The sequence below is a fragment of the Dactylosporangium sp. McL0621 genome, from assembly GCF_049995355.1.
Classification (GTDB): Bacteria; Actinomycetota; Actinomycetes; order Mycobacteriales; family Micromonosporaceae; genus Dactylosporangium.
In genome coordinates this window covers 7007905-7063671 of record NZ_CP188259.1, presented here as the reverse complement: position 1 = coordinate 7063671, position 55767 = coordinate 7007905, and the positions used below count along the sequence as shown (strand labels likewise).

The window sequence follows — 55767 nt, the reverse complement described above, 5'->3', positions numbered from 1 at the left end:
CGCCCGCCGCGCCGGCCTGCACCCCGCCACCATGACCGGCATCCTCGACAGACTGGAACGCGGCGGCTGGATCGCCCGCGAGCGTGACGCGGCCGACCGCCGGGCGGTCAATGTCCGGGCCCTGCGCGACCGCAATGCGGAGCTGTTCAGCCTCTACTCGGGAATGAACAAGTCGATGGATCAGGTCTGCGCAGAATACGGGGAGGCCGAGCTTTCGTTGCTCGCCGAGTTCCTGCGCCGCACCATCAACGCCGGACAGAGCGCCGCCGACAAGCTTGCCGGCGGCTGAAGCAGGGCTGCTTTTCGGGATCTTGCCGGTTTCGGCTTGCGCGAGTCCAGCCCAGTGGAACTCCTTGGCCACGTCCACATCCACCGGGGCAGCCATGATTCTGCCTTCCCGCCGTCCACGCCCCCTACACAGCGATCGTTCGCGGAGCCCAATCAGCCATCAGGAAGAGCAGACGAGACAAGCGCGGCGCACCCGAGAGTCGGCCCGGGCCGGTGGCTCGGTGCGGCAGGCGAGGCGTCGACTTCGTGCAGGGCCCGCTCGGAGGTTCACCCCGACGGTTGGTCGGGGCGGGGCACCTGGAGCTCGGCCGATCGGACCCTTCACGAAGGCGGCACGGAGGAGGTCTCTAGAGGGCGAGGGTGTTCAGGTCCACCGCGTTGGCCATGGCCTGGGCGCCTTGTCGTTGAGGTGCGTGCCGTCGCCGCTGTCCAGGGCCGGGTGGATGTAGTCGGGGGCTTCGCGGTTCTCGACAGCTCGGGCCACGTCGAAGGCGGCGTCGAATGTGTCGGTGGTGCGGATCCAGTCGTTTACCTCGCGTCGGACGGCGAGGCCCTCTGGCGTACTAAAGATCTTTCGGTATTTGAGTGATGGTCAGAGACGTAGGCCGGTGTGGTCGAGGAAGTTGAAGCAGAGTTGGTAGCTGCTGCCGATGCGGTGCAGGCCGGTGTGGGCGGCGGTGTCGGCGTCGTTGAGGATGTCGGGGCACAGGTTGGCCAGTTCGGTGGCTTTGAGGTTGCCCCAGACCAGTTCCATGGGGTTGAGGTCGTGGGCGTAGCCGGGCAGTGCTTCGACGGTCAGCCAGTGCTGCTGGGTGGCCAGCCATGCCTTCATGTCCTTGGACCGGTGCGCGGACAGCCCGTCCCAGATCAGCACGATCGGCTTGCCGCGCAGGTGCCGGCGCAGCTGGGTGAGGAACGTGATGAGGCTTTCGGTGTTGTAGCTGCCGGGTTTGGTCTGGAAGATCAGCTTGGCCCGGGAGCGGTCGGGCCGGTAGGCCAGCACACCGGCCATGGACATCCGCGACCAGGAGAACCGGTGCCGCAACACGGGTGTCTGCCCGCGCGGTGCCCAGGTGCCGCGGACTACGGGCAGGAGCGAGAAGCCGCTCTCGTCCTGGAAACAGATCCACGCTCCCCGTCGCCGGGCCCCCTTTTGATCCTGGGCCAGTCCTGCTTGACCCACGCTTCGATCGCTGCGTCGTCCCGTTCGACGGCCCGCCGGGCCGGGCGCTGCCGGGTCCAGCCGAGGCGCTGCCGCAGGATTGTCCAGGTCTGCGTCGGCCCGTACCGCACGCTGGTGACCCGTTCGATCACGTCCGCCACCCGGGCGAGGGTCCACAGGTCGGTGCCGAACCCGCTGGCCTTCGGCCCGGCCAGCAGTGCCGACTCCACTTCGGACAGTTGCTCGTCCGACAGCCGCGGCGTACGCCCCAGTCGCTGCGCGCCGGTCAGGGCCTCCCGGCCGCCGGCCCGCCACGCCCGATGCCACCGCGACGCGGTCTGCGCAGAGACCCCCAGTTGCGTCACCACATCGGCCTGCCGCGCGCCGTCCTCGAACAACTCCGCCGCCCGAATCCGGCGCTGCCGCAACACATCAACATCCAGACGAGCGGCACCACGCCGACCCGCCGGCTGTGCAGAGACCGACATGCCACCGATTCTCGTACCCGGCAACACGATCAGCCCGCAACGACTCACCTCAATACCGAAAGATCTTTAATCACCTCGACCTGCAAGTAGATTGACGATTGTCGGCGTGTCCGGTCCGACTGCGCCGGACCCGCCGGTCCCATCAAACAACAAGCTCAGGGGCGAACGCGGATGATCGTCTTGCCCTTGATCCGCTCGGTCGGGTTGAAGGCGGCGACAGCATCGTCGAGGGTCGCGACTTGGCCGATGTTCGTCCGTACTCGTCCATCCCTGACCCGCCGGGCGATCTCACCCAGTTGCGCGCGATCGGACACCACGACGAAGTCGATCGCGAGACCGTCGGCCGGCCGTGTCTCGGGCGGACCGGCGACTGTCACGAGTGTTCCTCCGGCTCGAACAAGACCTGTGGACCGATTTCCGATGTCGCCGCCGAAGACATCGAACGCCAGGTCGACTCGGCCGACATCTTCCAGCGTGTCGTTGTCGAGGTCGATGAACTCCTGTGCGCCGAAGTCGAGTGCCGTCCGACGGTGGGCACCGCGTCCGGTACCGATGACGTAGGCGCCGGCCTCACGTGCGAGCTGTGTCGCCATCGACCCGACCGCGCCGGCCGCGCCGTGCACGAGGACGCTCTGTCCCGCTTGGAGGCGGCCGTGCTCGAACAGCCCCTGCCACGCGCTCAGGCCCGTCATCGCGACGCTCGCGCCCACCGTGAAGTCGACGTCTGCCGGTAGCGGCGCGACGTTACGCGCCTCGACGACCGTGTACTCCGCCAGGGTGCCGTCGCGAGTCCAGTCCGTAAGGCCGAACACCCGCTGTCCCACCGACAACCCCGTTGCTCCATAGCTGAGAGCGGTGACTACCCCGGCCATCTCGTGGCCGGGGATCGACGGCGTGCGGTCACGGCCGAGGCGATCGATCCAGGTCGAGGGCCACTCCAGCTCATTGCCGGTGAATCCCGACGCATGAACTTCAACGACGACATCGCCGTAGTTCGCGCCCTCAAGACTGGCGAGCCTCGCCGCGTCCGGCTCGGGCCGCTCCACCAGTGTCATTCCCGCCGTTCCCGCGGCCCGGTCCGTCACCACGATCGCTTTCATCTGACTACCTCTCTCAGTAACAGTCCTCGCCCACCCCGTGATGACGTAACGGGGTCTCCATCGCCTCCGCGTAGTTACGGGTGAACGCGGATGATCGTCTTTCCCTTGACCCGCTCCGTCGGATTGAACGCCGCATCGGCATCATCGAGGGTCGCGACGTTGCCGATGACCGTCCGCAGACGTCCGTCCCGCACCCGCTGGACAACCTCACCCAGCTGGGCGCGATCGGACACGACGACGAAGTCGATTGCCAGGCCGTCCGCGGGCCGCGCCGCCGGCGGGCCGGCGATCGTCACCAGTATTCCTCCGGCTCGAACCAGCCTTGCCGACCGCGTCCCGATGTCACCGCCAATCACGTCGAACGCCCATGGCGGCGCCGTGGACGTGGTCAACCTCGGCGACGTCGACCACGTCGGCGCCGCCATTGCCGGCTGCCGATGATCCGTACCTGGTTCCTTCAGCTGAAATCCGATCGATAGCACCACCATGGCGGTACCGCCGTCGTGCGCGAGCTGCCAGCACCGCATGGGATTCCGTCGTCTCCCGGAGAATTCAGGCCACGGGTCCAAAATCTCGACCGCTGAAGCGCAGTGGTATTACCCAACCGACGGCCCGTTCACCTGAGGCTTGAGCGTGAAAACCCAATCTTCCGTGATACGGGAGTTTCACCACCTGGCGGTCACGTTTTCCGGGCGGGGGCGGGCTGTCGCACCGCCGTCCCGAGAGCATTGTCGATCACGTACCGCCAGAATCCATCCGCGCCTCGGCGCACGACATCGCTTGCCGAGCCTTCGAGGTGCACGTGCTCGCCGTCGGGACCTGTGCCATCAATTGACCAGTCCAGCACGATCTGGGCGATATCGCCGGCAACGAACACGTGGCGCGCCTTGGCCTCCAGCGGCAGGCCGTACTTGAGATCGCGCTCGAGTTCGGCAGCGATCTCGGAATGATCAGTGACGGTTCGCCCGTCTTTCGCGATGAACACGGCCTCCGGCTCGTACCCGATCATCATTGCGCTGACCTTGCCGGAGTTGAATCGCTCAAGCAGCGACGCGACGACGCCTTCGGGTTCAGTGGGGAGTGAGTAGGACTGAGGCATTTCGGCTCCCTGTTCGTGTTGGTTGAACGGTCCGGTCTCAACTGGACGGACTCGTCCAGCGTAGCTCGGCTCCTCGTTCATTCGTTTAAAAGGTCCGGCATCAACTGGACGGGTTCGTCCAGTGTAACTCGGGTCGTGCAGGGACCCCTGGCGGTGAGGTCGCAGAGGCCGGTGCGCCTGCGGGCGGTGAATGCGTACGATGGCCGATGGGACGCCTCAAGGGACGTCGACGGCTGACCGAACGGGACGAAATCGTCCAGATGTGGCTATGTGCCTGCACACGTCCACGTTCACCTTCACCGGTGCCCCTGCCGCGGCCGCGCCCGGTGTTGATGCCTTGACCTGGTTCGTGCGGCGGTCCTGTCAGTACCATGGCTGTGTGGAGGAGAGCTCGCAGACGGCCGCAGCCGCGCGGTTGACGGCGCGTGGCGCGAAGACGAGGTCTAAGATCGTCGCCACCGCCGCCGATCTGATGCGCGTGCGAGGAGTCGGTGGAACGACTCTGGACGACGTCGTCTCAGCGAGCAACGTCAGTAAATCGCAGCTGTACGGACACTTTGAGGACAAGTCAGCGCTGGTGCGGGCAGTGATCGAGCTTGTGGGCGAGCGAACGATAGCCGGTGAGCGAGAACGCCTGGAGAAGGTGAGGACCTTCGCGGGCCTGCGACGTTGGCGGGATGCACTTGTCGCGCGCAATGCCCTGCAAGACGGCCGGTACGGGTGCCCTTTGGGCTCCCTGGCGAACGAGGTTTCCGATCAGGACTCGGTCGCACGCAGGAAGCTCCACGACCTGTTCATGGCTTGGCAAGAGCTCTTCGAAGATCTCCTTCGCCGGTTCCAGCAGGAAGGTGTCATTCCGCAGGACGCCGACGTGGCCCAACTTGCGACGGGGTTCGTGGCGGCTGTCCAGGGCGGCTACCTGTTGGCGCAGACCTCCCGCGACGTCACGCCGATGGCTTCCGCGATCAACATGGCCATAACACATCTGCATCTGCTCGCCCGCGAGCGGGAGGAAGCATCCTAGCGGGCACACGCGGGAAGTATGTGTTCGTTCATGCTGTCGTGCCGCCGAGGATCACGTCCGGTGCGCGAGCCCGTGGTCGTTTGATTCTGGTGTGATGCTGACCGAGGGACAGACCGCAGAGTTGCGGGCGGTGATCAACAGCAGTGACGTACCGGCGGTGGTGGGACCCGGGCGCGGATCGTGTTGTGGATGGCGGAAATCCGGCGCCGTAAGGATGCTGCGGTGCTGGCCGGGGTGTCACTGCCCACTGTGGACCGTTGGGTCGACAGGTATCCGGGCAGCGGTGGCGTGTCATCAACGGCTTGCCGGATCGCGGGGATCTCGCCAGGCGTGCAGATACGGGGACGTGACGCGGGCCTTTGCGGGTCAACGCCGGCTGGAGTAGATAGGCGGACTCGCCCAGGCGGTGAGATGTCGGGCGAAGTCGCGGATGGCAGCCATCCGGTTGCGCAACGCGTCGCGCCCCTCAGCGGGCCTCTTGACCGCCGGGGCGATGCCCTGGTGGCTACGGATAGTGCAAGAACCCTCCATGACGCACCGCTGGCCTGGTCGGCTCGGCGGAGGCGCGGGTAGGCTCTAACAGACCCCCGGTAGGCAGAGAATTGCCTGTTCAGGGCCGCGATGGCCGCACAACATGGAGATTCTCACGCGATGACCGTTGCAGACTCTTCCTGGCCCATCTATCAGAGGCGCGTAGTCGATCTCGTGGGGCGCACGGCCGAGCTGGAATTGATCGACTCGCTGCTCGACAGGCACGGCCGGGTCGGCCCCGGCCTACTGCTGCGGGGCGATCCCGGAGTGGGCAGGACCGCACTGCTGAACGCCGCCGCAGCGCGGGCCGCAGCTGTCGGCATTCGGGTGTTACGCGCCTCCGGCGTGGAGTTCGAGGCCGAGATCAGCTTCTCGGCACTGCACCAGCTGCTCTACCCGCTACACGAACGTACCGATCGGCTGGCCGGCCACCATCGCGACGCCCTCAACCAGGTCTTCGACCTCGCACCGGGACCGTCACCGGACCCGCTGGTCGCTTCGACGGCCGTCCTGGCCCTGCTCCGGACGGTCGCCACCGAACGTCCGCTGCTGCTGATCGTCGACGACGTGCCGTGGATCGACTGCGCCAGCGCAACCGTGCTGGCGTTCGCCGCCCGTCGGATCGGCGCTGAGCCGATCGTGTTCCTGGCCGCCGCACGCACCGGTGCCGGCGGCTTCTTCGACCAGGTGCAGTTGCCCGAGCAGGAGATCGGCCCGCTCGGCGAGCAGCCGGCGGCCACCCTGCTGGACACCCGGTACCGAGACCTGGCACCCGCGGTACGACAGCGGCTGCTCGATGAGGCCACCGGCAACCCGCTCGCGCTGCAGGAACTGCCCGCGTCGCTGACCGACCGGCAGCGCTCCGGCCAGGACCCGCTGCCCGAATTCCTGCCCCTGAACCGGCGGCTTGAGACCGCCTTCGCCGCCGGGATGCGCGCCCTGCCCGCGGCCACCCGACAGTTGTTGCTACTGGCCGCGTTGGAGGTCGATGCGAGTCTGGCCACGATCCGAACAGCTACGCAGGGCCGGGCGGACATCGATGACCTTGCCCCCGCGCAACGGGCCAACCTCATTCGCACGGGTGCACACGAGGGCCATCCGGCCTTTCGGCACCCGCTGATCCGCTCGGCGATCGTGCAGACATCGTCGCCGAGTGAACGCCGAGCGGCGCACCGGGCCCTGGCCGCCACCCTGGCCGGAGACCCGGATCGCCGGGCGTGGCATCTGGCCGAAGCCGCGGTCGAGCCAGACGAAACGGTGGCCCGGGCGCTGGAGGAGGCGGCTCTATCCGCCTCGCGGCGCGGCGGCGCGTCCGCCGCGGTGACCGCGCTGGTGCGCGCCGGTGAACTCAGCCCGCAACCGGCCGACCGGTCCCGCCGGCTGGTCGAGGCTGCCTTCATCGCCAGCAGGACCGGTCCAATGGACCGGGCGACCCGGCTGCTGGCCGACGCCCGGCAGGCACAGGTCGCTCCGGCCGGATCGATCATCGACGGCATCACGGCGGTCTACCTCGCGCACGGTGAGGGAGACATCGATGCCGCGCACCATCTCCTGGCCCGGGCGCTTGACGTCAGCGCCGACACCGACCAGACCAACCGCGACTGGGACACCGACGCCCTGTACGCGCTGGTGTTGGTTTGCATCTACGGCGACCGGCCAGAGTCGTGGGAACTGTTCGGGAGCGCGCTGGCTCGGCTCGACCCGGAGGGGGTAACGCCCCTGCGGCTGTGCTACGACACGTTCACCGACCCGGCCCGCGCATCCAGCCCGGTGGGGGAGGGCCTCGCCCGCGCTTTCGACGCCCTGCCCGCCGACGCGGCAGCCTGGCAGCTCGTCCCCCTGGCCTACGCGGCCCTGTGGGTGGACGCCCTGTCCGGCTATCGCCACCTGGTCCGGCGCATGATCGAACGAGAACGCGACGGTGGTGCGATCGCCATGGTCATTTCCGGGTTGCTGCTGCTCAGCGGCGACTCCTATCAACACGGGCAGTGGGACGAGGCCGAGAACCTAGCGCGGGAGGGGCTGGATCTGGCAGCCGCCCATGGCTACCACCTTCTCCAGGGGCAGCTTCGGTGCCTGTTGGCGTTCCTCGCGGCCGGGCGCGGCAAGGTGGACCTCGCCCGGACCCTGACCGACGAGATCACCACCTGGGCGGCGCCACGCGGCATCGGAGTAACGCAAGCGTTCGCCCGGTACGCGCGCACCATCGCGGCCCTGGCCCAGGGAGACTACGAGGACGCCTACGCCCAGGCGTCCCGGATTACCCCGCCCGGCACACCCCCGTCCAGCGCTCCCGGCCGTTGGGTGGTCATGAACCTGGTCGAGGCGGCCATCCGCACCGGGCAGATAGCGGAGGCCCGTGCCCACGTTGCCGCCGCCCAACAGGCCGGCATCGCCCGCATCTCCTCCCGCAGAGCCCTGATCACCGCCGGGGCCGCCGCCCTGGCCGCCGACGACCACGAAGCCGGCCTACTGTTCGAGACCGCCCTGTCCCTGCCCGAGGCCGACCGGTGGCCGTTCGAACACGCCCGCATCCACCTTGCCTACGGACAATGGCTACGCCGCACCCGCGACACCACCCGAGCGCGCCTGCACCTACGCGCCGCCATCGACATCCTCGACCGACTCGGTGCCCGACCCTGGGCAGCGCGGGCCCACAACGAGCTACGCGCCACCGGGATCGCCACCACCGCACGACCCGACACCCGTTCGGCCGCACTCACCGCGCAGGAACGACAGATCGCCACGCTGGCCGCCACCGGCCTGACCAACAAACAGATCGGCCAACAGCTGTTCCTGTCCCACCGCACCGTCGGCGCCCACCTGCACCGGATCTTCCCCAAGCTCGGCATCACCTCACGCGCCGCCCTACGCGACGCATTGGACACGATCACACCGGACGGCGCCGACCGCCCCTACCGGTAACCCAGCGTAAGCAGCGGAACGGAGGTCGCCCGAGCCGGCGGTCGCCGTGGAGCCGGAGCGCGCCAGGCTTCCTGACCGGTGTACGGCTGGCGTGCATGGCTGTGCTCGGAACCCGTACGCCGGCGCCGGCGCGATCGGCACGGGCTCTTCCGCTCACCGGAAGGCGGCACTCGGGTTGGGCGTGGACGCATTCGTGGACCTGTACGCCGACCGGGTGGAGGACGTCGGCGAGGTCGACGTGGTGTTCGACGTGATCGGGGGCAAGATCCTCGTTCGCGAGGCCGCAGTGGGGAAATTCGTGTCCATGTGGCGGTGTGACCGATACCCGATCGTGTCGCCGGTAGCCGTACCAATCCGGTCAAATGACCCATGCCCGGGTACTGCCGGAATCGGCACGCTGGTTGGGTCAGGCCACGAAGCCCGCCGTACAACATCGGCGGCCAGCGTATTTGGAGTTGCAATGACCACCCTGTCGAAGACCGTTGCCGTGCCGGCGCCCAGGCGTGTCCCCGGCGCGTTCGCACCTGCCGCGCATCGTGGTGCCCGGCGGGCCGGCCGGCGAGACCTGGATGCGGCTGTTCCGGCCGGCCGGCGTGAGCGAACCGCTGCCCGTCGTCATCTACGCACATGGCGGCGACGGAACGCAGAGGGCGCGCGACGTGCGTAGCGAGCCTGTGGCGTGGCGTGATCCGGTCTTGCGGATGAGGGTGACGGGGTAACCGTGGCCATCCAACTCGCGGACGGCGGTCCGGCCGTAACTCGAGCTCGGCTGGACGAGAATGTGGAGCGACATGATGGAGAAACCACGACAACGTAGCGCCGACGCGCTCTCCCGCCTCGCCAAGGCGCAACGGCACATTGCCACACTCATCGCGCGTGGCGTCCCCTTGACCGAGGTCTTCGATACGGTCGCCACGGAACTGGGGCAGCTCATCGATACCGATGGTGCGAACATCGTCCGCTTTGAGGACGATGGCACGGCTACCGTCATCGCAGCGTGGGGCTGGGGGGTCGTGATCCCGGCCGGTACGAATCTGTCGCTGGACGGTCGCAGCGTATCGGCGATGGTGCGCGACACCGGCCGTCCCGCTCGGATCGACAACTATGCGGGCGTTCCCGGCCCGCTCGCCGCTCGCCTGCGCGAGCGAGGCATCCGCTGCGCGGTCGGCGCCCCGATCTACATCGAGGGACGCCTCTGGGGAGCCGTTGCCGCCTCCATGGCACGGCCGGAACCATTGGCCCCGGACATCGAAACGCGACTTGCCGACTGCACCGACCTCATCGCCGCGGCCATCGCCAGCGCCCAGGCCCACGCCGAACTCGCGACCTCCCGGACCCGGATCATCGTCACCGCCGACCGGGCCCGACGGCAGATCGAACGCAACCTGCACGACGGCATCCAACAGGACCTCATCGCGCTCGTGCTGCAACTGCGCCAGACCGAGGCTCAAATACCGCCAGAGATGCCCGAACTCCGCGAGCAGCTGTTCGCGGTGACGAGCGAGCTGACGAACGTGCTGGATGACCTGCGGAGGATCTCACGTGGCATCCACCCGGCGAATCTGTCCGAAGGCGGCCTCCGGCCCGCGCTCAAGACGTTGGCACGCCGTTGCCCGGTCCCAGTCGACGTCGACCTCCATGTCGATGGCCGCCTCCCCGAACCCGTCGAGGTAGCGGCGTACTACGTCGCCGCGGAAGCGCTGGCCAACGCCACCAAGCATGCGCACGCCTCGCTCGTACGTATCAGGACGGCGATCCGCGACGGATGGCTCCATCTGTCCGTTCATGACGACGGGGTGGGCGGAGCCGATCCGGCGCGAGGTTCCGGTCTGATCGGGCTCACCGACCGCGTCGAGGCACTGGGCGGAACCATCAGGATCAACAGCCCACCCGGTCTGGGCACTCATCTGCGGGCCGAGCTGCCGATCGATCAGGTCAACCTGCCATAGCGGCTGACCGTTCAGGCGACTGTCCACCGGCCAGTCTCGACACGCATGAGTTCTCCGCATGTCGAGCAGCGCTGACCCGGCGGGCTCACCGCCGAAGGTCGGCCTCATTCCTCACAGTCGATGGCCACTTGGCCGGCCCGTAACCGCGGGAACTACGGCGTGCGCCGCGTCGAAGCCTGTCGGCGGTCAGCGCCGCCGGCTGGTGGGCCAAGACAGACGACGTCGTCGCGTCCATGAGGAATGCGGGCCGGTGGTGCGTGGCGCAACAGGCGTCGATCAGGGCTGCGTCGCCGTCTGGCAGCGCATGCCGTTCAGGACGAAGGCGTCGGGAATCGTCCCGGCGTGCTGGCCGCCGACGTTCGCGCCGACGTCGGTCACCGAAGCGCCGGCTTCGAGATCCGAATGGCCGGCGAGGCCGGTGACGGTCACCTGCGTGCCCTGCTGCTGCCACGCACCGTTCCAGCTGGACCCTGTCTGCACCTGACCCTCGACGTCGAAGCTCAGGGCCCATTCCTTCAGCCCCGTTCGACCTGTGTTGGTGATCGACAGCGACACGGTGGCGCCGTTGTCCCAGGTCTGCTTGACCTGGTACGCCACCGTGCACGACCCGGCGGCCGCCTGGCCTGCGCCGGTGCTCGGCGAACTCGCCCTGCCCGTGGGGGCGCCCGATCCGGGCCGGCTCGACGCGGCCGCACCCGATCCGGGCCCATCGGACCCGGCGGACCAGTGGACCTGGCTGGACCCTCCGGAGCGCATCAGCGCACTGGCAGTGGCGGTCCCGGCAAAGACGACGGCCACGGCCACGGCGCCGCCCACGACCGCCTTCCGCAGCCGACCGGAGCGTGCCAGCGGCGCGGGCTCCGTCGCCGCCGGGAAATCCGTCGCCGTGGGCAACTCTCTCGTGCCGCGCAGGTTGGCCGTCTCGTCGTCCGATGGCTTGACCACGCGGACGTCGACGGCACCCACCCGGACACCTACCAAGGCGGCCAGGCGGTGCGCCAGTGCCGCCGCGGACGGGCGCATCGCCGGTTCGGCGGCCAGGCAGCGCTGGTAGAGCGCCGCGACCTCCAGCGGCATCCCCGGGATCAGCGGAAGCGGCACCGGCTCCGGGTTGTCCCGCCGCAACCCTGCCCGGACCGCCACCGGCGGGTGGCCGGTCAGCGCGGTGAACAGCACGACGCCGATGGCGTACACGTCGGCGGCTTGGTCCCGGGTGTGGTCCGTCGGACCGGCCCGGCGCTCGGGCGCGACGTAGGCTGACCTGCCGTCGCCCGCACGGGCGCGTACGAGCGAGGCGATGCCGAAGTCGACTACCTTGACGCCGTCGCCGGTGAGCATGATCGTTTCGGGCGTTATGCCACCGTGGGCGAGACCGCGGGCGTGGGCCGCAGACAGGGCGGCGGCGACATAGGCGCACACCTCGACGGCACCGCGCCACGGCAGCGGACCGCGGGTGAGCCGGTCGGCGAGCGGGATGCCGTCGACGAGTTCCATCACGATGAAGGCTTCGTTGCCGGCCACGCCGAAGTCGTAGACGCCTCTGACATTCGGATGGCTCAGGGCCGCGGCGGCCTGCGTCGCGGCCTGCAGCCGTCCGTCGTCATGCAGCTTCGCGGCGAGCAGCCTCACGGCGACCCGGCGCCGGAGGATCTCGTCGTGCGCACTCCAGACGAAGGAGGTGCCGCCTTCGCGTACGCGTTCAATCAACCTGTACCGACCGGACACCAGTCTCGGCATCTCAACCACGCAAAAAGTGTGCCACAGACATTCTGGCGCTTATGCCGGTGAATGCGGACAAGATCTACTACGGCTTCATCATGCGGACGGTCACCGGCACTGCGATCAGGTCACCGGGTGACCTCGTCGAAGGGGAGGCGCACCTCCAGGCAGGTGCCGCAGCCCCGCGGGCTGTGCAGCGTCAGCGTGCCCCCCAGGGCCTCCACCCGGTCGGCCAGGCCGATGAGGCCCGTGCCGTGCCCGGGTTCGGCGCCGCCGACGCCGTCGTCCCGGACCGCCAGGTGCAGCTGATGGTCGCCGACGTCCGCTTGCACCGAGACTACGGTCGCCTGGGCGTGCTTCGTGGCGTTCGTGAGCGACTCCGCCACCACGTAGTAGGCGGCCACCTCCACGGGCTCCGGCAGGCGGGCGTCCAGCCGGACGTCCAGCTCCACCGCCACCCCGGAGCGGCGGGCCAGCGCGCGCAGCGCGGGCCTCAGCCCACCATCCGACAAGATCGCCGGGTGTACCCCGCGGGAGATCTCCCGCACGTCGTCGACGGTTCCGGTGAGCCCGGCCACGACCGCCGACAGCTCCTCCCGCAGCGCGGGCAGCTCCGTCGGCACGCCCTCCTGGAGCCGGCGGAGGTCCAGCCCCAGCGAGATGAGCCGCTGCTGGACGCCGTCGTGCAGGTCGTGCTCGATCCGGCGGCGCGCCTGGTCGGTGGCGAGCACGAACCGGGACCGCGACGCGATCAGGTCCGCGCGGGCCTGGGTGTTGGCGATGGCGGTGCCGATCAGGTCGGTGTACTCCGCGAGCCGGGCCTCGGCGTTGGACGGCGGCGGTTCGTCGCGGGCCGTCCCGGAGGCCACGACGCCCCACAGCCGGCCCTCGACGTGGATAGGCGCGCCGACCGCCGCGCGCAGGCCGCGCTCGCGCAGGTGGACGCCGAGGGCTCCGGCGGCGTTGGCGAAGTCGTCAACGCGGGCGGGCCGGCCGGTCCGCAGTACCATCGTCGTGACGTTGTGGCCGTCCAGCGGCATCCGGGTGCCGACCGGCAGGTCCAGTTCGGCCCCGCCCCAGGCCGCAACGATGGTCCCGGTGCCGTCCGGTTCGAAGCGCACGAGCCGCACCGACTCGGTGTCGATCAACTGGCCCAGCTCGGCGGCGACCGCCGCCATGACCTCGGCCGGTGGGACCCCCCGCGCGACGAGCGTGGCGATGCGCCGCAGGGCGGTCTGCGTCTCGACGCGGTCGGTGAGCTCCCGGTAGCCGCGCTCCAGCGAGGCGGCCATGACGTTGAAGAAGCGTTCCAGCCGGCCGATCTCGACGGTGCCGGTCTCGGGTAGCCGGGTGCCGAGGTCGCCGCTTGCGAGCTGGTCGGCCATGGCGGCGACCCGGCGGATCGGCTGGACGATGATCCGTGTCTGGTACCACCCGACGAGGGCGATGACGAGCGCCGACGCCGCCAGGCCGCAGATGACCGCGAGGATCTCCTGTTGGACCAGCCGGTCGGTGCGGGCGTCCCAGGTGTCGACGATCTGCCGCTCGGTCATCCTGAGGGCCTGGGCCTCCGTGTGCAACTCGGCGATCCGCCGATCGCCTTCCCGCATCGTCGCCGCGTCCCGCACGCTCGGATCGCCTCGCCGCGCGGCATCCATGACCGGCACCGAGTAGTCCTCGACGTACGATCGGGCGATCTGGGTGATGCGCTGGGCGTGGCGCCGCTCGTTGCTCGTCGTGGCGACGTGCTCCAAGTGCTCGGTCGCGCGGGGGATGTCCGCCGTTGCGGCCTGCCAGCCGGCGACATAGCCGGCGTCCCCGGTGGCGAAGTACTGCAGCTGCCTCGTCTGCACCTCGTCCGTGCTCCGCTCGGTGGCCTCGACGGCGTCGAAAACCTGCTGGGCGTGGCGCGTCATGCGGTCGGTGCTCCGCTGCTCGTTGATCGAGATGAGCAGGACGCCGAACGCCGCGCCGACGATCAGCAACAGCGCGCCGGTCGCCAGCACCATGCGGCTGATCAGCCCGCCCCTGGTCCGGCTCATGCCCGCCCCTCCGTTTCAGGCTAGCGCGCGGCCAACCCGGGGGTCCCATGGAGCTTGTCAAGCGGTGGCGAGCCTCGTCGGCCGGACGATCCCGACCAGCTTGCCGGCCGCCGCGGCGTCGAGCGCCGGCTCAGGCCCGGCCCGCCCGCTCCACTTCGCCTTGCCGCGTATCGGGTACCCGGCGGTCGGCTGAACGGCGCAATGACTTCAGAACGATAATGCAGACGGCGCTGATCACCGTGCCGACCGCGATGGCCAGCACGTAGAGCACTGGCTTGCCGATGAGGCCGATGACCCAGATTCCGCCGTGCGGTGCCCAGGAGGTCGCGCGGAAGGCCATCGAGAGGGCTCCGGTCACGGCGCTGCCGGCCATGATGGACGGAATCACGCGCAGCGGGTCGGCCGCTGCGAACGGGATGGCACCCTCGGTGATGAACGAGGCGCCGAGCAGCCACGCAGCCTCACCGGCCCTGCGCTCGGCATCGGTGAACAGCTTCGCGCGTACCACCGTGGCCAGCGCGAGCGCGAGCGGCGGGGTCATGCCGGCGGCCATTACGGCGGCCATCACGGTGTGGTTGCCGCTGGCCAGTCCGGCGAGGCCGAAGGTGTACGCCACCTTGTTGACCGGCCCGCCCATGTCGAAGGCCATCATGGCGCCCAGCAGCAGGCCGAGCAGGATCGCATTGGCGCCGCTCAGCGTGGTCAGCCAGGCGGACAGTCCCTTCTGCGCGGCGGAGATCGGCTGTCCGATGGCAATGATCATGATTGCGCCCACGATCGCGCTCGACACGAGCGGAATGAGCACCACCGACATGACGCCCGCGACCGCGCGAGGCACCTTGATCCGGTTGATCGCCATGACCACCGCACCGGCGAGCAGGCCGGCGATGAGGCCGCCGAGGAAGCCGGCGCCGATCGAGGTGGCCAGCAGGCCACCGACAACGCCGGGGACGATCCCGGGCCGATCCACCATGCCGAAGGCGATGAAGCCCGCCAGGATCGGTACCAGCATGGAGAACGCGGCATCGCCGACCTCGAACAGGACGCCCGCGAGCCCGAGCGTCGCCCACAGTTTGGACAGGTCGTGGACGCCCGGGTATGTCACGCCCTCGAACGTGCCGCCGCTGACCTTGGTCGCGATTGACGGGCCGCCGATCAGGAACGACGACGCGATGAGAATGCCGCCGGCGGCGACGAACGGAATCATGTAGCTGACGCCGGTCATCAGCCACTGACGTACGCGCGTTGCCAGGGGGGCGTTGCGGTCCACCTTCGTGGACAAGGCGGCGATCGGACCAGCAGCGGCCGCCGACCGTTCGACCCGCTTCTTCGTGGACGGGGCGGCGATCGGGCCAGCAGCGGCCGCCGACCGCTTGGCCGCCGCGGCGGCCTCTTGGATCAGACTGGGCGCGTGGATGATGGCCCGCTTCACCGGGGCGATCACCTGCGGCTTGCCGGCGAACCGGGCGCGATCACGAACCTCGACGTCGGCCGCGAACACCACCGCGTCGGCGGCTGCGATCTGCTCCGGGCTGAGCGGCGTGACCGTCCCCGCGCTCTGAGTCTCCACGATGATCTCGTGGCCGGCCGCGCGGGCTGCCTGCTCCAGTGCCTCCGCGGCCATGAATGTGTGCGCAATTCCGGCCGGACACGAGGTCACGGCGACAATCTTCATCGCCCGGCACCTCCCGGTTGACGAGATCCACGACGTCATGGGCCGTCGTCGCGTTCAGCAGTGCCTCCCGGAACGACGCATGGACGAGCCGCCGCGCCAGCGAGGCGAGGATGCTCACGTGCAGGTCGGCGTCACGGGTGGGCGCCGCGACGAGAAAGATCAGGTGTGCGGGCCCGTCCGCGGCGCCGAAATCCACGCCGGCCGCGCTGCGGCCGAAGCCGAGCGCCGCCGCGGGGACGTGCGACGACCGGGCGTGCGGGATGGCGACACCGCCCTCGATGCCGGTGGGAATCTGCGCCTCGCGGGTGAGTACGTCCGTCAGGAAGCCGTCAAGGTCGGTGACGCGGCCTGCGGCCGCGAGCCGCTGTGCGAGCGCCCGGATGGACTCGTAGCGGTCGGCCGCAGTCAGGTCCAGATCGACGAGGTCGATGGTGATCAGATCTTCCAGAGGGGTGGTCATGACAGCTCCAGAACTCGGTTGTACCCGATGATTGGTGGATCCGTACCGCCGCCCGGTCTGGATCCGACGGCGCCGGCATCCGGCCGCCGGAACCGAAGCCGGCGAGCAGGGCGTCACCCGCACCGGCGGTGCGACCTCGGTGATCCGGTGGCAGCCGTGCAGCACGTCGTGCCGGTCGACGAGCCCTGCGCTGGGCGGACCGAGGCCGACCGGCGTTCTCGCGCCCCCAGCGCCCCGCCGGGTTGGGCCCTCCGGCGGGTTCGGATGGCAGCCGCGTCGAAACAGGGTGCCTCGCACTGCCGCCGCCTAGCCCGCCGGTACGCCCACTAAACGCTACCCACATCACCGTGTTGACGCCGTGCCAACGCGCCTCCGGGGGGTGCGGCACCATTGACGATCGAGCATGAGTCGCCGAGGTCGACGTGGGCTCGGCGCGATCGATCTCAGCGATCCGCCACAGCGCCGTCAGGCCGACCTGCGCACCACGAGCGAGCGGCATGAGCGCCCGGAGCATGCACGAGCTGGTCTGCGCGCCGTGCAGCAACTCCACGTGCGGCGCGGCCAGTCGCCCGGGCACAGGGGAACGACCGGCACCGAGATATGCGGCTAAGTCCGGATATGATCGGTATAACCGCAACCTCGACGGCAAGATCAATGTCAATGTGCGCTTTGGTCAAGACGCAACCGGATGAGACTCGTCGCCGACACCAGGCCGACGCGAAGCCGCAGTCCGCAGCGTCCATGCGGCTGGCCTCCTGGCTGGTGCGTCCGACGCCCCCACCGCTCCCGGTGGGGATAGCCGTCTGCGCGTTGTTCGTCATCGCGGAGACGCTGATCGTCTACCCGCTCGGCCGCGTCGCGCGGGCCGACGAGCTGGCCGTGGTGTACATGATCGGGGTGCTGGCGGTCGCCATGGTCTGGGGCTTCCGGCTGGCGGTCGTGACCTCGGTGGCCAGCGCGCTGGCGTTCAATTTCTTCCACGCCTCACCCGTCGGGGAGTTCTCGTTCGCGGCCGGCCTGGACTGGTTCGAGCTGGCGGTGTTCGTCGCCGTCGCGCTGCTGGTGAGCTCGATGGCCCGGCTTGCCCGCTCCCGCGCGGTGGAGTCCCTCCAGCGGCGCCGCGTCGCCGATTTCATTGCCGGACTGGCCCACCTCATGCTGGGTTCGGACGATCTTTCATCGGTACTGCCGGAGGCCTCCCGCCGCCTCGCGCAGGCGCTGGACCTGCCGTATGCGGAGATCACGCTCGAGTCGGTGGCCGGCGACGAGCGGCGGGCGGCGTTGCCGCTGCAGCGTCGCCTCGAGCTGGGCACGCTCCTGGTTCCCGCCGACCTGCCGGAGCCCACGCTGCGCTGCCTGCGCGAAAACGTGGTGCCCGCACTGGACGCGTTGCTGTCCGCGGCCCACGACGGCGAGCTGATGGGCATCTCGCTGCGGACGAGCCGCGACGAACTGCGCGTGCTGGCGGAGGAGCAGGCGGCGCTGCGGCGCGTCGCGACACTCGTCGCCCGCGGTGTCGCGCCGTCCGTGGTCTTCGCCGCGGTCGCCATGGAGACGGCCCGGCTCTTGGACGCGGACGCATCGCGGCTGCTGCGCTACGAGGCGCCGGGCACCGTGACCGTCACTGCCGAGTTCAGCAAGCCGGGCGTCGAGACTTTGCTGGGCCGGCGTCTGGCCATCGCCGGCGGCGCGACGGAGTTGGTCTACCGCAGCTCGCGGCCGGCCCGCGTGGACAGCTACCAGGGTCGCGTCGGCCCGCTTGCGACGCTCGCTCGCGAGGAGGGCCTTCACTCGTCGGTGGCCGCCCCGATCCTCGTCGAGGGCCGCCTGTGGGGCACGATGGTGGTCCTCTGGGCGCGGCACGGGGCGGCGCCGGCCGGCGCCGAGTACCGGCTGGCCGAGTTCACCGAACTCCTGGCCACCGCCGTCGGCAACGCCGAGGGCCGGGCCGAGCTCAACGCGTCGCGGGCCCGCATCGTCGTGGCCGCTGACAACGCCCGGCGCCGCATCGAGCGCGACCTGCACGACGGCGTACAGCAGCGGCTCGTTGCGGTCGGCCTCGACCTGCGCGCCGCCGAGGCGCTGGTGCCCCACGGACTGGACGAGCTCAAGGCGCACCTGTCCGGCACCGCCGACGGCCTGACGGGCGTCTTCAAGGACCTGCAGGAGATCTCCCGGGGCATCCACCCGGCGATCCTCTCCCAGGGCGGCCTCGGGCCCGCACTCAAGACGCTCGCCCTGCGCTGCCCCGTTCCCGTCGAGCTCAACCTGGGCACCCAGCGGCGACTGCCCGAGGGCGTGGAGGTGGCCGCCTACTACATCGTGTCCGAGGCGCTCACGAACGCCACCAAGCACGCGCACGCATCCGCGATCGTCGTCGACGTCGAGGCGGGCCGCCAGATGATCGTGCTGTCGATTCGCGACAACGGCATCGGCGGCGCCGATCCCCGCCTCGGCTCCGGGCTCGTGGGTCTCACCGACCGCGTCGAGGCGCTCGGCGGGCAGCTGGACATCGCCAGTCCGATTGGAGGCGGGACGTCGCTGCGCGTCGAGCTCCCGTCCGTCGAAGAACCCGCACGGCTGCCGGAGCCGGGGTGAGGCGGTGGAGGTGATTTGTCGGGAAAATTCCGGTTAGGCTAGATGCGGCGGCCCGTTCGACCGGGCATTCTGGAGTGGTGGCGATGCAATGCCTCATCGTCGATGACAGCGCCCTGTTCCTCACGAGTGCCCGCGAGCTGCTCGAGCGTGAGGGTGTCGAGGTTGTAGGCGTCGCCTCGAACGGCGCCCAAGCCCTGCAGCAAACCGAAGATCTGCAGCCCGATCTCGTGCTGGTGGACATCGATCTCGGGCCGGAGTGCGGCTTCGACCTGGCATGGCAGCTCGACCGCAAAGGTCGCAACAAGAGCCCTCCGCCGGCGATCATCCTGATCTCCAGTCACAGCGAGGAGGACTTCGAGGAGTTCATCGTCTCCAGCCCCGCGATCGGCTTCCTGAGCAAGGCTGTACTGTCGGCCAGCGCCATCCGGGACTTGATGCACGATGGCGGCGAACCGACGGCGGCGGAGCGCTAGGTGCGCCGCCGCGGGCTGCCCGTTGTACGATCATCAGTGCGAGGGGTGTTCACACCATCTCGAGGTGGTCTGCGTGCATACGTCACGGTGGTTCGCGGTCGGCCAGGCCCACGCCTCCGATCGCCGACCCGGAATCCGCGCAGCCGAACAGGCGCTGGTCGGCTCCGACGCAAAGCTGTTGCTCGTCTTCTGCTCAGAAGCCCTCGACCTGCCCGCGATCATCGGCCAGATTCAGACCCGATCCGGCGGCGTGCCACTGATCGGATGCACGACCGCCGGCGAGATCGCGACGACCGGCCCCGGTGACGCCAGCTTGTTGGTGGCCGCGCTGGGCGGGGACGGCTTCTCGGTCGGCACCGCGATCGCGCGTCGGACGTCCGGTAACCTGCGGGCCGCCGGAGAACATGCCGCCGGTTGCCTGACCGCCGTCGAGGATCGACCGTACCGGGTCCTGTTGTTGCTGACTGACAGTCTGGCCGGCAACCAGCAGGACATCGTCCGCGGCGCCTACAGCGTGCTCGGCTCGGGTGTGCCGCTCGTGGGCGGTTGTGCCGGCGACGACCTCAAGATGACGGGCACCTTCCAGATGCACGGCGACGAGGTCGTGACCCAGTCCGTGGTCGCCGCCGGCATCGGTTCCGACGCCCCGTTCGGCATCGGCGTGCGACACGGCTGGCGCAAGCTCGGTGAGCCGCTGCTCGTGACCCACAGCAGCGGCAACACGGTCTACACGCTCGACGACGCGCCGGCGCTCGACGTCTATCTCGAACGCCTGCGGGTGCCGGTCCCCGCCCAGCCCAACCAGGAGGAACTGGCCCGGCTCGCGATGCGGCATCCCCTGGGTCTGAGCCGGCGCGAGGGCGAGGAGCAGATCCGGTTCATCAGCGGCGGCGAGGCCGCGGAGCGGTCGTTGCGGTGCATAGCGGAGGTTCCACAAGGTGGGCTCGTCTGGATCATGGAAGGGAACGCGGCATCGGTTCTCGCGGCGACGGATGCCGCCTGCCATGATTCGGTGGCCGGTCTCGACGGGCGCCCGCCTCGTGGCATGCTGGCGTTCGACTGCATAGCGCGGCGTGGAGTGCTCGGACAGCAGGGGATCCATGCCGAGATCGGCCGGATCGTCGCCATCGCCGCCGGGGCTCCCATCGCGGGGTTCTACACCTACGGCGAGATCGCCCGCACGTCCGGCATGAGCGGCTTCCACAACCAGACTCTCGTCGTCCTCTCGATTGCCTGACATGACTCTTCCGCCTGCCTGGTCCGGCTGGCAACTCGCCGAGTTCCTCGAGGTTGTCTCATCCTTCGAGACGCCGGAGCTGGCCGCGCTGGGCGCCGTGGAGCGAGCGGCCGAGGCGCTTGACGCGGAGGTCGCGGCCATCCTCTCCGCGGGCCGGCTGGTCGCGTCGGTCGGCTATCCGATCGGCCACGCTCCCTTGTTCGCACTGCGCGCCGTCGCATACGGCACCGGCCGGACGCTGCCCGTCCCGGGGCTGGGGATCTGCCCGGCGGTCCGGGTATCGCTCGATCATCCTGCGGACACGAAGCTCGTGCTTGCCCGGTCCGGTGCGAGCCTGAGCCGGGAGGAACTCAGCCTTCTGCGCGGGATGGCGCGGGTGGCCTCGATGACGATGCGGATCCTGAGCCTGCTCGACGACGAGCGCGCCGCCCGCGAGGCGCTTCAGTTGCTCGCGGACGAACAGGCCGCACAGCGCCGAGTGGCGACGCTCGTCGCTCAGGGGGTGTCGCAGCAGAAGATATTCGCGGCGGTGGCCGAGGAGGTCGGACGGCTGGCCGACGCGGATCTCGCGCAGGTGATCCGATATGAGCCGGAGGGCCTGGCGGTTCGGGTTGCCGTGTGGGGACATCAGGCGGCCAGGAGGCAGATCGGTACGCGGTACACAGTGAACAGCCACGACGTCTCCGGATTGGTCCTGCACACCGGCCGACCCGCCCGGGTCGACCGCTCGGCGCGGATCGCCCTGCGGCCGGCCCTGGCGGAGCATCCCGCTCAGGTCTGCTCCACCGTCGGGATTCCCATCATTGTCGACGGCCGGCTCTGGGGGGCCGTGACCACGACGACCCGGCGCGATCGGATGCTGACGGACACCGAGCAGCGCATCTCGGGCTTCACGGGGCTGGCCGCGACGGCGATCTCCAATGCCCAGGCACGCGCGGAGCTCGCCGCGTCGCGGACGCGTGCGGTGGTGGCGGCCGACGAGACGCGGCGCCGGATCGGCCGGAACCTGCACGACGGGGTGCAGCAGCAGCTCGCCTCGTGCGCGCTGACGTTACGCGCTGCCGGGTCGCTCGTACCACCAGGATCGGATGAGCTGGCGGCGTGCCTGTCGCGAGCGGCGACGGGACTGCGGGAGAGTTTCCAAGAGCTGCAGAAGATGGCCCGTGGCCTCCACCCGACCATCCTGTCCAAACGTGGCCTGGCGCCCGCGCTGAGAATGCTGGCCAACCGCTCCACCATCCCGGTCAAGCTCGAGCTCGGTTTCGACGTGCGGTTGCCCGAGGTGGTGGAGGTATCCGGGTACTACATCGCCTCGGAGAGCCTGGCGAACGCGGTCAAGCACGCGCAGGCTTCGGCCGTACGGATCAGCGCGCACGTGTCCGACGGGGAACTGCGCATCGAGGTGTGCGACGACGGCATCGGCGGGGCCGACCAGACACTGGGATCGGGCCTGATCGGGCTCCGTGACCGGGTCGCGGCACTCGGCGGCGAGATCTATTTCGTGAGCCCGCCCGGCGCGGGCACCTCGGTCACGGCCGCGATTCCCGTCCACAACCGCTGAGCCCGGTCACCGCCCTGTGACCTCCTGCGCAATCCGGTGTGCGACGCCGTACACACCATCGACTGTACGCAGATGCTCCCGCGGCCGCGCCGTGACTAAACTCGGTACTGGGAGCGAGGCCGTGATGCACGCACAGTTGGGGTCTTGGCTGGTACGCCCGATTCCCCCGCCGCTCACGGTGGGGATGACGGTCGGCGCGTCGCTCGTGATGCTGGAAACCCTGCTGGTGTACCCACTCGGACACATCACCGAGAGTGAAGCTCTGGCCCTGGTCTACATACCCGGCGTGCTGGCGGTTGCGACACTGTGGGGGTTCGGACTGGCGGCGGTGGTGTCTGTGGCCAGTGCCCTCGCGTTCAACTACTTCCACGTCCCGCGCATCGGGACCCTCACCTTCGCCGACAGCAAGGACTGGGTGGAGCTCGCCGTCTTCCTCGTGGTCGCGCTGCTGACCAGCTCGATGGCCCAGCTGGCCCGCTCGCAGGCCCTGGAGTCCGTCAGGCGGTACCGGGAGGCCGACCTCACCACCGGGCTGGCCCGCCTCATCCTGCGCACGAACGACCTGCACTCGGTACTGCCGGAGGCGTCCGGGCGCCTGAAGCACGCGCTCGGCCTGCCGTTTGCGGCGGTCGACCTGCAGGCGGTCGCCGGCGACGAGCGCCAGGCGGCATTCCCGTTGCGCTGCGGCGCTCTACGGGGCACGCTCCTCGTCCCCGCCGAACTGCCGGAGCCGGTGCAGCGGTGCGTGCGGGACCGGGTGGTGCCCTCGCTGGAGGCGCTGCTGCGCGCGGCATGCGATCGCGAGGCCGTCGGCCAGTCCCTGGAGACGAGCCGTTACGAGCAGCGCGTGCTGGTCGAGGAGCAGACCGCGCTCCGGCGTGTGGCGACGCTCGTCGCCCGTGGCGTCGCCCCCGCCGAGGTGTTCGCCGCGGTCGCCGCGGAGGCCACCCGGCTGTTGGACGCGGACGCCACCAGGCTGCTGCGCTATGAGTCCGCCTGCACCGCCGTCGTCCTCGCGGAGGCCAGCAAGCCCGGCAACCCGGCGCTGCTCGGCAAGTCTCTCGCCGTCGACGGCGGCGTGCTCGAGATCCTGGTTCACGGCACAAACCCGGCCCGGGTGGAGACCTACGAAGGTCAGCCGGGCTCCCTGGCCGACCTGGCCCGTTGCCTCGGCTTCCGTTCGGCGGTCGGCGCGGCGATCCTGGTCGAGGGCCGTGTGTGGGGCGCACTCGTCGCCCTGTGGTCACGACACGCGCCGCCGCCGGCCGATGCCGAGGAGCGGCTGAGCCAGTTCACCGAGCTCGCGGCCACCGCCGTCGCGAACGCCGAGTGCCGCGCCGAGCTCAACGCCTCACGCGCCCGGATCGTCGTGGCCGCCGACGAGGCCCGGCGCCGCATCGAACGCGACCTGCACGACGGCGTACAGCAGCGGCTCGTATCGCTCGGGCTCCAACTGCGCGTGGCCGAGGATCTGGTGCCTTGCGAGCTCGACGAGATCAAAGCGCGGCTGTCACGCGCAAGCGACGGTCTGACCACCGCCTTCAAGGATCTCCAGGAGATCTCGCGAGGGATCCACCCGGCCATCCTCTCCCAGGGCGGTCTCGGACCCGCGCTCAGGACGCTCGCCCGCCGCTGCCCGATCCCGGTCGAGCTCAACCCGTGCGCACGGCGACGGCTGCCCGAATGCGTGGAGGTGGCCGCCTACTACGCCGTGTCCGAAGCACTCGCGAACACGGTCAAACACGCACAGGCAACCGTGATCGACGTCGACCTCGACATCGACGGTGAGGTCCTCGTGCTGTCGATTCACGACGACGGTGTCGGCGGCGCCGACCCCGGCCTCGGCTCCGGGCTCGTGAGTCTCACCGACCGCGTCGAGGCGCTCGGCGGACAGCTGCACATCACCAGTCCTGTTGGCGGCGGAACGTCAGTGCTCGTCAAGCTCCCCACCGGGACGGACTGCTCGCCGCGGGTCGACGCCGCGCATTCCGGCTAGCGACCCCTGGGAACGGGGTGGCGGCGGCGGGGAGAGCCAGGCCGGGTCCGGCTCGGCGGGTCGGCGAAGACCTGCTTGCGGCGACGCAGGTAGCCGAACAGCGACCGCAAGGCGATCAGCGTCTGCGTGCGCACCGTCGCCGACAGTGCGGCGACGGTGCGGGTGATCTCGTTGCGGGTGATCTCGGCGCGTCGACGCGTGCCGCACCGTGGCCGGCCGGGCGATGGCCGTTGCCGTGCCGGCGGCGTGTCGCTGGTCAGACGTTGGCGAGGGTCATTGCCCGGGAGCACAGTTCGCGTGCCCATGTGATCCGGCGCTGCGCCACCTCGGGGCGGTCGCCGAACACTTCCGCGGCGCGGGCGTAGCACTCGTTCGGGCCGAGCTGTTCGAGTGTGCGCGCAACGACGTCGCGAATTGTGCCGTTGTCCAGGTCGCATGTCTGAGAGGCGTCGGAGACGAACAGCGCCATGCACAGCACTGGGTCGACCGTGTGGGTCGTCATGGCGGATCACCTGTTCACATCGGGGCCGGGGGGTGTTGATTCCACGGTCTCTCGTACCGATGAGGGATACCTCGCCGCCACCTGCACTCCCCGGCTGCCGGTTTCCGCACCCACGGATACCTGCTATCCGCCATGCCCACCGCCTCCGGCCTCACCCTCTGCGGGGCAACATCCGGCCGGACCGCAACATCCAGCCTGGGCAGGCCGGAGACTGCCGCCGACCGGTTCGCTCCGGCTGCAGACGGAGCCGCGGCCACCGTCGGCGCGGAGCGCGGCCAGCGCGCCGGCGGCGGCCTCTCCGACCTGGCCCGCCAGCCCCTGCGGCGCCATCGGGTGGATGGACGGCCGCGTCTGCGCGTCGCCGAGCGGCCGCCGCGCGACGAGCGGATCGATCAGCGCCTCGAGCGCCCGCCGGAGCTCGACCAGTGTTGGCCGATTCCTTTCCCGGTGGTGCCGGGTCTACCTGCTGGACGGCGATCGCCGCCGACCGGCCGAACTCGAGGAGCCAGCCATGACCATCGACCACCTGACCCGGGCATTCGCCAGCACCCGCGCCGTCCTGGCGACCGTCCGGCCCGAGGACCTGGACCGGCCGACGCCGTGCGCCTCGTGGGACGTGCGCGCCCTGATCAACCACTTCATCGGCTCGGCACGGTGGGCGGGCGCGACCATCGGCGGCGAGGCCGCCCCGGAGGACGAGGACCACGCCGCCGGCGACCTCCTGGCCGCCTACGATCACAGCAGCAAGCTCACCCTCGCCGCCTTCGGGGCCGACGGCGCGCTGGAAAGGACCGTCCACCTGCCGTTCGGCGAGCTCACCGGCGCCGCCCTGATGGCCCTGGCCGCCAACGACCAGTTCACCCACGGATGGGACCTCGCCCGCGCCGTCGGCCACCACACCGACCTGGATCCCGGCCTCGCCGAGGATCTGCTCGCCCAGGCCCGGGTCACCGTCCCGGACGCATACCGTGGACCGGAGGGGGTGGGGCTGTTCGCACCCGCTGCCGAGCCCGCACCCGGCGCGAGCCCGGCGGACCGCCTGGCCGCGTTCCTGGGCCGCGCGTAGAGATTGGAGACGCATGCCGGACAGCGAGGCCTTCGTCGGCGACACCGAGCCGTTCCGCCGGGAGTTGCTGGCGTACTGCTACCGCATGCTCGGCTCCGTCGACGACGCCGAGGACGTGGTCCAGGAGACGTACCTGCGGGCCTGGCGCTCCTACGACGCCTTCGAGGGCCGCTCGTCGGTGCGGACCTGGCTCTACCGGATCGCCACCAACGCCTCCCTCAACGTGCTGAACCGGCACATCCGGCGCGTCCTGCCGTCCGGCCTCGGCGGTCCCGAACCGGACCCCGAGGCCGCGCCGGCGCCGGCCGGGTCCGGCGTGGCCTGGCTGCAGCCGTTCCCCGACGCGATGCTCGGCCCGGACCGGTCCGACCCGGCCGACCTGACGATCGCCCGCGAGACGCTGCGGCTGGCCCTCATCGCCAGCCTGCAGTACCTGCCCGGCCCGCAGCGGGCGGTGCTGCTGCTCCGCGACGTGCTGGCGTTCCCCGCCGCCGAGGTGGCCACCCTGCTCGGCACGACGACCGCGTCGGTGAAGAGCACGCTGCAGCGCGCCCGCGCCCGGCTGCGGGAGCTGTCACCGCGGCCCGACGACATCGCCCCGCCGTCCGCACCCGAGGCGCGGAAGCTGCTGGAGCAGTACATCGCCGCCTTCCACAACGCCGACGCGACGGCCTTGGAGCGACTGCTCAGCCGCGACGCGACCCTGCAGGCAACCCCGTACCGGAACTGGTTCGCCGGCAACCGGACCTGCATCCCGTACCTGCGCCGCTGGGTCCTGGGCGCGCCCGGCGACTGGCGCATGCGGCCGACGAGCGCCAACGGCCAGCCGGCGGCGGTCGCCCACCTGGGCGGCCGCCCATACGGCATCGTGCTGCTCACCGTCGCGGACGGCCACATCAGCCACATCGTGTCGTTCAACGACCCGGCCCTGGTACCGAGATTCCCCGATCACGGACCGCTGTAGCGGCCAGCGGCGTTCAACACCTCCCGTCAAGTCGGCGCCGCTGTCGGGGTCGCCACCTTCGGCCCGATCCTCGCAGCCACGCACAACCGGCCTTAGAGCATGCGGCGCTACGGGGTGAGGATCTCGTGCCAGTCGCGGATCTCGTACCGCGCCACCACGCCGTTGACGACGAACGGGTCGCCGGCCACGAACGCCTCGGCGCTCTCCCGGGTGCGGAAGACGGCCATCGAGCCCTCGCGCTGCGGGTCGCCGAACGTGCCGACCATGAGCAGGTCGCCGCGGGCGTGGTACTCGTCCAGGCGCGCCTTGTGGGCCGGGAAGTGGGCCGGGGCCTTGGCGGCCACGTCGTCGGCGGAGGTGTACAGCACGACGTACTTCACGCCGCCGCCAGCCGGGCCGCATAGGCGTCCAGGGTCGCGGTCCAGGCGCCCGGCTCCTCGAACGTGGTGCGCATCGCGGCCGCGTCGGCGCCGAAGGCCTCGAGGCCGCGGTGCTCGAGCTCGACCCGGGTGCGCCGCTCCGACTCGGCCACGAACCGGACCTCGATCGAGGTCACCAGGTCGTCGTGGTACTTCCAGTCGGCCCCGATCTGCCAGGTCACCACGAACCGGTCGTACGGCTCCCACGCGGTCACGACCCCGGTGGACGTCTGCGTGCCGTCCTGGTGCCGGGTGTACCAGCGGCCCCCGACCCTCGGCTCGATCACGACCTCCTCGATCGGCGCCGAGCCGATGTGGTGCCGGGCCGGCCACCACGAGGTCATGTCGGCGGTGAACACCTCGAACGCCCGCTGGGCGCTCACCCCGACGACGACCTCGCGCCGGATGGGCTGGACGGTCTGCAGCATGTCAGGTCTCCTCTTCCTCTACCCGTTCGCGGAAGGACTCCAGCGCCCGCGCCCACACACCGTCCAGGTGGGCCCGCAGCAGCGCCAGGCCCTCGGGATCGACCTGGTACAGCCGCCGCGTGCCCTCCTGCCGGTCGAGCACCAGCCCGACGTCCTTGAGCACCCTGAGGTGCTGGGAGACCGCCGGGCGGCTGATCGGCAGCGCGTCCGCGAGCCGCCCGACCGGCATCGGCCCGTTCGAGAGCCGGTCGAGGATCGACTGGCGCATCGGGTCGCCGAGCGCGGTGAGCATCGCCGTTATGTTCGTCATGGCGAACGGTAAGCTACCACTTACCTAGGCCGGGCGTCAACGCGTACGATCGGGAGGATGACGCACCGCCGGCAGCGCGAGCCGTTCGTCTGGGAGGGCGGTGAGGTGCTCGCCTACAAGGAGGACGACGACACCTTCCGCTCGGTGACCCGGCAGGTCCTGACCGGCGCCGAGCACGGGCAGGGAACATCGCTGCGGTACTTCGAGATCGGCCCCGGCGGCCACACGACCCTCGAGCGCCACGAGCACACCCACGTCGTCGTGCCGATCCGCGGGCACGGCCGCGCGCTCCTCGTGGACCGGGTCGTGGACCTCGCGCCGCACGACGTCGCGTTCGTGCCGCCCTGGGGCTGGCACCAGTTCCGCGCGCCGCACGACGCGGCCTTCGGCTTCCTGTGCGCGGTCACCGCCGAGCGTGACCGCCCGGTGCGGCCGACGGCGGCCGAGCTCGGGGCGCTGCGCCGCGACCCGCGGATCGCGGCGTTCGTCCGGGTGTGAAGCCGGGCCGCACGGTGCCCGAATCCCTGCCAAATACCTACCGACCTCCTACCGGGTGGCGGCGACCAGGCGTTCGGCGGCCGCGCGCGGGTCGTCGCCGCGGCGCAGGTCGCCGCCGACGAGGAAGAGCGTGTCGGGGCCGTACGCGTCCAGCAGCTCCGGCGCCCGCGCGATCGTCATCCCGCCGCCGGGCGTGGGCAGCGCCGGTCGCATGCCGTGCAGCGGGCGCCGGGCCGCGTCGGCGATCGCCAGGCACTGCCCGCGGGTGAAGCTGAACCGGCCGCCCCAGCTCGGGAAGATCGTGGCGTCGGCGCCGGCGGCCCGCAGTACCGTGCCGAACAGCACGTCCGGGGCCATCCCGTGACCGGCGGCGGCCGTGAACCCGCCCAGGAACGACGGGTGCGCGAGCACCAGGCCGCCCGGGAACAACTCGGCGGCCCGGGCCAGCGCGGCGAACCCGGCGATCCCGGGCATGACGAGCACCCCGTGGGCCCCCGCGGCGCGGGCCAGCGCGATCTGCCCTTCGGAGCCGTTGACGCAGGGGAGGTACACGCTGCGCCCGCCCGAATCCCCGTTCGCCCGGCGGATCGCGGCGGCGATGCGGGGCACCCGCTCGGCGAAGGGCGCCCACGGCTGGTCGGCCAGGCCCTGGTCCTCCTTGATCACGTGCAGGCCGCCGGCGGCGAGCTCGTAGGCCAGGCCGGCGAGCTGCCCGCTCGTCATGCCGACGGGCTTGAGCGCGGTGGCGAGCAGCGCCCGCTCGGGCTCGCCGGCGAGCGCCCGGACGCCGGCGATGCCGAGCCGCGGCCCGGGCAGCCGGGCGGTCAGCGACGGCGGAAGATCAACCTCCACCAGTCGTACCCCGTCCTGCAGCGACACGTTGCCGAGGAGCAGCACCAGCAGCTGGCCGATCTCGCCGCCGGCCAGGTCCACCGGGTACTCGACGGTCGCCAGCGCCGGCCGCCCGGCGCGGGGCACCACCGAGCGCACGTGCGCGAGCGAGTCACGCACGGCGTTGGCCGGGGCGAGCTCGGTGGGCAGCTCATGGCTCTGCTCGACCGCGACGAGCTTGGCCCGCGCGGCCGGGTCGTCCGCGGTGATCTCGTACACGGCGGTGATGACCTCGGGCACGCCCGCCATTATCCGAGATGCCGGCCGCGCCCGAGCTGTTACGGCTGGCGGGGCGTCGCTATCCTCGCGAGGCGGCATCGGGTCGCCCGAGGGAGGCAACGCATGAGGTCCAGCCGGCGATTACTACTCGCTGTGGTGCTGTCGGGCGCACTCACCGTGACCGCGGCCTGCACGAGCAAGCAGGACGACAAGGCCGGCGGCGGCGCCGCCCCCGGCTCGACCAGCGCCGCGGCGGCCACGGCGGCCGCGCGCACGGACCTGGCGAACGCCTTCAACAAGCTCGGGGGCGCCCCGTACGGCTACACGGCGACGACCCAGACCGGCAGCACCGGCACCATCAAGCTCGTCGGCTCGAGCAACCCGCCGAAGAAGACCAGCACCGGCAAGACGACCGTCATCAACGGGGAACGGCAGATCAACGCCGAGGTCATCGTCGTGGGCACCGACGTCTTCCTCAAGGTGAGCGAGGAGCTGCCCAACGTCGACCCCGACAAGTGGATGCGCATCGACGCGACCAAGACGTCGCTGGGCAAGCTGGGGCTGGGCAGCCCCGACGACCCGGCGAACGTGAAGGGCTTCACGGACGCGATCGTGACGGCGGAGAAGACCGGGCCAGGCGCGTACAAAGGCACGATCGACGCGACGAAGCGCCCCCTCCCGGCGTCGGCCGCGGCGCTGGTCCAGCAGATGGGCGACGCCGCGAAGTCGGTGACGTTCGAGGCGACCGTGGGCAACGACGGCTATCCGACAATGCTGAAGGTGAGCATGCCGGGGGTCGGCCGCACGATCCCGCCGACGACGAACACGTCGACGTTCAAGGACTTCGGCAAGGCGGTCACGATCAGCAAGCCGGCCAACGCGAAGGTCATCCAGGCCCCGGCTTCGCTGCTGTCGCAGTACGCCTGAGCCACGGGTCGGAGCGCCGGCGCGGAAGGTGGCAAAGTGCGCTCCATGACCGACACGGGGGATTCGGCGCGGTCCGCGCCCTGGTGGCCGTTGTGGGCGTTGCTGCGGGGACTGGCCGTCGGCGTGGCGAGCGTCGCCGTGGCCGTGGGCGCCGGCCTCGCGATCATCGAACTGTCGTCGGCCGGCGACAGTTCGTGCTCGAGCGATCTCGTGTGCCTGCCCGACCTGGGGCCGCTCATCTTCGCGACCATGTTGATGCCGGTGCTGATCGCGGTCACGGGCCCGCTGGTCGCTCGCCTGCTCGGGCTGGCGCGCCCGCTGCTGTTCGCCGTCCCGGCCGCGTGGGCCGTGGTGCTGGCCTGCGTCGGCCTCGGACCGGCCGACGGGCGGCACCGGTGGCCGTACAACAGCGCGGTCAGCAGCATCGTGATCCTGCTGGTCCCGTACTGCCTGCTCGCCCTGTGGGTCTCCCGGCGACCGGCCCGGCGGCCGGTGACGTAGAAGAGCCATCGTCCCTCGATTGGCCCTGTCTCCCGACGCCGTCCGCCGACCATGATCGAGTCGTGAAGACACTGCTCGTCCGCCTGGTGGCGCTCGTCGGGGGCCTTGTCCTGTTCGGCTTCGGTACCTCACTGATGGTGCGCGCCCACATCGGCGTCGAGCCGTGGTCGGCGCTCGGGCTCGGCGTGGCGCAGCACACCGGGCTGAGCTTCGGCCTGGTGACCAACCTGATCGGCGCGGCCGTGCTGGCGCTGTGGCTGCCGCTGCGGCAACGGCCCGGCCTCGGCACGCTGCTCAACATCGTCCTGATCGGTACCGCCGCGCAGCTCGGCCTGGCCGTCCTGCCGGTCGTGCCCGCCCTGGCCGTGCGGGTGCCGCTGTTCGCGGCCGGGCTGCTGCTGGTGGCGGTGGGGAGCGGCCTCTACCTCGGGGCCGGCTTCGGCGCCGGCCCGCGCGACGGGCTCATGACCGGGCTGCACCGGCGCTTCGGGGTGCCGCTCTGGCTGGGCCGCACCGCGGTGGAGGTGTCCGTGGCCCTGGCCGGCTGGCTGCTCGGCGGCGACATCGGCGCCGGTACCGTCGCGTTCGCACTCCTCATCGGCCCGTTGTGCAACCGCACGGTGCCGTGGTTCACCGCCCGGATCCCGTCGCCGCGCGGTGCCTCGCGGTCCGGCGCCGCGCGGCTCAATGCCGGATCCGGCCGCCCACCGGGATCGCCGCGACGTGCCCGGTCGCGGGAAGCGTCCGCGCCAGCGCGAGCCCCACGTCGACAAGCGACGATCGCCGCAGACCGGCCACCTCGGGCAGCGGAGTCCAGACCGACTCGGCGGTTTCGCCGTTGGGTTCGGGCCGCAGCGTCCCGCCGGTGACCCGCACCCGGTAGAAGACCCCGACGTTCTGGTGCTCGACCCCGAGCCGCGCCTCGGCGGCCGGAATCACCCGCGAGTCCACGCCCAGCAGGCGCTCGACCACGCCCGTGCAGCCGGTCTCCTCGGCCAGCTCCCGGATCACCGTGTCGAACGGGTCCTCGGCGTGCTCGACCCGGCCGCCGGGCAGCGTCCACTGGGTGTCACCGGTCGCGGGGGACACGTACCGGGCGAGCAGCACCCGCCCGCGCTCGATGCACACGGCGTAGGCCGCCAGCCGGAAGCTCGTGGACATGCCGCCTCCTCGCGCCGGAATGGTACTCGGGTCCTACCGTGGACCGGTGTCCCGTGCTCAGCCTCCGCCCGCCGTGCTGCAGGCGTTCGGCGTCCGGGGACCGGCCCGGCCGCTGGACGGTGGACAGGGCACCTCCTGGGCGGTGGCGGATCTGGTGCTCAAGCCGGGCGGAGGCCCGCTGCACGCCTGGCTGGCCGGTGTGCTGGCCGACGTGACCGTTGACAGCTTTCGTCTGGCCGAGCCGGTCCCCACCCGGGACGGCGCCTGGGAGGTTGCCGGGTGGTCGGCCACGCGGTGGGTTCCGGGCCGCGCACCGGACACCGCCACGGCGCCGAAGTGGCGCGAGGTCCTTGCCGCCGGCCGGGCGTTCCACCGGGCCGTGGCGCATCTCGACCGTCCCGGCTTCCTGGACGCCCGGCAGGACCGGTGGGCCCGCGCGGACCGGGCGGCCTGGGGCGAGCGGGACATCCGGTACCGCCCGGAGTTCGCCGCCGTGGCGCAACGGCTGCAGGGCGTGCTGGAGCCACTCGGACGCTCGCAGCTCGTGCACGCCGACCTGACGAACAACGTCCTGTTTGCCGCCGGGTACCCGCCGGCCGTCATCGACATCTCGCCCTACTGGCGGCCGCCCGCGTACGCCGAGGGCGTCGTCGTGGCCGACGCGCTCTGCTGGCACGGCGCCCCGGCGTCGCTGCCGGAAACGGTGGACGTGTCCGTGCCGGCGGTGGCGCGCGCCCTGCTGTTCCGGATGGCGACGACGAACGAACGCGCCGAGGGGGCGGACCTGCGGGACGAAGCCCGCCGGTACGGTCTGGCCGCCGAAGCCATCGGCTTGTGACGGTTCAGTCGCCGCGCGCTGCGGCGAGGTCGCTGCTCGCGGGCCGGGCCGCGCAACTCTACCTATATAGAGAAGTCCCCGGCTACGAGGTTCTGGTTCCCGACGACGCCGAGCAGCTCGAGCTGCTCCACGGCGCCCGTGCCGAGGGTCGGGGTGAACCACAGCAGGCGCTGCCGGCCGTCCTCCGAGAACAGGTTCAGGCAGTTCAGCTCGATGGTGCCGAGGGAGGGGTGGATGATTCGCTTCTGCTCCTCCCGGCGTACCGCCACGTCCCGCTCCTCCCACAGCGCCGCGAACTGCGGTGAGCGCTCCAGCAGCGCGGCCACCAGCTCCTGGGTCTCCCGGTCGCGCCCGCCCCGCCGCGCCACGGCCGCGCGCAGGTCGGCCGTGAACGAGCGGGACTGGTGCTCGTGGTCCTGCTCCGGGTACAACTTCCGCGCCTGTGGATCGGTGAACCACCGGAACACGAAACTGCGACTGTGCCCCTCGAAATGGACCTGGTCGCCCAGCAGCGCCTTCGCGAGGCGGTTCTGCACGAGGGTGACGTGCACATCCGTGATCACCTGGGCGGGCGTGCCGGTGAGCCGGTCGAGGAGGTCGAGCATGCCCGGGTGGACGTGGGCGGCGGGGCCGCCCGGCGCCGGGAGCGGCCTTCCGGCGAGGTGGTACAGGTGGTCGCGCTCGTCGAGGGTCAGCCGCAGCGCCCGCGCGAGGGCGGCCAGCATCTGCTCCGACGGCTGCGAACCGGCGCCGCGCTCGAGCTCGATGTAGTACTCCACCGAGGCCCCGGCCAGCTGGGCCACCTCGTCGCGGCGCAGGCCCGGCACGCGCCGCCGCGGCCCGGTCGGCAGCCCGACGTCGGCGGGGCGGATGCGGTCACGGCGCGACTTCAGGAACGCGCCCAGCTCGGCCAGGTCCATGATCCCAGTGTCTCCCGCCGCCCGGGCGCGAGACAGGGGATGGCGTCCCCCCGGTAAACGCCGTCTGTATCCCGGGCCGCCCGGCGCCCAGAGTGGTGGACATGACCACTACGACAACCAGCCGCGTCGCCATCGTCACCGGCGGCTCCCGCGGCATCGGCCGGGCCGCGGCCACCCGCCTCGCCGCCGACGGCCTGAAGATCGTCATCGCCTACGCCGGCAACCACGCCGAGGCGCGGGCGGCGGTCGCGGAGATCGAGGCGGCCGGCGGCGAGGCGATCGCGGTGCAGGCCGACGTCGCCGACGAGGCCGCGGTCGCGGCGCTGTTCGACCGGGCCGAGGTGACCTTCGGCGGCGTCGACGTCGTCGTCCACGCGGCCGGGCGCATGCACCTGCAGACCGTCGCCGAGCTCGACCTCGCCGCGTTCGACGAGCTGCACCGCACCAACGTCCGTGGCACCTTCGTCGTCGACCAGCAGGCCGCGCGCCGGCTGCGGCCCGGCGGCGCCATCATCCAGTTCTCGACGTCGGTCGTCGGGCTGCAGTTCCCGATGTACGCCCCGTACACCGCGACCAAGGGCGCCGTCGAGGCGATCACCCTGATCCTGGCCCGGGAGCTGCGCGGCCGTGACGTCACCGTCAACACCGTCGCGCCCGGCCCCACCGCGACCGACCTGTTCCTCGACGGCAAGGACGAGGCCACCATCCGGCACCTGGCCCAGCAGCCGCCGCTGGAGCGCCTCGGCACGCCCGCCGACATCGCCGCGGTCGTGGCGTTCCTCGCCTCGCCGGCCGGGCACTGGGTCAACGGCCAGACCATCCGCGCGAACGGGGGCATCATCTGATGATCGTGCTCATCACCGGAGCGTCGAGCGGCTTCGGCAACCTGACGGCGCGGGCCCTGGTCCACAGTGGACACGTCGTGTACGCCGGGATGCGCGCGGCCACCGGCCGCAACGCGCAGGCCGCCGCGGCCTTCGAGCACCCCGTCGACCTGGACGTGCAGGACCAGGCCTCGGTCGACGCCGCGGTCGCGCAGATCATGCGGGAACAGGGCCGCATCGACGTCGTCGTGCACAACGCCGGGCACATGGTGCTCGGCCCGGCCGAGGCGTTCACCCCGGAGCAGATCGCGGAGCTGTACGACGTGAACGTCGTGTCCACCCAGCGCGTCAACCGGGCGGTGCTGCCGATCCTGCGCGCCCAGGGCTCGGGCCACCTCGTGTGGGTCGGCTCGTCGTCGACGCGTGGCGGGCACCCGCCGTTCCTGGCGCCGTACTTCGCCGCCAAGGCCGGCATGGACGCGCTCGCCGAGAGCTACGCGGCCGAGCTCGTCCGCTTCGGCATCGGTACCACGATCGTCGTGCCGGGCGCGTATCCGAGCGGCACCAACCACTTCGCGCACGCGGGCACCCCGGCCGACACCGCCCGGGCCGCGGAGTACGACCCACGGTACGGCGAGATCCGCGCGGCGATGGCCCCGGCCCTCGCCGCCATCTTCCCGGCCGGACGCACCGCCGACGAGGTGGCCGAGGCGATCGTCCGCGTCGTGAACCTCCCCGCGGGCGAGCGCCCGTTCCGCGTGCACATCGACCCGAGCGAGGACGGCAGCGAGGTCGTCTCCGTCGTCTACGACCGCATCCGGGCCGAGTTCTACCACCGCATCGGCATCTCCGAGCTCATCTGATCCTGAAAGGACATTCCCATGCCGTTCGCCAACTTCAAGGTTCCCGCGGGCACCCTCTCCAACGAGCAGAAGCAGCACATCGTCGACACCGCAACGGATCTGTACGTCCAGCTGTACGGCGAGATCGCCCGGCCCAACACGCTCATCCTCGTCGACGAGGTCGTCGACGGCGGCTGGGGCATCGGCGGCCGGGTCCTCACCGCGGCCATGCTCAACGGCGAGGCCCACTGACGTTTCGACGGCCTGCTTCGTCGTACTTCCCGAACGCCCATCGAAGGCCGAAAGGAACACGACACCATGCCCGAGTCACGCCTGCCCGACCCGATCCCCTTCTTCCCCGACTTCCCGCCGGTCGCCGCCGGCATGTCCAAGGTGGTGTCCAACGGCACCGTCCCGCAGAGCACGGTCGGCCTGGTGGCGCTGCGGGCCGGGCAGATCGTCGGCAGCACGTACCACACCGTGCGCCAGGCCGCCGAGCTGCGCAAGGCGGGGGAGGCCGACGAGCGCATCGACTCCCTCGCCAGCTGGCACGACTCGCCGTACTTCACCGACGCCGAACGCGCCGCCCTCGAGCTCCTCGAGGCGGTCCTGACCCCGAACCCGGCCGGGGACCGGGTGCCCGGCGAGCTGTTCGCGCGGGTGTCCGAGCACTACGACGACAAGGCCCTGTGGACCCTGACGCTGGCGATCGGCCAGATCATGTTCTTCGTCCCGGTCGGCCTCATCGCCAAGCCCATCCCGGGCGCCCCGCTCGGGCAGAACTACAGCAGCAGCACGAGCTTGCCGGCGGCCTGATCGGTTTCCATGTACCGGTGCGCGGCGACGATGTCGTCGAGGCCGAACACCCGGTCGATGTTGGGCCGGTAGACGCCGGCCTCGACCTGGTCGACCACGCGCTGGAGCATGCCCGCGGCGCCCTTGACGGTGTCGCTGTGGAAGGCGGTCAGCTTCGTGCCCGGCGGGATCATCGCGATCGGTTCGAAGTCGCGGACCAGCCAGCCGCTGAGCGACCCGGCCACGCACACCGTCCCGCCGCGGCGGACCAGGCGCAGCGAGTCGACCACCGTGTCCGCCCCGACCAGGTCGAGTACCAGATCGGGGCCCTCCGGCCACACGGCCGGGACGCTCCCGGCGCCGTCCACGAGCACGTGGGCGGCGCCGGCGGCCCTCAGCGCGCCGGCCTTGCCCGGCCGCCGGGTCGTGGCCATGGTCTCCAGGCCGTAGGCGGACGCGATCGACGCCGCGGCCAGCCCCACCGACGAGGACCCGCCGCGGATCAGCAGCCGCCGCCGGTCGCCGGGGCCGGCCCCGAGCGCGTCCAGCGCGCCCAGCGCGGTCAGGTACGTCTCCGGCAGCGCGGCCAGCACGTCCCACGGCAGCGTGGTGGTGACCGGCATCAGCAGCGCGTCGGGCAGCAGGGCGTACTGCGCGTAGCCGCCGTCGAACGCCCGGCCCATCTCGCCCATCACCGCCGCGACGGTCGCCCCCTCCGGCAACCGCGGGTCCGTCGACGCCGCGACGACCCCGACGCACTCGATCCCCAGCACCCGCGGGAACTCGACGCTCGGGGAGTGCCCCTGCCGGGTCCGCAGCTCCGACCGGTTCAGGCCCGCCGCCCGCACGCGGACCAGGCTCCACCCCGGCCGCACCGCCGGCACCGGCAGCTCGCGAACCTCCAGGACCTCGGGGCCGCCGGCCCGCACACATACCGCCGCTCGCATCGTCGTCGTCATACCTGCACGATCGCCGCCCGCCGGCTTGGCCGCCCACCGATAGAATGCCAAGCTGTGCCCATTGCCCGCCAATCCCGGATCTGGCCGTCCGGCGGCGTGCACCTGTGGCCGTCGGGCGGGTCCGGCCCGACGGACTCCCATCCACGCGGCCACCTCGTGTACGCGGCCCGCGGCGTCCTGTCGGTGCACACCGGGCGCGGCACCTCGATCGTCCCCGCCAACCGGATCGCCTGGACGCCGGCCGGGTTCACGCACCAGCACCGCGCCCACGGCGACACCGACATGCGGATCGTCTTCCTGCCGCCCGCCCTGGCCCGGCTCGCCCCGGACCGCCCAGCCGTGTTCACCGCGTCCGGCCTGGCCCGCGAGGTCCTGCTCGCCCTGACGGGCCCGCGCCGGTACGCCCGCGCCGCCGAGGCCCGCCTCCACCGGGTGCTCGTCGACGAGCTCCAGGAGGCGGACGAGCTGGCGCTGCGGCTGCCGGAACCGCGCGACGACCGCCTCCGGGCCGTCGCGCGGATCCTGTACGACGACCCCGCGGACAACGCCGCCCTGGCCGCGCTGGGCCGCACGGCCGGGGCGAGTGCCCGTACCCTGAGCCGGCTGTTCCACGACGAGCTCGGCATGACCTTCTACGAGTGGCGCACCCAGCTGCGCATCTTCCACGCCCTGGTGCTCCTGGCCGACGGCCACGACACCACGCGCGTGGCCCACGCGTGCGGCTGGGCGAACCCGAGCGGCTTCATCGCGGCCTTCACCCGGCTGGTCGGCACGACCCCGGGCCGCTACCGGGCCACGACCTGAGGTTGGCGTCTCGAACGCGACCGCCGGCGTTGCGCGAGCCTCCTACACCGGCCTGAACGATGCCAACGGCATCGTCCGCGCCGGCCGGGGCGCAAGCCGGACTCCGGTCAGAGATCGCCGCGCGGCCCCTCGCCGACGCGTGGACGGCGCGCCTCGCGGCGAGCGCCGGACAACGGGCGGACCACAGGAGGTGGCGGGCTACTACTCGACCCGGGACAGCAGGTCGGCGGTCGGGGCCGCCGCGGGGCGCCATTCGACAAGTACCGCCGTCGCGTCGTCCTGCAGGCGGTCGTTCTGGTGGGCCAGGATCGCGTGGACCAGGCGGCGCATCGTCTCCGGGGCGGGGAGCCGGTCGGCCAGCGCGCGCGTCACGTAGTCGCCCAGGCGGTCCAGGCCGAAGAACTCGCCGTCGGCGGTGCGGGCCTCCACGACGCCGTCGGTGTACAGCAGGAGCTGGTCGCCCGGCTGGAGCTGTTCCTGGGTGACCTCCGGCTCGCGGTCGGCGAGGCGGCGCAGGCCCAGCGGCATCGCGGTCGGGGCCGGCAGGGACTTGACCGCCTTGCCCTGGCGCAGGAGCAGCTCGCCCGGGTGGCCGGCCGAGATGCGTCGGGCCAGGCCGGTGGCGGTGTCCAGCTCGAGCAGCAGCGCGGTGACCCAGTTGCCGGGGTGGCGGGCGCTGAGCCAGGTGTCGATCGACCGGCACGTGTCCGCGAGGTCGAGGCCGGTGCGCCGGGCGTTGCGGTACGCGTTGATCGCCAGCGACGTCGTGTCGCTGGCCTCGATGCCGTGCCCGACCGAGTCGAACACCGCCACGTGCAGCACGTTGCCGTTGATGGCGTAGTCGAACGCGTCGCCGCCGACGTCGTAGCACGGCTCGAGGATCGCGCTGACCGAGACCGCGTGGCTCACGAACGTCAGCGGCGGCAGCAGGCTCCACAGGATCTCGGCGGCGAGCTGCATCGGCTCCAGGCGCCGGGTGCGCTCCACGCCGTCGCCGTAGTGCCGGCGGGTCATGAGCAGCTCGGCCAGTACGGAGGCGATGTGCCCGCAGTCCTCCCGCAACCGGTCGGTCGGCTCTGCGGCCGTGTGCACCGCGATGACGCCGAGCCGCTCGGTGCCGTCGAGCAGCGGCACCCACATCCGGTACCCGCCGTCCTCGGGCGCCTCGCACAGTTCCGTGTAGGCGAACGCCCGCCCGGCCAGGGTGCCCTCCACCGGTACCGCCGCGGCGGTTGGAGCGTTGACGGCGGTCAGCGGCACGAGGTACGACTGCCGGTAGTCGATCAGGAAGATGTCGGCGTCGAGCGCGCCGATCAGCCGGACGCCCTCGGTGGCCAGCGCCGGCAGGTCCTCCGGGGTGGTGCGGTGGGCGGCCGTGAGCAGTCGGAGCAGCGCTTCGGTGACACCCACGACGCACCATCCTAGTGCCGCCCCGGTCCGTGGCTGCGGCGAAGACGGATCCAGCGGTACCCGTACCCGTCCAGCTCGAGGTCCCGAAGGTCGCACGCCGGGTACTCGCGGTTGCTGAACACCTCCACCGGGCCGTGGTCCTCGCTCGGGTGGGGTGGCAGGCCCACCCGCACCGGCCGGTCGGCGAGGTTGTGCACGAAGACCATCGCGCCGCCCGGGGCCTCCGCGCCGTGCGCCAGCACCCCGGCCGCGTCGACCGGGACGATCGTGTGGTCGCCGATGCCGATCTCGGCGCACTCGCGCAGGGTGTGCAGCATCCGCTCGAACCACAGCAGCAGCGAGCCCGGGTCGCGGCGCTGGTCGGTGACGTTCACCTGCTCGTACGCGTAGGAGCCGGCGGCCACCAGCGGGCGGATCAGGATCTCGGGAGCGGCGGGGGAGAAGCCCGCGTTCGCGGTCGCCGACCACTGCATCGGGGTGCGGATCGCGTCGCGCTCCGGCAGGCTCAGGTCCTCGCCCATGCCGATCTCGTCGCCGTAGCGCAGCACCGGCGTGCCCGGCATCGTGAACTGCAGGCTGTACGCCATCCGCAGGCGCCGCTCGTCGGCGAGCATCGGGGCCAGCCGGCGGCGGATCCCGCGGCGGTAGAGCTGCTGGCGCCGGTCGGGGCCGAACGCGGCGAACACCTCGTCGCGCTCGGCGGTGGTGAGCCCGGACAGGTCGACCTCGTCGTGGTTGCGTAGGAACGTGGCCCACTGCCCGTGGCGCGGCAGCGGCGGCAGGGTGTGCAGCGCGTCGGCGAGGGGGCCGGGGTCCTGGCGGGCCAGCGCGAGCATGAGGGCCTCGTTGAGCCGGAACGCGAACAGCATCTGCAGCCGGTTCGCGGCCCCGTCGGCGTCGCCGAAGAACAGCCGCAGCTCGTCGCTCGGCACGTTGGCCTCGGCGAGGAACACCGCGTCGCCGCGGCGCCACGACGTCTGCTCGCGTAACTCGGTGAGGAAGCCGTAGTCGCGGTCGCGGGGGTCGACGCCGGGCGCGGTCCGCTCGATGACGAACGGCACGGCGTCGACGCGGAAGCCGCTGACGCCGAGCCGCTCCCAGAACGCGACGACCTTGCTGAGCTCGGCACGGACCTCGGGGTTGAGCACGTTGAGGTCGGGCTGGAAGTCGTGGAAGCGGTGGTGGTACCAGGCGCCGGCCTGGTCGCTGTACGTCCACGTCTCCCGCTGCACGCCCGGGAACACCATGCCCTCGCTGCGGTCCCGCGGCTCCTGCTCGGACCAGACGTACCAGTCGCGGAACGGCGAGCGCGGGTCGGTCCGCGCCGAGACGAACCAGGGGTGCTCGTCGCTGGTGTGGTTGATCACCAGGTCGAGCATGACCCGCAGGCCGCGCTCGTCGGCGGCGTTCATGAACTGCGCGAAGTCGCCGAGGCTGCCCAGCTCGGGGGCGATGTTGTAGTGGTCGGTGACGTCGTACCCGCCGTCGCGGCGCGGGCTCGGGTGGATCGGGCCGAGCCACAGCGCGGTCACGCCGAGCCGGCCCAGGTAGTCGATGCGGCTCAGCAGACCCTGGAAGTCGCCGATGCCGTCGCCGTTGGAGTCCTGGAACGTGCGGACGTCGAGGCTGTAGATGACGGCGTTGCGGTACCAGCGTTCTCCCATCCAAGCAGGCTAGTGGCCGGCGCGCTCGTCGGCGCGGTACACCGGGCGCCCAAGATCGCTCCGTTCGCCGCTCATCCGGCGGCCAGCAGGGACCTTCCCCCGAACGGCGGCAGGACCACCTCGTCGACCCCGGCGACGACGTCGCCGGTGAGCGCGTCGACCATCGCCGCGCCGGACGGCAGATGCTCGGACGCCAGCCGGGCGACCGCGGCCCGGTCGGCGAAGTTCAGCACCGTGACCTGGGTCCGCCCGCCGTCGAGCCGGTGAACCATCGCCAGGACGGCCGGGTCGCCGGTGGCCGGCACGTCGAGCTGGACGCCGGTGGCGAGCCCGTGCTCGGAGCGCACCCGCAGGACCTGGGCCAGCCGGGACGCGAACGAGTCCGGATCGGCGAGCTGCTGGGGCAGGGCCCCGTAGAGGCTGGTGCCCCGCGGGATCTTCGACGGCGACTCGGTGGCCTCGGGCCGGTAGTCCATCAGGTCGTAGGCGGCGCGGTTGATCCACCGGGTGTCGCCCGAGGCGAGCAGCTCCGGGATGCGGGCCGCGGGCAGCGTGAGCACGCCGCACAGGTCCCAGCCGGACACCGCGAACACGCCGGGCTGCCACGCGTTGAACATGGCCAGCAGCAGGTGCGCCCGCTTGATCTTCTCCACCTGGGCCGGGGTCAGGGCCGTGAGGTCCCGGTGGCCGAGGACGGCCGCGATGATCGTGGCCATCGTCGAGGCGATGCCGTTGGTGGTGAAGATGCGGTTGTACGGCGCGGCCTCGCCGGTCAGCCGCTCGACCAGCTCCCGGCGGACGGTGGCGGCCAGGTCGGCGCCGGACACCCGGCCGCCGCGGAACGCGAACTCGTCCGCGCGGTGCGGGCCGGCGAAGTGGACCAGCTCATAGGTCATCTCGTCGTGGTTCTGCAGCGCGTGCACGAGGCGGACCGGCGGCAGGTCGAGGCGGCGCGCGAGGTTCAGCGTGAGCCGCAGGAACTCGGTGTCGGCGGTGGCCAGCGCGTGCACGTACGCGGGCCGGCTGACGAAGTCGTAGGAGAGGTCGGGGCCGCGCGCGGAGGTCTGGCGGATGTCCTCGATGGAGAGGTTCAGCTCCTGGAACGTGAACCCGCCGACCTTGCGGACCATGCTCGCGATGAGCTGGTTGACCACCTCGGACAGCGGATGGCCCTCCGACCACGCCGGCCGGCCCGGACGGCCCATCTCCACGCCGAGGAACCCGTTCGCGTCGAGCCGCAGCGCGCTGGCGCCGAGCGTGTCGAGCGAGTGCAGGGCGTCGCCGATGACCAGGCGCATCCCGGCGAACGTGGGGTCCAGCCAGTTGATGGACGGCTGCCCGTCCTTGAAGTAGTGCAGGTACACCCAGCGGCGGGGCACCGCGTCGACGCCCTCGACCCGGGCGGTGACGCTCCAGTTGGTGTCCTTGACGCCGTCCTCCTGGAACAGCACCCGCTGCAGCCGGCCGACGATGTACCCGGCCTGCTGCAGGCGCCGCTCGGCCTCGGCGGTGAGGTTCACCGAGTCCCGGCCCGGCGGCACGTCGGGCAGCAGGTGCCAGTCGGCGGCGGGGATCTCCACCATGTGGTAGATCCCGGGGTAGTCGCCGACCTTCATCTCGGCCAGCCGGAAGTCGGCGCCCTTACCGGTGTGCCCGGGGACGATGTCGTCGATGACGATCCCGCCGTGGTCGGCCGCCACCGCGCACATGCCGCGGAACTCGGCCTCGGTGCCGAACACCTCGTCGATGTCGGTACTGATCCGGTCGAAGTGCCCGTCCACGCTCGGCGTGGACTCCCGGCCGAACAGGCCCCCGGCCCGCTTCAGCGGACCGGTGTGCACCGCGCTGACGCCGATCGCCGCGAAGGCCCGCCACAGGTCGGTGTCGGCGAGGGTGCTCAGGAAGCTGTGCCCGGGCTTCGTGATCATCGACGGCGGGTACGCGGTGAACCAGACCGACGACCGGCCCATCACCGCGGCCGGGTTCGGGTTGCCGAACGGTGTCTGCCAGACCCCCGGTACCCCGGAGAACCCGCCGGAGATCCGTTCGGCCTTGGCCAGCATCGATCTGTCCTGCAGCCACTCGACGTAATCGTCGCCGCCCGCGCCGTTGTCGCTCATGCCCTGCCACCGCCCGTCCGTGCATCCACGATGCCCAGGACGGGCGGCGTCCCAAACCAAGGTTGCTCAGGGCGCGCTGCCGCTGCCCCAGTAGAACGGCCCGGAGGTCGGGTGGACCTCGATCCGCCAGCCGGCCGCGTCGAGCTGCCGTTCGAGGTCGGCGGGCGTGTGCGGGACCTTGAGGATCCGGTACGCCGTGCCGTCGGCGAGCCGGCGCCGGATGACCGGGGAGTGCTCGCCCTCGATGAGCTCGTCGTCGGTGCGGTACCAGTCGTCGACGAAGAACACCCGCCCGTCCGGCTCCAGGCAGTCGGCGACCAGCGACCAGAAGGACGCGAAGCGCTCGGCCGGCACGTGCGAGAGCCAGAAGCCGAAGAACACGACGTCGTACCGCCGGTCGGGCCGCCATTCGAACAGGTCGGCCCGCACGAACCGTACGGGCCGCCCCTCGACGCGGGACGCGGCGATGCCGAGCATCTCGGCCGACGCGTCCACGGCCGTGACGTCCGTGGCGTGCCGCAGCAGCTGGGGCGTCCAGGTGCCCGGGCCGCAGGCCAGCTCGAGCACGTGGCCGGCCGGACGGAAGTCGTCCAGGGCCTGGATCAGCTCGTCGCCGCCGGTGAAGGGCAGCGCGTGGTCGTCGTACTCGGCCGCAACCGCCTGGTAGAAGGCGGCCTGCTCCCCGAGCAGCGCCGTCAGCTGGTCACCGTCACTCATCCGTAGCTCAGTGCTCTCGGCGGCGCAGGCGGTCCTCGGCGTCCTTGATCCGCTCCCGGTTCAGCTTCTCCTCGAACCGGGCGTGCCGCTGCAGCAGCGCCGGCCGGTCGATGTCGACGTAGGCGCGGTCGCCCGGGTCGTACCGCATCGGCAGGGTGGACCCCACGACCTCGTCCTGCATCAGGTAGTGGGTGCGCTCGACCCGCGTGATCGTGGTCGTGGTGCCGTCGTCGAAGTACACCCGGAGCTTCAGCTTGTGGTTGGGCCGGACCACGCCGGAGACCCACCCCCACGGCTTCGACTCGAGCACGACGGCCTTGGCCGTGGCCCCGGCGCGCAGGAGCCGGCGGTGGCGCGGCAGGAGACGCAGCGGCCAGGGACGGTACATCACCGGCCGATCGTAGGACAGCTACTCAAGCAGCGCCGGGGTGGACCACATGGCCAGGAGCTCGAGGGACTGCTCGGCCGGGGTGCCCGGGTCGGCGAAGAACATCACGACGCGCTGGGTCGCCGACGGCAGGTCCAGGTTCTCGAAGCGCAGCGTCAGCTCGCCCACCGCGGGGTGCCGGAACCGTTTCGTACCGTGGGTCCGCTCGCGCACGTCGCGCCGCGACCACAGGGTGCGGAAGTCCTCGCTGCGCATAGTGAGCTCGCCCAGCAGCGTCGCGAGGGGCTCGTCGTGCGGATGCCGGCCGGCCACCAGGCGCAGCTGGCCCACCGTGGCCCGGGCCACCTCCGGCCAGTCCGCGAAGCGCTCCCGGGCGGCCGGGTCGAGGAACGCGAAGCGGGCCAGGTTGCGCTGCCGGACGGGGGCGGCGTCGAAGTCGAAGAAGAGCGCGGCGGCGAGGCGGTTCCCGGCCAGGACGTCGAGGCGGTGGTCGATCAGCAGCGCCGGGACGCGGTCCAGGGTCGCCAGCAGCCGCACGAGCTCCGGGCGGGCGCGCTCGGCGGGCCGGGGGCGCGGGGCGGCGCCGCGGGAGCGGCCCAGGTCGAAGAGGTGGGCCCGCTCGTCGTGGTCGAGCCGCAGGGCGGCCGCGAGGGTGGTGAGGACCTCGTCGGACGGGCGCTGGGCGCGGCCCTGTTCGAGGCGGACGTAGTACTCGACGCTGATGCCCGCCAGCTGCGCGACCTCCTCCCGGCGCAGGCCCGGCACCCGCCGCCGGGGCCCGGCGAGGGGCGGGCGCGCCCGGGCCCGCCGGGACTTGAGGAAGTCGCCCAGCTCGCGGCCGTTGTCCATGCCGACCAGTATGCCGACCCGCCGCCCCGCGATCCTGGCCCGGCCAGTACCAGTATCGCCGATTCCCCTGCTCGGCCGGGGTCTGGTGGCCGTCGCCGCCCGGCTCCAGGCTGGGCCCATGTGCCACACCAACGAGAGCCGGCCGCCGGCCGCGCCGAACGCCGGGGCCGTCGAGCACGCCGCGCCCATCGAGCTCACCGCCGCCGACGGGACCGTCTTCGGCGCCTACGCGGCCGTGCCCGCCGCCCCCAACGGCCGCAACGTCGTGATCCTGCCGGACGTGCGCGGCGTGCATGCGTACTACCGCGCCCTCGCCGAGCGTTTCGCCGAGGCCGGCCTCGGCGCGGTCGCGGTCGACTACTACGGGCGCACGGCCGGCGCCGGCGCCCGCGGGGACGACTTCGACTGGCCGGCGCACCTGCCGCTCGTCCGGCCGGACGAGGTCACCCTGGACGTGCGGGCGGCGATGTCGTACCTGGACAAGGCCAACCCCGGCGCGACGTTCACGGTCGGGTTCTGCTTCGGCGGCGGCCTCTCCTGGCGGCTGGCGGCGAGCGACCTCGACCTGGCCGGCGCGATCGGCTTCTACGGGCGTCCCGAGCAGGTCACCGACGTGCTCGACCGCCTGCACCGGCCGCTGCTGCTGCTGCTGGCCGGCGACGACGCCGCCACGCCGCAGTCGGACTTCCGGGCCCTGGCCGGGCACCTGACCGCGGCGGGCGCCGAGCACGAGCTGCACACGTACGAGGGCGCGCCGCACTCGTTCTTCGACCGCTCGTCGGCCGAGTGGTCCGCCGCCTGCGACGACGCCTGGCGCCGGGTCCTCGACTTCACCGAGCGCAACGGGTCGCACGCATGAGCCGCTACGAGCGCGGCGCCGCCCGCATCCGCGAGCTCGACGGCGAGAATCCCGAGCGCCGTCAGGAGGTCTACGCGGCGCTCGCCCGCATCGCCCCGGACCTGCCGCGGTTCGCCGTCGAGTTCGCGTACGGCGACATCCACAGCCGCCCCGGCCTCGACCCGGCCCGCCGCGAGCTCGTCATCCTCGGCGTCCTCGTCGGCCTGGGCGATACGCGGCAGCAGCTGGCCTCGCACCTGAGGAGCGCCCTGAACGCCGGGCTGACCCGGGACGAGCTGGTGGAGGCGGTCCTGCAGACGCTGCCGTACGCGGGCTTCCCCCGCGCCATCAACGCCATGGAGGTGCTGTCCGGGATCGGTACACCCCGCTCCGACGGCTGACGCCCTCGCTGCCCAGGGTGGCACCTACCTCGACAGCGGCGACCGGTTCCGTGTCGCTACCCGACCGGGCCTGTCGCGGGGTCGCCGTCCCCGTCATCGTCGTCAGAGGTCGCCGGCGCAGCTCCGTCCCTATCCCAACTCAGGGTGACGCGCAAGCTTGCCTTCGCGGCTGCCTCGGCGAGGATGCTCACCACCTTGCCGCTCTTGGCTGCCAGTTCGATCCTGAACTCGACGCTGAGTTGATCAGGACGCGCCGCGGTGACGGCGCTGTGCACTGAGCTCGCAACCGCGCGCACTGTGTCGGTCAGGTCGTCCAACTGGAGGGCCGCCGCGGTGTCGCGCCAGGACACGTCGGACGGGCCGTCATCGACGGTGACCCGGGCCCAGACCTCTTGGCCGTCGGGAAATTGCAGCCGGACCGGTTCGGACATGTCGGCTCCCTGAAGATCGGAAATCTTTTCCGGCAATCAGGTTCCCCGATACGCTCCGGGCATGCAAGGCGACGGATCGTCACCCACGGATCTGATCGTTTCGACCATTTTTGCGGTGTTCAGCGGGGAACGTTTCGCCGGCACCGGCTTCTTCGTCGGGCCCGGCCTCGGCCTCACGTGCGCGCACGTTGTGTCCGGGTCGGGGCCGCTCCGCATTCGCTATCGAGATGCTGACCTGCCGGCAGTCGTCGTGTCCGTCCACCCACCGCAGCCCGGTGACCGCCGGCTGTACCCGCTGCCGGATCTTGCGTTTCTTGAGATCGACGCCGGGCCTGCGCACCCGACGGTCCTGCTCTCGCCGCGGTCGCCTCAGCCTGGCGGCCGGCTTTACAGCCTCGGTTTTGCGATCAGCGACGCGCCGGGCGGGGACGGGCCGCGCCTGGAGGGGCTGCTCGTCGAGGTCGCCGGGCCCGCGGGCGAGGCAGTCCGTGTGCGAGGGGACCAGATCGTGCCGGGGCTGAGTGGCAGCCCGATGCTCGATCTGGATGAGGGCCGGGTCTGCGCGGTACTGAAGACCTCTCGCAACGTGCGCGAGGTTCACGGCGGCTGGGCCGTGCCGGTCGATCTCGCCGAGGCATGTCGGCCGGGCCTGCGCGCGGCGAACCTCAGGCACCACCCGCCAGGCACTGCCTGGCGCGAGGTCGCGGACGGCCGTGCCGAAGCGACCCGGATGGTCTTCGCGACGCGGCGGCCGAACGAGCCCCCGCCCCGTCCGGCCGACCCGCCACCGTCGTGGTGGCTCAACCCGCGCAACCGGGCGGTGGCGTACCTCCGACCTGAGCGCTACGACGACCTGCTGGGCTGGTGCCGTCGGCGCGCGCCCGGCTATCTCGTCCGGCTGGTCGTCGCAGGTGGCGGTACCGGCAAGACCCGGCTCGCGCTTGAGCTGCGCGAGGCGTTGGCCGCCGAGGGCTGGATTGCCGGACTCGTCTCCCTTCCCGCCGACGTACAGCGCATCGCCGCACGGCTGCCCGAGGCGGCCGAGCGGCACCGGGTCATGGTTGCTGTCGACTATGCCGAGACGCTCGGGGCCGAAATTGGCGGGCTCGTCCACGCGGTCGAGGGGTGCCCAGCCGGATCGGTCCGCATCCTGCTGCTGGCTCGGGCGGTCGGCCCGTGGTGGCAGCAGCTGCTCTGGCCGTGGGCAAGCCAACCGCTCATCGATCCGGATGCGGTCCTACTCGACGAGATCGGCGCCGACCAGCGGATAGCGGTCGCCGAGGCGGCCTACCGGACCTTCCGGGCGGAGGTGCCGGGCGCGGACCGCGACGCTCCGCCGCAGCTGCCGCCAGCACTGCGGCACTTGGCCGAGTCTCAGGTGCGCCCCCTTGACCTGCATTCGATTGCGCTGCTCGGCGTGCTCGGCGGCGATGCAACGGACCCGCTACATGGTGTCCTCGGGCACGAGTTGCACTACGCCGAGCGGGCGCTCGCTGCCCGTGCCGAGGTTCCGGCCGGGGCGAACGACGACGTCGTTGAGCGACTCGCGCTGGTGCCAACGCTGGCCGCGGCCCCGGACCGTCCGACCGCCGTCGCCGTGGTGCAACGGCTCGCCGACCCGCTCCGGCGGAAGTTCGCCGCGCCAGAGTCAGTCGCAGTCACCCTCGCCAATCTCTACCCAGCGGACAACTCGGGCGCATTCTGGGGGCAGCTGCGACCCGACCGGCTTGCCGAGCGGCTGCTCCAAGACGTCGCCAAGGGCTTCGGGTCCACTCGCCCGACCTGCGACTACCTGCTCGCCGCGCTCGGCCCGGAGTCGCCGAGCGGGGCTTTCGCGGCGATCGCATTGATCTTCCGCGCGGCAACGGCCCAGGACCGGGTGGAGGAAGGTCTGCTCGGCGTGCTGCGCCAGCTCGCCGACGACGATCCACCGAACATCGCCCCGGCGCTGCTGGTTACATCCACTACTGAGGCCAGCGGATCGCGCCTGCTCGGCCTGCTCCGCGACGGCCTGCCACGCTGGGACCGGTCGACCGTGCAGGCCCTCAACGACCACCTGCCCGCCAACTTTCTGGACTTTGCCCACTATGCCAGGTTCGGCCTCGCCGTGCTGCGTCGTCTCGACGCGCTGCTCGCCGACGACGACGGCGTCGCGGCAGATCACCGACGCGCGGAGAACTCCCTCGAACTGGGCAGGGCGCTGCGGCGTACCGGATCTGTCAGCGAGTCGATCGAGTGGTACCGCCGTGCCCGGGACACGTTCCGTGCCGCCGCCACCACCGAACCCGCGGCGTACGTCGGCCGGTGGGCGGCCGCCGTCACCGGCATCGGCCTCGCTTACTTCGGCTGGCATCGGTACGACCTCGCCGAGGAAGCGTTGGTGGAGGCCGTCGAGGTCTGGCGGCGGGACGTTGCAATACGGGCGGTGCCGGACGCTCACGATGGGTTGGCCACCGCCCTCGGCAATCTTGCCCAAGCCCTGCTGGCCCAGCGCCGCGACGCCGCCGCCGCCGAGCTGGCTAGGGAGGCGGTGCGTATTCGCCGGATGCTTGTCGCGCAGGACCCGGCACGTCAGGCCGGGCTGGTCAACAGCCTGACCACACTCGGCGAGGTGCTGATCGCGAGGAACCGCTACGAGGAGGCGGCCGACCTGGCGCGGGAGGCCGTCAACGGTGTCGTGCGCTCGGGCTCGATGAACAACACTGTCGTTGCCGAGCGGGCGGCTGCTGCGTGGAGCTGTCTGGGAGTTTGCCTGGCCCGCATGGGCGACGTGGAGGCCGCGATCCCTCTCCTCACCCAGGCGGCCGAGCTGCAGCTGCAGCTCGCCGGGCATCGGGCCGACACCTCGGTCGAAGACGTGACGGCCACTCTGTTCGCCCTCACCGGCGTCTTCGCGGACGGGGACCAGTACGGTGAGGCGCGTCGATGGATGCAGCAGCTGCACCGGCTGCTCCAAGTGGCCGCCTCCGGCAATCTCGCGCTGCTTCCGCTCTACGCACATGTCGTCGGGCGTTACGCCGAGTTGCTATTGCTGGAGGGAGATGATCTCGGCGAGGCGCTGCGGCTGAGCGCCTGGGCTTTCGAGCGGCGCGACGCGCGTATCGGCCAGCACGGTCGAGACAGCCGCGAGACTCCCGTTTACCTGGCCCTCGTCCACGCGAAGGTTCTGCAGGCCGTCTCGCAACTGCCGGCCGCGCACGCGGCGGCTGAGGAGGCGGTCACCCGTTGCCGGCTCCTCGTCAGCTCGTTTGACGGCGCGTTCCACAGCATGCTCGCGCAGGCACTGGTCACGCAGCACAACATCGACGACGCGCTCGGTAACCACGAGGCCGCGCTGCGGGCCGGTATCGAGGCGGTCGCCATCTGGGAGCAGCTCGTGGCCGAAGGCGCTGAGCCGTTCGGGGTGGAGTTGGCCGGGGCTCTTGCGCTCGTGGGCACCGATCTGCTGAACCTTGGCCGGCGCGCCGACGCGGCCGCTGCGGCGATTCAGTGCCGAGGGTTGGCCGCCGGCCGCACCGGCCCGCGGTGGCGCGAGGCCATGGCAGCTGCCTGCCGGGTGCAGATGATGGCGATGAAGGACTCGGACCCGGCATCTGCGGTATCCGCGGGCCGCCGGGCCGTGCGGATGTTCCGCGAGCTCAACGACGAGCGGCCGAAGCGGTACGGCCCGTCCCTGGCCGAGGCATGGACCGATCTCGGCTTCGCCTATAGCGCGGCGGGACATCCTGCGGAGGCGTTGCAGGCCAGCATCGACGCGGTGGACGCGATCGAGTCGTACATCGGGGAGGGCGGCCTGGACGGCGAGCGGGTCTACGCCAAGTGCCTGCGTAACCTCGGCTGGGACCTGCACCACGCGGGCCGCCCAGCGGAGGCCGCGCGATGCTCGCGACAGGCGATCGCGGTACTGGAGACCCTGCCCAGCCAACAGCGGACCGACCTGTTGGAGATCAGGGGCACGGCTAGCAACCTCGTGGACCAGTGCCTGGCGATGGGGGACTATGAAGGCGCCGGTGCCGCCCAACGCCTTGTGGCGCGGATCGACGATTTCCTCGGCCGGCCAGACGATTTCCTCGGCCGGCCATAGGTTGGACCCGGCCGGCCCGTGGTCGCGAGCGATCCGGCGGGACGGTCGCCGCGCGCTGTGTAACCTCAGCCAGCGGCTCCTTGTTGATAAGCCCTGCTTCACCATCAGCGGCGGTGTCCTGCTCGCGGCGGCCAGCGCCGGGATGGCCGTCGCGCCCGGCACCGGCTCGGCGCAGGGCTGGCTGTCGGCGACGTTGACGAGCGCGGTGGCGGCGGTCACCACCATCCAGATCACCGACGCCGGCGGCACCGTCCTGGCCACGTTCGTCACCTCGAAGACGACCCAGAACGTGGTGTACTCCGGGCCGAAGTTAACCAGCGGCACGCAGTACAAGGTCTACACCGGCGGCACCGCGACCGGCACGAGCACCGGCGGACTGGCCCAGTCCGGCTCCCTAGGCTCGGCAGTCCTGGTCGCGACCGTCACCGCGGACCAGGCTCCGGCGGGCAACGGCTTCGGCGGCGGGCGGCGCCGGCCCGGTACGGTGCCTGGGTGCTGCACCAGCTGATGACGACGCCGGGCGGCGTTCCTGTGCACGGCTTCGCGGTTCCGGCCGCGCAGGCCCGCTCGTGGTGGCGGCGGCTGCGGCCCCGGCACGCCACGACGGGCCTGTGGCCGCTGCTCATGGACCCGGACACGCCCGCCGAGCTCGCGGCCATGGCCGGGGACCCGGGCCCCGAGCCGTGGGAGGAGCCGCCCGGCCGCCCCGCGGCGCTGGGCCGGCCGCCGACGGAGCTCGACCTGGACGAGCTCGAGGCGGGGGAGTGGCCGGAGGTGTACGACCGGCCGCGGGAGCCGGACGAGGGCACGGCGGTGGTCGCCCTGCTCCCGGTCGCGGCGCCCTGGCGGATTCCGCTGCTGCTCGGGTACGGCGATTGGAACGGCTACCCGGCCCCGCCCGCCCACGCCGCGATGCTGCACCACTTCCACACCCGCTACGGCGCCGAGCCGGTGATCCTGACCCGCGACAGCCTCGAGTTCACGGTGGCCCGCCCGCCGCTGGACCGCCGCGCGGCGGTGGCCCTGGCCTGGGACTACGAGATGTACACGGACGCGCTGGACCTGCACGGCCTCGACTCCCTGCCGGAGCTGGCCGCCGTCCTGCTGGGCGCGACCGTGTGGCGGGCCTGGTGGGACTGAGCTACCCCGGCGGCGAGATGCGCACCCGGGCCAGCCCGCGGGCGGTACCCACGACGAGCTCGTGGTGGTGGCCGCAGAGCAGGAAGAGGTTCTCGTACCTTTCCCGCTCGGCCCGGGTCAGCGGCGAGCCCCCGCACGGGCCGTTGGGGCTCTCGCCGACGATGTGCGCCATCTCCCCGAGCGCGGCGACCCGGTCGGCGCCGGAGGCCTCGGCGGTCAGCGCGGCGCGGCAGCCGGGGAAGGCGCACATGTCGCCCGAGCGCTGGAACAGCTTGCGCTGCTCGGAGACCGGTACCGCCGTCTAGGCCCCGGCCGCCGTCCAGGTGTGGCCGTCGCGGGCGTAGCCGGTGCGCTCGTGGGTGGCGAAGCGGTCGCCGTCGAAGCGGCGGTTCGTCACCGTGAGCCGGTCGCCGTCGGCCTCGATCAGGTTGTAGCTGTTGGGCTCGCCCTTGAGCCGGCTGGACAGGGCGGTGCCGGACTGCGCCACCACGAGACCGCCGGCGGTACCGCTGTAGGCGAGATGGACGTGCCCGCCGAGCAGCAGGTCCGCCCGCCGGTGCAGCGAGCGCAGGGCCAGGGCTGACCGGCCGACCAGCCCGCGGCGCCGGCCAGGCCCGGTGAGCAGGAACGGGTGGTGCGCGACGACGACCCGCAGCGCGCCCGCGGGTGCGGCCTCGAACGCCGACACGATCGCGGCCAGCTGCGCGGCGTCGACCCGGCCCCGCGACCAGTCGGTGTGGAAGGTCCACCGCCGGGCCGTGTTCACCCCGACCGCGACCAGCCCGGCGGCGGTGTGCACGGTCGCGCCGAGCGGGTCGGTGCCGATGTGCGACCGCCAGCGCCGCCACGGCCGCGCGAACCGGGACCAGACCCGCCACCCGGGCAGGTCGTGGTTGCCGGGCACGACCAGCGCCGGCGCCGGCAGCTCGTCGAGGAACGCCCGGGCGGCCCGGAACTCCGCCGCCCGCGCCGTCTGGGTCAGGTCGCCGCAGACCGCGACCAGCGTTGGCGCCGCCTCGCGCAGCTCGGCCAGCAACGCCCGCGCGACTTGGGGCACGTCGCGGCCGAAGTGCAGGTCGGAGATCTGCGCGATGCGCACGGCGCTCACGCGGACGCCTTCGGCGCGAGCACCGCCAGGGCCCGGGGCCGGATCTCGTAGCGCAGCGGCAGGGACAGCTGCGCGATCTCACCGTCGCTCATGACACTCATGTACCCAAACGGCGAGCGCACCTGCACCACGGTGCCGTCGTAGCGCCGGATCCGCGGGTCGCGCTGCCAGGTGCCGTCGAACAGCCGGGCGGCGACCACGGCCAGGTCCCACCGGGTGCGGTCGCGGGTGACGTACACGGCGAGCCGTCCGGCGTCGAGCCGGTCGCGGCCCGGGATCGGCGCGGGCCCGGCGGCGAGGGGGTTGCACGACACCACCGCCGCGCGGGTGCGTGCCTCGTGCTCCTGCCCGTCGACCACGAACGTGAGCCGCATCCTGGGATAGCGCCGCAGGACCCGCAGCGCCCGGCCCAGCAGCCGCAGCGGGCCCGGCCCGCCGCCGCCGCGGGCGTGCTCGCGCAGCCGGCCGAGGTGCGGCATCATCGCGAGCATCGAGCTGCACAGGAACACCTGACCGTTGACGGTGGCCACGTCGATCCGCGCGACCGGCGCGGTGAGCAGCGCGTCCACGGCGTCGTCCAGATCGGTCGGCAGCCCCAGGTCCCGCGCGAGCACGTTCATCGTCCCGCCGGGCAGGATGCCGAGCGGGACCTCCTGCCCGATCATGATTTCGGCGACCGCGCGCACGGTACCGTCACCGCCGGCCACGATCAGCGCGCCCGGCCCCTGAGCGAGCAGCTCCCGCACGTCGGCCGCGAGCGTGTCCGGGTCGAACGCGCGCAGCTCGGCGGTCACCCCGCGCCGCTCGAACAGCCCGGCGAGCCGGTCCGGGCCGAGCAGCGCGCCGGAGCGGGCGTTGTACACCACGCACACGTGATCCACAGGGCGCAGTCTATGGGTGCCGATCCGGCCGCCGGCCTTCGGCGTGCAGGACGCCGCCGGTCCAGGCCGGGAAACCGGCCGCGAGCACCGAGGCGACGTCGGCGCCGGCCGGGTCGATCCGCAGGCCGTCGGCGAGGGCGCGGCGGGCGGCGGCGGCCATGGCGGCGGGGTCGGGGCCGGCGTCCAGGAGGGTCTGCACGAACGAGACTCGGCCGGCGTGGATCAGCACGGGGATGCCGCCCTTCGCGCGGACCTCGGAGACGAGCCCGGCGTCGGTGATCTCGACGACCGGGGCGTCGGGGTCGAAGAACACCGCGGCGAGAGGGTCGGCGACGATCTGCGGGAACTCGCGCCGGGCGGCCGGCCCGCCTGGGGCGGGAACGCCGGCGGGTGCCCCGGCGACCGCACGCATCGCATAGAACAGGTGCGCCAGGTCCGGGAACTCGGGCGCAGTCAGCAACGCCCGGCAGGCCGCCGTCTCGATCTCGAAGGCCTCGTCCAGCGGCGCCGCGGCGCTGTGCACCGCCACCTCCAGCACCGCGGCGAGCGCACGCACCGGCGACCCGGCCGAGCGGCGTCGCACCTGTGCGGCCAGGCCCGGCGGCTCCGCGGTACCCCCGGGAATCGCATAGCCGGGCCGCTCCCACCGCTGCACGAAGTGCCCGGCCGGCTGGGCCAGCACCCAGGCCCGCGCCGCCGCGACCACGTCGTCGGCCAGCTCGTCCACCAGGCCGGCGGCCAGCGCCTGCGCGGGGTGGTACGCCGTGCCCGGCCCGACGATCTCCAGCACCGTCGCGGCGATCCCGAACATCCGGGTGGCCCGGACCGTGCCGCCACCGGCGGGAAGGATGCCCATGCCGGTCTCGGCGAGCGCCCACACGACCGACGGGTCGTCCGGGCCGACCCGGTAGTGGCAGGCCAGGGCCAGCTCGAAGCCGCCGCCGAGCGCGGAGCCGTTGAGCGCGGCGGCGACCGGCCGGCCCAGGGTCTCCAGCCGGCGCGCCTGGTCGCGCAGCGGCGTCAGCAGGTCGTAGGTGCCGGCCGCCTCGTCCGGGGTGATCTCGTCCGGCGCGAAGTCGGGGCCGGCGATGAAGGAGCGTTTCGCGGAGGTGAGCACGACGCCGCGCAGCCGGCCGAGCTGCCGGGTGAGGTCGTCGAGGCAGGCGCCGAGCCCGTCGTAGTGGCGCCGGTTGAGCATGTTCGCGGTGCGGCCGGGGTCGTCGAGGGTCACGGTGACGACGCCGTCGGCGCCCCAGGACCAGCGTGCCGAGCCAGACTGTTGGACATCCGTCATACCGTCAACATAGGCGATGGTATGACGGATATCCAACTGTAGGGTGGGGGCATGGCCCGGGAGGACGACGCGATGCCGGACATCGCCGACGTGACAATGGTCGAGGTGCTGCGGGCCGTCGCCGACCCGATCCGCCTGCGCATCGTGCAGACGCTCGCCGACGGCCGGGCGCACGGCAAGTGCGGCACCCACTGGGACTTCGGCGTGCACAAGTCGACGATGACGCACCACTTCCGCACCCTGCGGC

Annotated in this window: 54 protein-coding genes and 1 pseudogene (2 of these 55 cut by a window edge); 27 read left to right on the top strand and 28 right to left on the bottom strand. The window is 71.7% G+C overall.

What is annotated here, in order from left to right:
- Window positions 1-289 carry the 3' portion of a MarR family transcriptional regulator gene (locus ACPPVO_RS33330; protein ID WP_426502514.1) on the top strand. 203 nt of this gene lie to the left of the window's left edge, so 289 of the gene's 492 nt are visible here — the last part of the coding sequence; its start codon lies beyond the left edge, outside the window; its stop codon occupies window positions 287-289.
- 591 nt (window positions 290-880) lie between these two features.
- Here the strand turns inward: ACPPVO_RS33330 and ACPPVO_RS33325 are convergent.
- The 5 genes from ACPPVO_RS33325 to ACPPVO_RS33305 form a co-directional block, all read right to left on the bottom strand.
- A complete protein-coding gene (locus tag ACPPVO_RS33325; RefSeq protein ID WP_426502513.1) occupies window positions 881-1471 on the bottom strand; it encodes an IS630 family transposase in 591 nt (196 codons plus the stop codon).
- Window positions 1372-1881 carry a winged helix-turn-helix domain-containing protein gene (locus ACPPVO_RS33320; RefSeq protein WP_426502512.1) on the bottom strand — a complete coding sequence of 170 codons (510 nt, stop codon included), beginning with the start codon at window positions 1879-1881 and terminating at the stop codon, window positions 1372-1374. The genes ACPPVO_RS33325 and ACPPVO_RS33320 overlap by 100 nt, the downstream gene beginning before the upstream one ends.
- Before the next feature lie 212 nt (window positions 1882-2093).
- A complete protein-coding gene (locus ACPPVO_RS33315) occupies window positions 2094-3038 on the bottom strand; it encodes an NADP-dependent oxidoreductase (RefSeq protein WP_426502511.1) in 945 nt (314 codons plus the stop codon).
- A 74-nt stretch (window positions 3039-3112) separates the two neighbouring features.
- Window positions 3113-3463 (bottom strand): zinc-binding dehydrogenase, encoded by a 351-nt coding sequence (locus ACPPVO_RS33310; RefSeq protein WP_426514742.1) that lies wholly within the window; start codon window positions 3461-3463, stop codon window positions 3113-3115.
- 254 nt (window positions 3464-3717) lie between these two features.
- Window positions 3718-4137 carry a YybH family protein gene (locus tag ACPPVO_RS33305; RefSeq protein WP_426502510.1) on the bottom strand — a complete coding sequence of 140 codons (420 nt, stop codon included), beginning with the start codon at window positions 4135-4137 and terminating at the stop codon, window positions 3718-3720.
- A 379-nt stretch (window positions 4138-4516) separates the two neighbouring features.
- On the opposite strand from ACPPVO_RS33305, the gene ACPPVO_RS33300 reads away from it, so the two are divergent.
- The 4 genes from ACPPVO_RS33300 to ACPPVO_RS33285 all read left to right on the top strand — a co-directional run bounded on the left by ACPPVO_RS33300 (window position 4517) and on the right by ACPPVO_RS33285 (window position 10566).
- Window positions 4517-5161 (top strand): TetR/AcrR family transcriptional regulator, encoded by a 645-nt coding sequence (locus tag ACPPVO_RS33300; protein WP_426502509.1) that lies wholly within the window; start codon window positions 4517-4519, stop codon window positions 5159-5161.
- A 189-nt stretch (window positions 5162-5350) separates the two neighbouring features.
- Window positions 5351-5734, top strand: a complete 384-nt coding sequence (locus tag ACPPVO_RS33295; protein WP_426502508.1) for a hypothetical protein — start codon at window positions 5351-5353, stop codon at window positions 5732-5734.
- 78 nt (window positions 5735-5812) lie between these two features.
- Window positions 5813-8617, top strand: a complete 2805-nt coding sequence (locus ACPPVO_RS33290; protein WP_426502507.1) for an AAA family ATPase — start codon at window positions 5813-5815, stop codon at window positions 8615-8617.
- Window positions 8618-9408: 791 nt separating this feature from the next.
- The gene (locus ACPPVO_RS33285; RefSeq protein WP_426502506.1) at window positions 9409-10566 is read left to right on the top strand and encodes a GAF domain-containing sensor histidine kinase; all 1158 of its coding nucleotides are present in this window, start codon (window positions 9409-9411) and stop codon (window positions 10564-10566) included.
- A 276-nt stretch (window positions 10567-10842) separates the two neighbouring features.
- Here ACPPVO_RS33285 and ACPPVO_RS33280 read toward each other — a convergent pair whose 3' ends face one another.
- From ACPPVO_RS33280 to ACPPVO_RS33265, 4 genes and pseudogenes are all read right to left on the bottom strand, one after another.
- Window positions 10843-12303, bottom strand: a complete 1461-nt coding sequence (locus ACPPVO_RS33280) for a serine/threonine-protein kinase (protein ID WP_426514741.1) — start codon at window positions 12301-12303, stop codon at window positions 10843-10845.
- A gap of 110 nt (window positions 12304-12413) precedes the next feature.
- Window positions 12414-14327, bottom strand: coding sequence for a HAMP domain-containing protein (locus tag ACPPVO_RS33275; RefSeq protein WP_426502505.1), 1914 nt, complete (start codon window positions 14325-14327; stop codon window positions 12414-12416).
- A gap of 130 nt (window positions 14328-14457) precedes the next feature.
- The gene (locus tag ACPPVO_RS33270) at window positions 14458-15951 is read right to left on the bottom strand and encodes a PTS fructose transporter subunit IIC (RefSeq protein ID WP_426502504.1); all 1494 of its coding nucleotides are present in this window, start codon (window positions 15949-15951) and stop codon (window positions 14458-14460) included.
- Between the two features lie 127 nt (window positions 15952-16078).
- A pseudogene (locus ACPPVO_RS33265) lies at window positions 16079-16462 on the bottom strand (PTS sugar transporter subunit IIA); the annotation flags it as partial.
- A gap of 810 nt (window positions 16463-17272) precedes the next feature.
- Between ACPPVO_RS33265 and ACPPVO_RS33260 the strand changes: the two are divergent.
- The 5 genes from ACPPVO_RS33260 to ACPPVO_RS33240 all read left to right on the top strand — a co-directional run bounded on the left by ACPPVO_RS33260 (window position 17273) and on the right by ACPPVO_RS33240 (window position 24327).
- The gene (locus ACPPVO_RS33260; RefSeq protein WP_426502503.1) at window positions 17273-19060 is read left to right on the top strand and encodes a DUF4118 domain-containing protein; all 1788 of its coding nucleotides are present in this window, start codon (window positions 17273-17275) and stop codon (window positions 19058-19060) included.
- Between the two features lie 83 nt (window positions 19061-19143).
- Entirely contained in the window at window positions 19144-19533 is a 390-nt protein-coding gene (locus ACPPVO_RS33255) for a LytR/AlgR family response regulator transcription factor (protein WP_426514740.1), read from the top strand.
- A gap of 73 nt (window positions 19534-19606) precedes the next feature.
- Window positions 19607-20770: an FIST signal transduction protein gene (locus ACPPVO_RS33250; protein ID WP_426502502.1), complete on the top strand. Its 1164-nt coding sequence runs from the start codon at window positions 19607-19609 to the stop codon at window positions 20768-20770.
- 1 nt (window position 20771) lies between these two features.
- Entirely contained in the window at window positions 20772-22331 is a 1560-nt protein-coding gene (locus ACPPVO_RS33245) for a GAF domain-containing sensor histidine kinase (protein ID WP_426502501.1), read from the top strand.
- Window positions 22332-22455: 124 nt separating this feature from the next.
- Window positions 22456-24327 carry a DUF4118 domain-containing protein gene (locus tag ACPPVO_RS33240; RefSeq protein WP_426502500.1) on the top strand — a complete coding sequence of 624 codons (1872 nt, stop codon included), beginning with the start codon at window positions 22456-22458 and terminating at the stop codon, window positions 24325-24327.
- Window positions 24328-24583: 256 nt separating this feature from the next.
- Here ACPPVO_RS33240 and ACPPVO_RS33235 read toward each other — a convergent pair whose 3' ends face one another.
- Window positions 24584-24829 carry a hypothetical protein gene (locus ACPPVO_RS33235; protein WP_426502499.1) on the bottom strand — a complete coding sequence of 82 codons (246 nt, stop codon included), beginning with the start codon at window positions 24827-24829 and terminating at the stop codon, window positions 24584-24586.
- Between the two features lie 511 nt (window positions 24830-25340).
- On the opposite strand from ACPPVO_RS33235, the gene ACPPVO_RS33230 reads away from it, so the two are divergent.
- Both ACPPVO_RS33230 and ACPPVO_RS33225 read left to right on the top strand, forming a co-directional pair.
- The gene (locus ACPPVO_RS33230; RefSeq protein ID WP_426502498.1) at window positions 25341-25895 is read left to right on the top strand and encodes a TIGR03086 family metal-binding protein; all 555 of its coding nucleotides are present in this window, start codon (window positions 25341-25343) and stop codon (window positions 25893-25895) included.
- A 13-nt stretch (window positions 25896-25908) separates the two neighbouring features.
- Entirely contained in the window at window positions 25909-26859 is a 951-nt protein-coding gene (locus ACPPVO_RS33225) for an RNA polymerase subunit sigma-70 (RefSeq protein WP_426502497.1), read from the top strand.
- A gap of 107 nt (window positions 26860-26966) precedes the next feature.
- Here the strand turns inward: ACPPVO_RS33225 and ACPPVO_RS33220 are convergent, their stop codons facing one another.
- From ACPPVO_RS33220 to ACPPVO_RS33210, 3 genes are read right to left on the bottom strand one after another with little or no spacing between them, the layout of a single operon-like run.
- On the bottom strand, window positions 26967-27239 hold the full coding sequence (locus ACPPVO_RS33220; protein WP_426502496.1) for a YciI family protein: 273 nt from the start codon (window positions 27237-27239) through the stop codon (window positions 26967-26969).
- A complete protein-coding gene (locus ACPPVO_RS33215; RefSeq protein WP_426502495.1) occupies window positions 27236-27706 on the bottom strand; it encodes an SRPBCC family protein in 471 nt (156 codons plus the stop codon). The genes ACPPVO_RS33220 and ACPPVO_RS33215 overlap by 4 nt, the downstream gene beginning before the upstream one ends.
- A 1-nt stretch (window position 27707) precedes the next feature.
- Window positions 27708-28016 carry an ArsR/SmtB family transcription factor gene (locus tag ACPPVO_RS33210; protein WP_360384734.1) on the bottom strand — a complete coding sequence of 103 codons (309 nt, stop codon included), beginning with the start codon at window positions 28014-28016 and terminating at the stop codon, window positions 27708-27710.
- A 57-nt stretch (window positions 28017-28073) separates the two neighbouring features.
- Here ACPPVO_RS33210 and ACPPVO_RS33205 point away from each other — a divergent pair, with 57 nt between their 5' ends.
- The gene (locus ACPPVO_RS33205; RefSeq protein WP_426502494.1) at window positions 28074-28514 is read left to right on the top strand and encodes a cupin domain-containing protein; all 441 of its coding nucleotides are present in this window, start codon (window positions 28074-28076) and stop codon (window positions 28512-28514) included.
- A gap of 48 nt (window positions 28515-28562) precedes the next feature.
- Here ACPPVO_RS33205 and ACPPVO_RS33200 read toward each other — a convergent pair whose 3' ends face one another.
- Complete coding sequence (locus tag ACPPVO_RS33200) at window positions 28563-29645, bottom strand: RuBisCO large subunit C-terminal-like domain-containing protein (RefSeq protein WP_426502493.1); 1083 nt, start codon at window positions 29643-29645, stop codon at window positions 28563-28565.
- Window positions 29646-29747: 102 nt separating this feature from the next.
- Here ACPPVO_RS33200 and ACPPVO_RS33195 point away from each other — a divergent pair, with 102 nt between their 5' ends.
- Window positions 29748-30551: a hypothetical protein gene (locus ACPPVO_RS33195; RefSeq protein WP_426502492.1), complete on the top strand. Its 804-nt coding sequence runs from the start codon at window positions 29748-29750 to the stop codon at window positions 30549-30551.
- 45 nt (window positions 30552-30596) lie between these two features.
- Window positions 30597-31052: a hypothetical protein gene (locus tag ACPPVO_RS33190; RefSeq protein ID WP_426502491.1), complete on the top strand. Its 456-nt coding sequence runs from the start codon at window positions 30597-30599 to the stop codon at window positions 31050-31052.
- 684 nt (window positions 31053-31736) lie between these two features.
- On the opposite strand, the gene ACPPVO_RS33185 is transcribed toward ACPPVO_RS33190, so the two are convergent.
- Complete coding sequence (locus tag ACPPVO_RS33185) at window positions 31737-32213, bottom strand: NUDIX hydrolase (protein ID WP_426502490.1); 477 nt, start codon at window positions 32211-32213, stop codon at window positions 31737-31739.
- Window positions 32214-32259: 46 nt separating this feature from the next.
- Between ACPPVO_RS33185 and ACPPVO_RS33180 the strand changes: the two genes are divergently transcribed.
- On the top strand, window positions 32260-33051 hold the full coding sequence (locus tag ACPPVO_RS33180; protein WP_426502489.1) for a hypothetical protein: 792 nt from the start codon (window positions 32260-32262) through the stop codon (window positions 33049-33051).
- Window positions 33052-33113: 62 nt separating this feature from the next.
- Here the strand turns inward: ACPPVO_RS33180 and ACPPVO_RS33175 are convergent, their stop codons facing one another.
- On the bottom strand, window positions 33114-33971 hold the full coding sequence (locus ACPPVO_RS33175; RefSeq protein WP_426502488.1) for a helix-turn-helix domain-containing protein: 858 nt from the start codon (window positions 33969-33971) through the stop codon (window positions 33114-33116).
- 101 nt (window positions 33972-34072) lie between these two features.
- On the opposite strand from ACPPVO_RS33175, the gene ACPPVO_RS33170 reads away from it, so the two are divergent.
- The 4 genes from ACPPVO_RS33170 to ACPPVO_RS33155 all read left to right on the top strand — a co-directional run bounded on the left by ACPPVO_RS33170 (window position 34073) and on the right by ACPPVO_RS33155 (window position 36453).
- Window positions 34073-34816, top strand: a complete 744-nt coding sequence (locus ACPPVO_RS33170; RefSeq protein ID WP_426502487.1) for an SDR family oxidoreductase — start codon at window positions 34073-34075, stop codon at window positions 34814-34816.
- On the top strand, window positions 34816-35658 hold the full coding sequence (locus tag ACPPVO_RS33165; protein ID WP_426502486.1) for an SDR family oxidoreductase: 843 nt from the start codon (window positions 34816-34818) through the stop codon (window positions 35656-35658). The genes ACPPVO_RS33170 and ACPPVO_RS33165 overlap by 1 nt, the downstream gene beginning before the upstream one ends.
- An 18-nt stretch (window positions 35659-35676) precedes the next feature.
- Window positions 35677-35889 carry a tautomerase family protein gene (locus ACPPVO_RS33160; protein WP_426502485.1) on the top strand — a complete coding sequence of 71 codons (213 nt, stop codon included), beginning with the start codon at window positions 35677-35679 and terminating at the stop codon, window positions 35887-35889.
- Between the two features lie 66 nt (window positions 35890-35955).
- Window positions 35956-36453, top strand: a complete 498-nt coding sequence (locus ACPPVO_RS33155; protein WP_426502484.1) for a carboxymuconolactone decarboxylase family protein — start codon at window positions 35956-35958, stop codon at window positions 36451-36453.
- On the opposite strand, the gene ACPPVO_RS33150 is transcribed toward ACPPVO_RS33155, so the two are convergent.
- Window positions 36420-37391, bottom strand: coding sequence for a zinc-binding dehydrogenase (locus ACPPVO_RS33150; RefSeq protein ID WP_426502483.1), 972 nt, complete (start codon window positions 37389-37391; stop codon window positions 36420-36422). The genes ACPPVO_RS33155 and ACPPVO_RS33150 overlap by 34 nt on opposite strands.
- Window positions 37392-37445: 54 nt before the next feature.
- On the opposite strand from ACPPVO_RS33150, the gene ACPPVO_RS33145 reads away from it, so the two are divergent.
- A complete protein-coding gene (locus ACPPVO_RS33145; protein ID WP_426502482.1) occupies window positions 37446-38195 on the top strand; it encodes an AraC family transcriptional regulator in 750 nt (249 codons plus the stop codon).
- A gap of 201 nt (window positions 38196-38396) precedes the next feature.
- Here ACPPVO_RS33145 and ACPPVO_RS33140 read toward each other — a convergent pair whose 3' ends face one another.
- From ACPPVO_RS33140 to ACPPVO_RS33115, 6 genes are all read right to left on the bottom strand, one after another.
- On the bottom strand, window positions 38397-39605 hold the full coding sequence (locus tag ACPPVO_RS33140; RefSeq protein ID WP_426502481.1) for a PP2C family protein-serine/threonine phosphatase: 1209 nt from the start codon (window positions 39603-39605) through the stop codon (window positions 38397-38399).
- A gap of 11 nt (window positions 39606-39616) precedes the next feature.
- On the bottom strand, window positions 39617-41269 hold the full coding sequence (locus ACPPVO_RS33135) for an alpha-amylase family protein (protein ID WP_426502480.1): 1653 nt from the start codon (window positions 41267-41269) through the stop codon (window positions 39617-39619).
- A gap of 71 nt (window positions 41270-41340) precedes the next feature.
- The gene (treS, locus tag ACPPVO_RS33130; RefSeq protein ID WP_426502479.1) at window positions 41341-43389 is read right to left on the bottom strand and encodes a maltose alpha-D-glucosyltransferase; all 2049 of its coding nucleotides are present in this window, start codon (window positions 43387-43389) and stop codon (window positions 41341-41343) included.
- Between the two features lie 66 nt (window positions 43390-43455).
- Window positions 43456-44106, bottom strand: a complete 651-nt coding sequence (locus ACPPVO_RS33125) for a class I SAM-dependent methyltransferase (RefSeq protein WP_426502478.1) — start codon at window positions 44104-44106, stop codon at window positions 43456-43458.
- 7 nt (window positions 44107-44113) lie between these two features.
- Window positions 44114-44497: a hypothetical protein gene (locus tag ACPPVO_RS33120; protein WP_426502477.1), complete on the bottom strand. Its 384-nt coding sequence runs from the start codon at window positions 44495-44497 to the stop codon at window positions 44114-44116.
- Window positions 44498-44515: 18 nt separating this feature from the next.
- Window positions 44516-45343, bottom strand: a complete 828-nt coding sequence (locus ACPPVO_RS33115; protein WP_426502476.1) for a helix-turn-helix transcriptional regulator — start codon at window positions 45341-45343, stop codon at window positions 44516-44518.
- A gap of 10 nt (window positions 45344-45353) precedes the next feature.
- Here ACPPVO_RS33115 and ACPPVO_RS33110 point away from each other — a divergent pair, with 10 nt between their 5' ends.
- Window positions 45354-46202, top strand: coding sequence for a dienelactone hydrolase family protein (locus tag ACPPVO_RS33110; protein WP_426502475.1), 849 nt, complete (start codon window positions 45354-45356; stop codon window positions 46200-46202).
- Window positions 46199-46582 (top strand): carboxymuconolactone decarboxylase family protein, encoded by a 384-nt coding sequence (locus ACPPVO_RS33105; protein ID WP_426502474.1) that lies wholly within the window; start codon window positions 46199-46201, stop codon window positions 46580-46582. Before ACPPVO_RS33110 ends, ACPPVO_RS33105 begins: the two co-directional genes overlap by 4 nt.
- 56 nt (window positions 46583-46638) lie before the next feature.
- On the opposite strand, the gene ACPPVO_RS33100 is transcribed toward ACPPVO_RS33105, so the two are convergent.
- A complete protein-coding gene (locus ACPPVO_RS33100) occupies window positions 46639-47013 on the bottom strand; it encodes a CU044_2847 family protein (protein WP_426502473.1) in 375 nt (124 codons plus the stop codon).
- 61 nt (window positions 47014-47074) lie between these two features.
- Here ACPPVO_RS33100 and ACPPVO_RS33095 point away from each other — a divergent pair, with 61 nt between their 5' ends.
- The 3 genes from ACPPVO_RS33095 to ACPPVO_RS33085 are packed head-to-tail and all read left to right on the top strand — an operon-like array spanning window position 47075 to window position 52237.
- Complete coding sequence (locus tag ACPPVO_RS33095) at window positions 47075-51097, top strand: tetratricopeptide repeat protein (RefSeq protein ID WP_426502472.1); 4023 nt, start codon at window positions 47075-47077, stop codon at window positions 51095-51097.
- The gene (locus ACPPVO_RS33090; RefSeq protein ID WP_426502471.1) at window positions 51012-51605 is read left to right on the top strand and encodes a hypothetical protein; all 594 of its coding nucleotides are present in this window, start codon (window positions 51012-51014) and stop codon (window positions 51603-51605) included. Before ACPPVO_RS33095 ends, ACPPVO_RS33090 begins: the two co-directional genes overlap by 86 nt.
- Complete coding sequence (locus tag ACPPVO_RS33085) at window positions 51590-52237, top strand: DUF4253 domain-containing protein (protein WP_426502470.1); 648 nt, start codon at window positions 51590-51592, stop codon at window positions 52235-52237. Before ACPPVO_RS33090 ends, ACPPVO_RS33085 begins: the two co-directional genes overlap by 16 nt.
- 1 nt (window position 52238) lies before the next feature.
- Here ACPPVO_RS33085 and ACPPVO_RS33080 read toward each other — a convergent pair whose 3' ends face one another.
- Genes ACPPVO_RS33080 through ACPPVO_RS33065 form a run of 4 tightly spaced genes read right to left on the bottom strand, consistent with a single transcriptional unit; the run spans window position 52239 to window position 55520 of the window.
- Window positions 52239-52487: a hypothetical protein gene (locus ACPPVO_RS33080; RefSeq protein WP_426502469.1), complete on the bottom strand. Its 249-nt coding sequence runs from the start codon at window positions 52485-52487 to the stop codon at window positions 52239-52241.
- 51 nt (window positions 52488-52538) lie between these two features.
- Window positions 52539-53345 (bottom strand): metallophosphoesterase family protein, encoded by an 807-nt coding sequence (locus tag ACPPVO_RS33075; protein WP_426502468.1) that lies wholly within the window; start codon window positions 53343-53345, stop codon window positions 52539-52541.
- Window positions 53342-54226: a diacylglycerol/lipid kinase family protein gene (locus ACPPVO_RS33070; protein WP_426502467.1), complete on the bottom strand. Its 885-nt coding sequence runs from the start codon at window positions 54224-54226 to the stop codon at window positions 53342-53344. The genes ACPPVO_RS33075 and ACPPVO_RS33070 overlap by 4 nt, the downstream gene beginning before the upstream one ends.
- A gap of 10 nt (window positions 54227-54236) precedes the next feature.
- On the bottom strand, window positions 54237-55520 hold the full coding sequence (locus ACPPVO_RS33065) for an enoyl-CoA hydratase/isomerase family protein (protein WP_426502466.1): 1284 nt from the start codon (window positions 55518-55520) through the stop codon (window positions 54237-54239).
- A gap of 51 nt (window positions 55521-55571) precedes the next feature.
- On the opposite strand from ACPPVO_RS33065, the gene ACPPVO_RS33060 reads away from it, so the two are divergent.
- Window positions 55572-55767: the 5' portion of an ArsR/SmtB family transcription factor gene (locus ACPPVO_RS33060; protein WP_426502465.1), read on the top strand. Its footprint extends 119 nt past the window's final position; the window shows 196 of its 315 coding nt (coding positions 1-196); its start codon is at window positions 55572-55574; its stop codon lies off the right edge, out of view.

Bases quoted from the DNA above. Each gene is read 5' to 3' on its own strand.
- ACPPVO_RS33315 (WP_426502511.1), bottom strand. From the start codon at position 3,038: ATGAAAGCGATCGTGGTGACGGACCGGGCCGCGGGAACGGCGGGAATG.
- ACPPVO_RS33310 (WP_426514742.1), bottom strand. From the start codon at position 3,463: ATGGCGGCGCCGACGTGGTCGACGTCGCCGAGGTTGACCACGTCCACG.
- ACPPVO_RS33305 (WP_426502510.1), bottom strand. From the start codon at position 4,137: ATGCCTCAGTCCTACTCACTCCCCACTGAACCCGAAGGCGTCGTCGCG.
- ACPPVO_RS33295 (WP_426502508.1), top strand. From the start codon at position 5,351: ATGGCGGAAATCCGGCGCCGTAAGGATGCTGCGGTGCTGGCCGGGGTG.
- ACPPVO_RS33290 (WP_426502507.1), top strand. From the start codon at position 5,813: ATGACCGTTGCAGACTCTTCCTGGCCCATCTATCAGAGGCGCGTAGTC.
- ACPPVO_RS33285 (WP_426502506.1), top strand. From the start codon at position 9,409: ATGATGGAGAAACCACGACAACGTAGCGCCGACGCGCTCTCCCGCCTC.
- ACPPVO_RS33280 (WP_426514741.1), bottom strand. From the start codon at position 12,303: ATGCCGAGACTGGTGTCCGGTCGGTACAGGTTGATTGAACGCGTACGC.
- ACPPVO_RS33275 (WP_426502505.1), bottom strand. From the start codon at position 14,327: ATGAGCCGGACCAGGGGCGGGCTGATCAGCCGCATGGTGCTGGCGACC.
- ACPPVO_RS33270 (WP_426502504.1), bottom strand. From the start codon at position 15,951: ATGGCCGCGGAGGCACTGGAGCAGGCAGCCCGCGCGGCCGGCCACGAG.
- ACPPVO_RS33255 (WP_426514740.1), top strand. From the start codon at position 19,144: ATGCAATGCCTCATCGTCGATGACAGCGCCCTGTTCCTCACGAGTGCC.
- ACPPVO_RS33245 (WP_426502501.1), top strand. From the start codon at position 20,772: ATGACTCTTCCGCCTGCCTGGTCCGGCTGGCAACTCGCCGAGTTCCTC.
- ACPPVO_RS33240 (WP_426502500.1), top strand. From the start codon at position 22,456: ATGCACGCACAGTTGGGGTCTTGGCTGGTACGCCCGATTCCCCCGCCG.
- ACPPVO_RS33235 (WP_426502499.1), bottom strand. From the start codon at position 24,829: ATGACGACCCACACGGTCGACCCAGTGCTGTGCATGGCGCTGTTCGTC.
- ACPPVO_RS33230 (WP_426502498.1), top strand. From the start codon at position 25,341: ATGACCATCGACCACCTGACCCGGGCATTCGCCAGCACCCGCGCCGTC.
- ACPPVO_RS33225 (WP_426502497.1), top strand. From the start codon at position 25,909: ATGCCGGACAGCGAGGCCTTCGTCGGCGACACCGAGCCGTTCCGCCGG.
- ACPPVO_RS33215 (WP_426502495.1), bottom strand. From the start codon at position 27,706: ATGCTGCAGACCGTCCAGCCCATCCGGCGCGAGGTCGTCGTCGGGGTG.
- ACPPVO_RS33210 (WP_360384734.1), bottom strand. From the start codon at position 28,016: ATGACGAACATAACGGCGATGCTCACCGCGCTCGGCGACCCGATGCGC.
- ACPPVO_RS33205 (WP_426502494.1), top strand. From the start codon at position 28,074: ATGACGCACCGCCGGCAGCGCGAGCCGTTCGTCTGGGAGGGCGGTGAG.
- ACPPVO_RS33195 (WP_426502492.1), top strand. From the start codon at position 29,748: ATGAGGTCCAGCCGGCGATTACTACTCGCTGTGGTGCTGTCGGGCGCA.
- ACPPVO_RS33190 (WP_426502491.1), top strand. From the start codon at position 30,597: ATGACCGACACGGGGGATTCGGCGCGGTCCGCGCCCTGGTGGCCGTTG.
- ACPPVO_RS33185 (WP_426502490.1), bottom strand. From the start codon at position 32,213: ATGTCCACGAGCTTCCGGCTGGCGGCCTACGCCGTGTGCATCGAGCGC.
- ACPPVO_RS33175 (WP_426502488.1), bottom strand. From the start codon at position 33,971: ATGGACCTGGCCGAGCTGGGCGCGTTCCTGAAGTCGCGCCGTGACCGC.
- ACPPVO_RS33170 (WP_426502487.1), top strand. From the start codon at position 34,073: ATGACCACTACGACAACCAGCCGCGTCGCCATCGTCACCGGCGGCTCC.
- ACPPVO_RS33165 (WP_426502486.1), top strand. From the start codon at position 34,816: ATGATCGTGCTCATCACCGGAGCGTCGAGCGGCTTCGGCAACCTGACG.
- ACPPVO_RS33160 (WP_426502485.1), top strand. From the start codon at position 35,677: ATGCCGTTCGCCAACTTCAAGGTTCCCGCGGGCACCCTCTCCAACGAG.
- ACPPVO_RS33155 (WP_426502484.1), top strand. From the start codon at position 35,956: ATGCCCGAGTCACGCCTGCCCGACCCGATCCCCTTCTTCCCCGACTTC.
- ACPPVO_RS33150 (WP_426502483.1), bottom strand. From the start codon at position 37,391: ATGACGACGACGATGCGAGCGGCGGTATGTGTGCGGGCCGGCGGCCCC.
- ACPPVO_RS33135 (WP_426502480.1), bottom strand. From the start codon at position 41,269: ATGGGAGAACGCTGGTACCGCAACGCCGTCATCTACAGCCTCGACGTC.
- treS (WP_426502479.1), bottom strand. From the start codon at position 43,389: ATGAGCGACAACGGCGCGGGCGGCGACGATTACGTCGAGTGGCTGCAG.
- ACPPVO_RS33125 (WP_426502478.1), bottom strand. From the start codon at position 44,106: ATGAGTGACGGTGACCAGCTGACGGCGCTGCTCGGGGAGCAGGCCGCC.
- ACPPVO_RS33115 (WP_426502476.1), bottom strand. From the start codon at position 45,343: ATGGACAACGGCCGCGAGCTGGGCGACTTCCTCAAGTCCCGGCGGGCC.
- ACPPVO_RS33110 (WP_426502475.1), top strand. From the start codon at position 45,354: ATGCCGACCCGCCGCCCCGCGATCCTGGCCCGGCCAGTACCAGTATCG.
- ACPPVO_RS33105 (WP_426502474.1), top strand. From the start codon at position 46,199: ATGAGCCGCTACGAGCGCGGCGCCGCCCGCATCCGCGAGCTCGACGGC.
- ACPPVO_RS33100 (WP_426502473.1), bottom strand. From the start codon at position 47,013: ATGTCCGAACCGGTCCGGCTGCAATTTCCCGACGGCCAAGAGGTCTGG.
- ACPPVO_RS33095 (WP_426502472.1), top strand. From the start codon at position 47,075: ATGCAAGGCGACGGATCGTCACCCACGGATCTGATCGTTTCGACCATT.
- ACPPVO_RS33090 (WP_426502471.1), top strand. From the start codon at position 51,012: ATGAAGGCGCCGGTGCCGCCCAACGCCTTGTGGCGCGGATCGACGATT.
- ACPPVO_RS33080 (WP_426502469.1), bottom strand. From the start codon at position 52,487: ATGTGCGCCTTCCCCGGCTGCCGCGCCGCGCTGACCGCCGAGGCCTCC.
- ACPPVO_RS33065 (WP_426502466.1), bottom strand. From the start codon at position 55,520: ATGACGGATGTCCAACAGTCTGGCTCGGCACGCTGGTCCTGGGGCGCC.